We start from the raw sequence: 55,578 nt of genomic DNA, 5'->3' as shown, positions 1-55,578 counted from the left end.
GATCATCACGGGCAGCAGGGTCAGCAGGAGCCGCCGCCACTGGCGCAGCACGCCGACGCGCAGCACGGGCTCGAGCCACAGCGCCCCACCGAGGCACCCCGCGAGGACGAACAGGTACGCGAAGTGCCTCATCAGCGGCTCAGAGAAGTGCCTGCGCGCGCCGCTTGACCTCGCGCGCGCGGTCACCGCCGAGGCCCCGGGCGGCGTTGCCGTCGAGATCATCATCGGGCTCGTAGAGCCACTCCAGCGCTTGTTCGTCGTTGTACCGGGCATCGCGGAGCAAGGTCAGGACACCGGGCAGGTGCTTGAGCACGGTGTCGTTGGCCACCAGTTCCGCGGGCACGACCCGGATGCCGTCGCGTTTGACGACCAGGAGCTGGCCGTCGCGCACCATCTGGTGCACCTTGCTGATGGACAAGTCCAATTTGTCGGCAACGCCCGGCAAAGGGAGCCATTCGGCCGGACCAGCCGTGGGCATGGACGACGTGGTCGCTGCTTCACTCACGGCGTCCAGCCTGCCACAACCCGATAAGCAGATTGCGAGCACCGAACCCATGACCCTGTGGCGGAAGACCCGCACCGAGACGGCCGGCGCCTGGCGGTCGCTGAGCTACGACCTCGGCCGGCGCGACGGCGAGCCATCGGACGGCGCCGGCCGCTCCCCCGACGGCCGCGATGTGACGTCTACCGGAATGAGCACGTTCGGCGGCGCCGCCGAGGGCCTCGGCGACCACGGTGACCTGGGCGGGTACCGCCGCTCGCCACGCCGGGCCGTGGCCGTGGCCGCGTTCGGGACGCTGGCCGTGGCGGGTGCCGCCGGCAGCTACTTCGCGGTGGTGAACGGGCTCAACGCGCTGCTGAGCGACCGGCCGGCGACGGCTGGGCCGTACCCGCTGGCGATCGGCGACACGACCGCCGACCAGGTCTCCTCCAACGCGGGGCTGGGCAAGGGCGCCGGGGAACCCGCGGCGGCGCCCGTGGTCGCCGTGCCCCCGGCGGCCACTGCTGCGGGCGTACCCGTGACAACAACCACCCAGCCCGCGCCGCGCCTGCCCACGGTGACCCGGACGGCGCCGGCGCGTCCCGGCCCGCAGCCGACCGACGCCTGCGACTGCGACTCGCCGCCGGTGCCGACGCCCACCTCGGCGCCGAGCACGGCGTCCAGCACCACGCCGACACCCACCGACAGTGAGCCCGCGCCGCCGGAGCCGACCGATTCGTCCGCCGCGCCCGAGCCGACCGACAGCGCCTCCTCCGCGCCGGGCAACGACCCGTCGCCGGACGGCCGCCGCGGGCACCGCCGCCGGCACTGAGCGCGACCGGGGTCCGGCGTACGTCACACTCGCCGGACCCCCAGGTCAGGACACTGTTGCCTACCCGTTAGGTCTCAGCTGTGGCATCCTGAACCGCCACACACAGAAAGACACTTACACTTCACGCCGATGGACACGACTGTCGCCGACTCGTTGATCGGCACGACGATTGACGGCCGCTACCGGATCACCGGTCGCGTGGCTCGTGGTGGCATGGCTACGGTCTACACCGCCGTCGACGAGCGCCTCGAGCGTACGGTCGCCCTGAAGATCATTCACCCGTCGCAGGCGACCAACGTCCGCTTCGTGGACCGCTTCACCGACGAGGCCAAGACCATCGCGCGGCTGACCCACCCCAACGTCGTGGCCGTCTACGACCAGGGCCGCCACCTGGGCCTGCCCTACCTGGTCATGGAGTACGTGCAGGGCCGCACCCTGCGCGACCTGCTCACCCAGCGCCGCCGGCTGAACCCGGTGGAGGCGCTGGCCATCCTGGAGCAGATGCTCGCCGCGATCGCCGCCGCGCACCGGGCCGGCCTGGTGCACCGCGACGTCAAACCGGAGAACGTGCTGGTCGCCGAGGCGCCCAGCGGCGGCATCGCCAACCTGGTTGACAGCGTGGTCAAGGTGGCCGACTTCGGCCTGGCCCGCGCGGTCGAGGCGAGCAGCGCCGACGACTCCGGCCAGCTGATGGCGACCGTGGCCTACGTGGCGCCCGAGCTGGTCACCAGCGGCCAAGCCGACGCGCGCACCGACGTCTACTCGGCCGGCATCGTGCTCTACGAGATGGTCACCGGCCGGGTTCCGTTCGACGGCGACGAGCCGGTCGAGGTGGCCTGGCAGCACGTGGACAACGACGTGCCCAAGCCGTCCGACCTGGTCCGCGGCTTGCCCACGGCGATCGATGACCTGGTCGCCCGGGCCACCCGCCGCGACCCCGGCGCCCGGCCCACCGACGCCGGCGCGCTGCTCGCCGAGGTGCAGGTGGTCCGCGACGATCTCGGCGCGGCCAACGTGGAGACCGCGCTGCTGCGCCAGGTCCCGGCCCGGCACGCCGCCGACCGGACGGCCACGATCCCGACCGTCGGCTCGGCGTACCCGCAGCCCGGTGACGGCCGCCCGTCCTGGTCGCGGCTCCCCGAGCAGGCCCGCACCGCGCACCACGGCCAGCCGTACGCCACCCGGGCCGACCGGGCCGGCGGGCTCCGCGGGTTCTTCGCCGGCGGAGACAAGCGGCGCATCGCGATCACCGCGGCGATCGCCGTGATGGTCCTGGTCGTGGTCGGCAGCACCTGGTGGGTGACGCTCGGGCGGTACACGGAGGCGCCGAGCTTCGTGAACATGACCAAGGCGCAGGCCGAGCAGCGCGCCCAGCAGGAGGGCTACGAGCTGCTCTACGACGACGGCAGGTTCGACGAGACCGTCGCCAAGGACGTGGTGCTCGGCCAGAACCCGCCGGCCGACGACAAGATCGTCAAGGGCGGCATCATCACGCTGACCCTGTCGCTGGGTGCGGAACGCTACCCGGTGCCGGACATCGCCGGTCTGGAGCTGGCCGCCGCCAAGGGCGAGCTCGACCAGGTGAAACTCAAGCTCAAGGAGGGCAAGGCGCAGTACAGCGACGCGTTGCCCGCGGGCGTGGTGATCTCCACCGACCCCAAGGTGAACACCCAGCTGAAGCCCGGCGACACGGTCACCGTGGTGGTCAGCAAGGGCCGCGCCCCGATCACCGTGCCGGACCTCAACGGCAAGAACGTCAACGACGCCCGCGCGCTCCTCAAGGAACGCGGCCTGAACGCGGTGGAGTCCTACAAGGAGAACGACGCTCCCAAGGACACCATCATCGGCCAGACGCCGAAGGCGGGCGCCGGGGTGGAGAAGGACGCCGAGATCAAGCTCGACGTCAGCCAGGGGCCGCCGTTCGTGGTCATCCCGCGGGTGGTCGACCAGCCGTGCGCACAGGGCAAGCAGGCGCTGGAGGCGCTCGGGCTCACCGTGCGGGTGACCGACTTCAACCCGGCCGGCGGGACGGTGCGCAACCAGCAGCCGCCGGAGAACTCGCAGGTCGCGCCCGGATCCGAGGCAGCGCTCCAGTGCTTCTGACCTCACCGATCGGCTCGCACACGTCGACCTCCGGCGGGTTGGCCAAGGCGGCCCTGCCGTACGCCGACGCCGCCGGGTCCGAGGCCATCCAGGTGTACGTGTCCAACTCGCGCGGCTGGGCCCTGCCGCCCGGTGACCCGAAGCAGGACACGCTGTTCCGCGACGGCGTCGGCGAGCGGGGCATCCCGGCGTACATTCACGCGTCGCTGCTGGTCAACCTGGGTTCGCCGACCGCGCTGACGCTGGAGCGCTCGGTGGACGTCCTGGAGCACGCGCTGCGCCGGGGGGCCGCGATCGGGGCGACCGGCGTGGTCTACCACGCGGGCAGCTCGGTGGACCCGGCACACGACGCGAAGGCGATGCACCAGCTGCACGAGGCGCTGCTGCCGCTGCTCGACCGGGCCGCCGCGGCCGGGCTGCCGAAACTGCTGGTCGAGCCGAGCGCCGGCGGCGGGCGCAGCCTGGCCTCCAAGGTGCAGGACCTGGCACCCTACCTGGACGCGGCCGAGCGGCACCCGTGGCTGGGCGTCTGCTTCGACACCTGCCACGCCTGGGCGGCCGGGCACGACCTGGCCACGCCGGGCGGGATGACCGAGACGCTGGACGCGCTGGTCGCGTCGGCCGGCCCGGGGCGCCTGCAGCTGATCCACGCCAACGACTCGAAGGACGAGTGCGGTTCCACCCGGGACCGGCACGAGACCATCGGCCAGGGGCGGATCGGCGCGGCCGCGTTCGCCGAACTCCTGGCCCATCCGGCGGTGGCCGGGCTGCCGGTGATCGTGGAGACGCCGTCCGAGAAGCACGTGGGCCACGCGGCCGACATCGCGCTGCTCAGGTCGCTAGCAGCTCGCTGAGGACGTCGATCGCCAGATCCACATCGTCGTCGGTCACATCCAGGTGGGTGATCAGGCGGGCGATCTTCGGCAGCATGGGGACGATGTGGACGTCCTTCCCGGCCGCGGCCGCGACCAGGCCGGGCGCGTCCCAGCGCGTTTCCGACAAATCGATCAGGACGATGTTTGTCTGAGTGGCTCGGGTGTGCGGAAGACCCTCGGCCAGCCGCTTCGCCCGGCCGTGGTCGTCGGCCAGGCGCTTCAGGTGGTGCGTCAGGGCGTACTGGCCGGCAGCGGCAAGGATGCCGACCTGGCGCATGCCGCCGCCCATCCGCTTGCGCAGCACCCGGGCCCGGGTGATGCGCTCCGCCGAGCCCACGACCAGCGAGCCGACCGGGGCGCCGAGACCCTTGGACAGGCAGACCGACAGGGTGTCGAAGAGCCGGCCGTAGGCGTCCAGCGGGGTGTCCGTCGCGACGTGGGCGTGCCAGATGCGGGCGCCGTCGCAGTGCAGCGCTACGTCTGTTCGCGCTCTCAGGGCGGTCAGCGTCTCCAGCGGGATGATCGTGCCGCCCGCCAGGTTGTGCGTCTGCTCGACCGCGATCGCCCGCGTGGGGTTGGACGGGTAGCCGTCCGGGCGGACCATCGCGGCGATCTCGTCCGCGTCCAGGCCGGCGCCGACCGAACCCCAGGTGCGGGTGGAGACGCCGCCGAGCACGGCGGCCGCGCCCAGTTCGTACGTGAGAACGTGCGCGTCCGCCCCGGCCAGCAGCTCGCCACCGGGCGGCACCAGCAGCTGCATGGCGATCTGGTTGGCCATCGTCCCGGACGGGCAGAACAGCGCCGCCTCGTGCCCGAACATCGCCGCCACCTGCGCTTCCAGCGCGTTGACGGTGGGGTCGTCGCCGAACACGTCGTCCCCGACCGGCGCCGCCGCCATCGCCGCGCGCATCTCGGCGGTCGGCCTGGTGACGGTGTCCGAGCGAAAATCAGCCACGCAACATCTCCGCCACCAGGAAGGCCAGCTCCAGGCTCTGCTGAGTGTTCAGGCGCGGGTCACAGGCGGTCTCGTAGCGGTCCGGCAGGTCGAGGTCCTCGATGCCCTGCGCGCCGCCCAGGCACTCGGTGACGTCCTCGCCGGTCAGCTCCACGTGGATGCCGCCCGGGTGGGTGCCCAGGCCGCGGTGCACCTCGAAGTAGCCGAGCACCTCGTCGACGATCCGGTCGAAATGCCGGGTCTTGTAGCCGTTCGACGACTCGTGCGTGTTGCCGTGCATCGGGTCGCACTGCCAGACCACCTTGGCGCCGGCCGCGGTCACCTTCTCCACGATCGGCGGCAGCGCGTCGCGGACCCGGCCGTTGCCCATCCGGCTGATCAGCGTGAGCTTGCCCGGAATGTTGTCCGGGTTCAGCTTCTCGCACAGCTCGATGGCCTGCTCCGGGGCGGTGCCCGGGCCCAGCTTGACGCCGATCGGGTTGGCGATCCGGCTGATGAAGTCGATGTGCGCGCCGTCGAGCTGGCGGGTGCGCTCGCCGATCCACAGGAAGTGGCCGGAGAGCCCGTAGGCGCGGCTGTCGGACACCCGGGTCAGCGCCCGGTCGTACTCCAGGGCCAGGGCCTCGTGCGAGCAGTAGAGGCTGACCGTACGCAAGGCCTCGTCGTCGGTCATCCCGCAGGCCCGGATGAAGTCCAGCGTGCGGTCGATCTCCCGGGCGATCGCCTCGTAGCGCTCCCCGGCCGGCGAGGCGCGGACGAAGTCCTTGTTCCAGTCGTGCAGCCCGGCCAGGTCGGCAAGACCACCCGCGAGGTACGCCCGGAGCATGTTCATCGCGGCCGCCGAGTTCGCGTACGCCCGGATCATCCGCTGCGGGTCGGCCACCCGCGCCTTCTCGTTCGCGTCCAGCGAGTTGATCATGTCGCCGCGGTACGCCGGGAGCCCCAGCGCGTCCAGCGCGGCCGACCGCGGCTTGGTGTACTGCCCGGCCACCCGGGCCACCTTGACGACCGGCATCGACGCGCCGTAGGTCAGCACCACCGCCATCTGGAGCAGGGTGCGGGCGTTGGCCAGCAGGTGGCTCTCGGTGTTGTCGACGAAGGTCTCGGCGCAGTCGCCGCCCTGGAGCAGGAACGCCCGGCCCTCGCACACCTCGCCGAGCCGCTCGCGGAGCTGGTCGACCTCGTAGGGCGCCACGATCGACGGCACGACGTCGAGGACCTTGCAGACCTCGGCGACCTCGGCCATGTCCGGCCACGGGGGCATCTGCACCCGCGGCAGATCACGCCAGCGGTCCAGGCCGAGGGCCGAGTCCTCGGCGGAGTCGGTGGACGGGCGGGACGTCTGCAGGGCCTGGTTACCGACCCCGGGATAGCTCAGCTGATGCCACTCTCGGCGCATGCCGCCAGCCTAACGAGGGGGCTCGAATACGAAGGAGCGGGGCACCGAACCGGTGCCCCGCTCCCCCTGGTGAGGTGGAAAGGATCTACAGGTTGTTCTTGATGGCCGAGATCAGTTCGCCGTTGCTGGTGTCACCGGAGAACTCCCAGAAGAACGCGCCACCGAGGCCCTCGTTCTTCACGTAGGACATCTTTCCCCCGATGGTCGTCGGGGTGTCGTAGCCCCACCAGTTGCTGCCGCACTTGGCGTAGGCGGTGCCACCGGCGGTGCCGGTCGCCGGGCAGCTGTTCTTGAGGACCTTGTAGTCCTCGATGCCCGCCTCGTAGGTGCCCGGCGCCGCTCCGGAGGCGGAGCCGCCCGGTGCTGCCTGGCTGACGCCGGTCCAGCCGCGGCCGTAGAACCCGATGCCGAGCAGCATCTTGCTCGCCGGAACGCCCTTGGACTTGAGCTTCTTGATCGCGGCGTCCGACCAGAAGCCCTGCGTCGGAACGCCGGTGTACGAGGTCAGCGGCGAGTGCGGGGCGGTCGGGCCCTGCGGGCTGAACGCGCCGTAGTAGTCGTAGGTCATCGGCATCACGAAGTCGAGCTTGCTGATACCCGACGCGTAGTCCGCCACGTCCAGCTTGCCGCCGTTCGAACCGTCCGCTGAGATCGCCGAGGTGACCAGGAAGTTCGAGCCGAACTTGGTACGCAGCGCGGAGACCACGCTGTTGTATGCGGCATCGCCACTGCGGTCGCAGCTCAGGCCACAGGCGTTCGGGTACTCCCAGTCGACGTCGATGCCGTCGAAGACATCGGCCCACCGGGGGTCCTTGACCAGGTTGTAGCAGGAGTTCGCGAACCCGGTCGGGTTGGCCGCGGCCTGGGTGAAGCCGCCGGACCAGGTCCAGCCGCCGAACGACCAGATCACCTTGATGTTCGGGTACTGCCGCTTGAGCTTGCGGAGCTGGTTGAAGCTTCCGCGCAGCGCACCGGCGTCCCAGGTGTCGGCCACGCCGTCGACGCTGTTCGCCGCGGTGTAGGCCATGTCGTAGTCGGCGTACGCGTCACCGATCGAGCACTGCCCGCCCGTGGTGTTGCCGAACGCGTACAGGATGTGGGTCAGCTTGGCGGCGGAGCCCGACGTGACGAGGTTCTTCACGAAGTACTGCCGGCCGTAGACGCCCCACTCGGCGAAGTAGCCGACGACCTTCTTGTTGCCCGTCGGCGGCGGCTCGGTCGGGTCGGTGGGGGGATCGGTGGGCGGGTCGGTGGGCGGGGTGGTCCCACCGCAGGCCCCGAGGTTCTTCCAGACGTCCCACTCGCCGCTCTTCTGCGCCGGGTTCTCGTTCTGGGTCCACCACTTGGCCTGGAAGTTCTTGCCCTCGTAGGACGCGGTGTTGCCACCGTTGTAGACCTGAGAGGCGCTCCATGCGGGCGCACAAGCTTCCGCAGCAGACGCCTGAACCACGGGCAGAGCGGCGGCCGTGACCGCCACGATCGCCCCGGCCCATAGAGCCCGGCGTAGGGATTTCTGCACGGCGACTCCTCGTGACCTTAACTTTTAGGAAACTTTCCAAAGCGAAAGTTGAAGAGACCGTAGTCACATTCATCGACGTCAGTCAAGGCGGTCCGCGGGGATTGAGCACAGGCTTAAGTTTTCGACAGTCAGTAGTACGGCGTGCACTCAAACCACCACGGCGCGTAGTCTGCCGTCATGACCAACAACGTCGTGGGCATCGACCACCGTCGGTCCCCCGAGGGCGTGCGATGACCGTCAACGTCATCGGCGTCGACGCATACGCGCTGGGCTGGGTGGGTGTGGAGCTGCGCGACGGCCACTTCGGCCGCGCCCTGCTGGCGTCCACCCTGTACGAGATCGTGGCCGGAAGCTCAGGCGCGGCGGTGATCGGTGTGGACATCCCCCTGGGCATGCTGCCGGACCGCTGGCGCGCCGCGGACACCCTGGCCGCGGACCAGCTGGGGCCGCGCCGCAGCAGTGTCTTCCGGGTGCCGCCGCGCGCGGTGTGGCAGGAGCCGGACTTCGCGACCGCGAACCGGCGCTGCCGCGAGCTGACCGGATCGGGCCTGAGCCGTCAGTCCTGGGCCATGCGGCCGAAGCTGCTCGAGGCGAACGCCATCTGGGAACGTCATCCGAAACTCCTCTTCGAGGCGCATCCCGAGGTGTCCTTCCGGCAGATGGCCGGCGAGCCCCTCGCGTACGCGAAGAAGACCTGGACCGGTCAGGCCTGCCGCCGGGAACTGCTCGCGCGGCACGGCATCGTGCTGCCCGACAACCTGGGGCCGGCCGGTCAGGCGCCGCCCGACGACATCCTGGACGCGGCCGCCGTGGCCTGGAGCGCGCATCGGATGGCCACCGGCTCAGCCATGTCGCACCCGTCGCCGCCCGAAGAGGCCAACGGCGCCCGGATCGCGATCTGGTACTGAGGGTTCCCCTCCGGAGCCTTCGGCCCCGCGTTCCGCCCCGGCGCAACCGCGTCCCAGCTCGCGCCCTGCCCCCGGCGCAACCGCGTCCCAGCTCGCGCCCCGTCCCGGCGCAACCGCGTCCCAGCTCGCGCCCCGTCCCGGCGCAACCGCGTCCCAGCTCGCGCCCCGTCCCGGCACAACCGCGTCCCAGCTCGCGCCCTGCCCCCGGCACGGGCCGCGTCCCAGCGCTCAACCCCGGCCCACAGCCCGGCTCACGTCTCGGCCCGGCGCGGATGGGTCCAGACCCGCGCTCTCGGCCGGGTCGCGTCTCAGCAGGCTCGCCGACAGCCACAGCACGCCCGCCGTGCCGACCACCAGGCCGCCCAGATAGACCGCCTCGGGCACTGTGCCGCGCAGGGCCGCGGCGCCCAGCCCGGCCACATAGAGCCCCAGCGCCCCGCGAGGCAGCACCCCCGCACGCCACGACGCCACCCCGAAGATCACCACCCCGGCCAGGAACGTGAAGGCGACGACCACGAAGTACGCCCGTCCGGAGCCGGTGAGCACCTGCTCGCGGATCGCGGCGTCCTGGAACTGCAGCACGGCGTGCGTCACGAACTCCACCGCGAACAGGCCACTGAGCCCGAGGTGGTTGAGGACGAAGCCGATCAGGCCCAGCCGACCCAGCCGGTGGCGTTGGAACAGGTAGAACGCGGTCAGGGTGAACAGCAGCAGGGCGGACGCGGGTGGGGCGAGGGCGTGGGTGAAGGCATTTTCCGGAAGCAGTCCGGCACGACGGGCGGCGGCGATCAGGGTGAGCGCGCCGCCGACGAGACCGGCCGCACCGGCCAGGCGGTAGAGATTCATGCCGGCAACCGTGCCGAGGCCACCCGGCCGGCCGACAGTGCCGAGTGTCCATCCCGAGACACATGACCATCGGCACTGTCCGCGAACGGTCCTCGCTTCCTACTCTGGTTCGCATGACTCTCCCTCTGCGCTGGATGGCCTCGGTGCTCTACGCGGCGGTTCTGTGCACCGGGCTCTACTACGCCGTCGCCGGCCTCTCCCCGGGCTGGTCGCCGGTGTGGTTCACGGCCGCTCTGCTGGCTTTGCTCGCCCTCGAGCAGATCCGGCCCAGAGGCCGCGGCGTCGGGCTGCTCCTGGCCCGCGTGGTCCTCATCGAGGTGGTGGTCGCGTTCGACGACGCGGGGTTCGCCCGGCCGCTCTATCTGCTGGTGCCGTTCTTCGCCTACTTCTCGCTGGGTCGTCGATGGAGCATCGGCCTGGCGGCGGGTTATCTGGTCGCGGGCACGATCCGGGCGTCGTTGACGCCGGGCTGGGCCACCGATCCCGAGATCGTCTCCGATCTGCTGATGCTCTTCGTCGGCATGGTGCTGGCCGTGGCCACCGCCGCGGTGGCCGACCGCCAGCGGCGCAGCCGGCTGCGCGCCGAGCGGCTCATCGCCGAGCTCCACGACGCACAACGCCAGGTCGGCGAGCTGAGCGCGACGGCCGAGCGCAACCGCCTGGCCCGCGACATCCACGACAGCCTCGGCCATCACCTCACCGCGATCAGCGTCCAGCTGGAGAAGGCGGAGGCGTTCCGGCAGCGCGACGCGACCGTCGCGGACCGGGCCGTCAGCGACGCGCGCTCCGCGACGGGCCGGGCCGGGCCCTTTCTGAGGTACGCACGTCCGTCGGCGCCCTGCGCGCCGAGCATTTCTCGCTGAGCCGCGCGGTGTCGGTACTCGCCGACGGATGGGACGATCCGGGTTTCCGGGTCTTCGTCGAGCTCACCGGCGACGAGGCCGGGCACGGCCGGGCAGACCTCGAAGCGCTGTACCGGGTGGCACAGGAAGCGCTGACAAACGCCCGCAGGCACGCGGGCGCCGACGTGGTCCATGTCGCCGTCCGCTTCGGCGACGAGATCGAGCTCAAGGTGGTCGACAACGGCCACGGCTTCACCCTGGACGACGCTCCCGGCAACGGCAACGGCAACGGCGACGGCAACGGCAACGGCGACGCCGACGCCGACGCCGACAGCCACGAGCTCGCCGGCAACGGGCGGTCCGGCAGCGGCCTTGCCGGATTTGAGCAGACCGGCAGCGGCCTCACCGGCATGCGCGAGCGGCTCGCCGCGGTGGGCGGCGCTCTCCACATCGACTCCGGACCCGGCCGCGGGACAAGCATCACCGCCAGCGTCGGCGGCCAGCCCCTCTCCACAGGCGGGTCAACGCTCCCCGCCGTCAGCTCTTCGCTCTCTTCCGGTGGCGACCGGTGAGCGAGCCGGCACCGGTGAGTAAGCCGCCACCGGCGAGCGAGCCGCCACCGGTGAGTAAGCCGGCACCGGTTCGTGTGCTGGTCGCGGACGATCAGGCCATGGTCCGCGAGGGGATCGCCTCGCTGATCGGCCTCGAGCCCGGAATCGAGGTGATCGGCACCGCCCGCGACGGCCGTGAGGCGGTCGAGCTCGCCGTCGCGACCACACCGGATGTGGTGCTGATGGATGTGCGCATGCCGGTACTCAACGGCTTGGTCGCGGCGGCCGAGTTGCGCGAGAGCCTGCCGTCCTGCCGGGTGATCATGCTGACCACCTTCAACGACGAGGAGTACGTGCTGGACGCCGCCCGTGCGGGCACCAGCGGATACCTGCTCAAGGATCTTCCGTCGAAGGAACTCGCGCAGGCGATACGGCTCGCGCACGCTGGTGTCCACCAGCACCACCCCACGGCGGTGCGGCATCTGGTCGCGGCGTTGGACCGGGCAGGGCCGACACCGCACTCCGGCGACCGGCCCGACCTGACCGAGCGGGAGTTCGACGTGTTGCGGCTGATCGCCGAGGGGAACACCAACCGGCAGATCGCCGCGCGGCTCCACCTCAGCGTGGGCACCGTCAAGAACTACGTGTCGAACATCCTGAGCCGCCTCGGCCTCCGCGACCGCATGCAGGCCGCCCTCTACGCGCGCGACAACGGCCTCGCCTGACCCACAGATCGGCGCCGCGCCGAAGACGGGCGTGCTAGTCGATCGCCTGCTGGGCGATCTCCCGGGCGCGGTCGCGGGCCGCCTCGAGCGCGGCCAGCATCGCAGCGCGGACGCCGTGGTTCTCCAGCTCGCGGATCGCCGAGATGGTCGTTCCCGCGGGCGAGGTGACCGCCTCGCGCAGCTTCACCGGGTGCTCGCCGGAGTCGCGCAGCATGATGGCCGAGCCGATCGCGGTCTGCACGATCAGCTCGTGCGCCACCTGCCTCGGCAGCCCGAGCAGGATGCCCGCGTCCACCATGGCCTCGACCAGCAGGTAGAAGTAGGCGGGGCCGGAGCCGGAGAGCGCGGTCACCGCGTCCTGCTGGGACTCGGGCACCCGCACCACCGAGCCGAGCGGCCGGAACATCTCCTCGGCGATCTCCAGGTGCGACGCGTCCGCGTGCGGTCCGGCGGAGATCGCGGTCATCGCCTGGTCGACGAGGGCGGGGGTGTTGGTCATGACCCGGACCACCGGCGTGCCCTCGGGCAGCCGGTCGGCGAAGAACTTGGTCGGCAGCCCGGCGCAGAGCGAGACGACCAGCTTGCCGGGCGGCACCTTCGCCCTGATCTCGTCGAGCAGGGCGCCGGCGTCCTGCGGCTTCACCGCGATGGCGAGGATGTCGGCCTCTTCCACCGCGGTCAGGTTGTCCACCACCCGGACGCCGTAGCGCTCGGCCAGCTCCTGGCCGCGTTCGGCACGACGCGCGGTGACCAGCAACTCGGACGCCTGCCGCCCGGCCCGAAGCAGTCCGCTCAGGACGAGCTCGCCGATCTTGCCGGTGCCGATCACCGCGATCGTCATGTCGAAGAACCTCTCAACGAAGAACTCAGCTGCCGAAGAAGACTTCAGCCTCGTCGTACCGCTCGATCGGAACGGTCTTCAGCTCGCCGGTGCCGTCGGCCAGCGGAACCCGCACGATGTCGGTGCCGCGCAGGGCCATCATCTTGCCGAAGTCGCCCTCGTTGACCGCGTCGATGGCCTGCAGGCCGAAGCGGGTGGCGAGCACCCGGTCGAACGCGGTCGGGGTGCCACCGCGCTGGATGTGACCGAGGACGACCGTGCGGGCCTCCTTGCCGGTCTTCTCCTCGAGCTGCTCGGCCAGCCACATGCCGATGCCGCCCAGCCGCACGTGGCCGAACGCGTCCTTCTCCTGGTTGACCAGCTGCATCTGGCCCTCGAGCGGCTGCGCGCCCTCGGCGACCACGACGATCGGCGCGTACTCGACCTGGAAGCGCTTGGTCACGTAGGTGGCGACCTGCTCCACGTCGAAGTTGCGCTCCGGCAGCAGGATGACGTTGGCGCCACCGGCCAGGCCGGCGTGCAGCGCGATCCAGCCGGCGTGCCGGCCCATGACCTCGACGACCAGCGTGCGGTGATGCGACTCGGCGGTGGTGTGCAGCCGGTCGATCGCCTCCATCGCGATGTTCACCGCGGTGTCGAACCCGAACGTGTAGTCGGTCGCGTTCAGGTCGTTGTCGATCGTCTTCGGCACACCGACGACCTTGACTCCCAGGTCGTTCAGCTTGGTGGCGACGCCCAGGGTGTCCTCGCCGCCGATCGCGACCAGCGCGTCGACGCCCTGCTCGGCCAGGTTCGCCTTGATCCGCTCGACGCCGCCCTCGATCTTGAAGGGGTTGGTGCGCGAGGAGCCGAGGATGGTGCCGCCGCGCGGCAGGATGCCGCGGACCTCGGCGATGCCGAGCGGCTTCGTCAGACCCTCGAGGGGGCCCTTCCAGCCGTCCCGGAAGCCGACGAACTCGTGTCCGTAGACGGCGACGCCCTTGCGCACCACCGCCCGGATCACCGCGTTCAGACCGGGGCAGTCGCCGCCGCCGGTGAGCACGCCGATACGCATGATGACTCGTCCTTCCAATGATGGAACGCGAGACGCCCGGCACGCCTCGGAGAAGTTTCGGCAACGTTGCCGTTCCGGAGGCCCGGGGCCGCATGCGCACTGTAGTGGGCGGCGCGACCTCGGATCAAAACGACCCGTCGTTCATCTTCTGCCAGCGGGCAAGATTGTGTTTTGCGTCCACCAGGGCGTCATGCCGGCCGGTCGCGGTGGGTAACGGCGGCCGCCCCCGATCGTCCCAGAGCTGGCGCAGATCCTTCGTGAAACGCGGGATCTCCCGCGGCAACGCCGGCATCGCGCCCCACAGCTGGGCGAGCACCACGTGGTCGTACGCGGCGTACCAGGCCCAGAGCTCGATCTGCTCGTCGCGCCCGGTGACCGGTTCGAGCAGGAACGCGTACAGGTCGTCGCGGATCCGCTCGCGGGAGCGCCAGGCCGGGTCGGCGGGGCTGGGCAGCTTGTCGAGCACGTTGCGGCGCACCCACGGCACGGCGCGGGTGTCGTCGAACTGGGTGGAGACCGCGTAGAACTCACGGCCGAACTCGTCGACCACGCCGATCGAGACGAGGTCGACCACGCGGCCGTCCTCGATGAACTCGCAGTCGTAGAAATAGCGATACACCATGAGGTGTCCATCCTGACCCATGGCTAGAAGGCGTCTGACTCCAGGGCCTCCCGTGCCGCGGTCAGCGCCGTGCGGGCCACCTCCGGGCAGCCGCCGCCACCGGTCAGCTGCCGCGCCGACCAGTCCGCCTGTACCGCCCAGCGGAACCGGATCAGCACCGGCAGGGCGGCCTCCACCTCGTCACGGTGCACCGGCCCGGCGGCGAGGTAGCCGTCCAGGAACTCGGTCGCGGCGACCGGGCCACCGGCGTACACGACGGCCGCGGCCACGTCGTAGGCGAGCGGGCCGGTGCCGCTGGCTCCGCAGTCGAAGAGCCCGGCACGCCCGGTGTCCGGGTCGACGACGAAGCCGGCTGGGGCGGGGTCGCCGTGCAGCACGCCGTAGGTGAGCCGGTCGGTGACGGTCAGCCGGGTGGTGCCGGTGACCGCGTCGGCGACCGCCGGGCGCAGCCAGGGCTCCACGCACAGGTGCGGCGCGTCCAGGTCGATGAGCTGCCAGGCGCGCAGGCCCGGATGGTGGAAGTGCTGGAGCACGCGATGCATGGCGCCCAGCCGGTCGCCCCACCACTGCTGGTCGACCGGGTCGGCGCCGGCGAGAGATCGGCCCGGCACGCGGTGCGAGACCGAGAGGGTGCCCGCCGGGGTGGTCGCGGTGAGAGCGCCCGCGAGGGTACGCACGGGGGCACCGACCGCGATGCCCCACTCGCGCAGATGTTCCGCCGCGGCGAGTCCTGCTTCGACCGGGCGGGCGGCGTACGAGTCGACCAGCCGGCACACGTACCGGTCGTCGCCGGCGACCACCTCCCAGGCGCACGACATCTGTCCCCACGCCAGCGCGTCGATCCGGCTCGGAGCGAGATGCCAGTGATCACGCAGGAGGGATCGAAGGAGGTCGTCGTGGTCCGGCACGGCGGCGATTTTCCCAGTACGCGGAGTTCATCCGACGGACACGGTGGGCGACAATCACGCTTCGCGATTGTCATCTATACAGAAAGCGATTGCTGGAGCATGATCGGTGAGGGGGTGTGACGGGGCGACGCGAATCTTGCAACCGACGTATCACGTGGCGACCGGGACGCTCTTCATGCTATGAGTGATCGTCGCTGAGACGGGTACGCCGTCCCGGTCAGCGCGATCAAGGCCCTGACCGGGAAGGATGGAGTCGTGGACCATCGCCTGCCGGATCCCGGTGATCCGCTGGCCAGCGTGGACATGTTCGCCGGCCTCGAGCCGGAGGTGCGCGCCCGCGTGTTGGGTGCAGCGGTTCCGCGCACCTACCGCAAGGGGCAGATCCTCTTCGTCGAGCACGACCCCGGAGAGTCGCTGATCATCCTCAAACGGGGGTCGGTCGCGGTCTTCCGCACCGCGCCCTCCGGTGAGCGCGCGGTGCTCACCGTGGCCCGCCCGCCCGATGTCCTGGGCGAGGTCTCGCTCCTGGACGCGTCCACCCGGTCGGCCTCGGCCGAGGCGATCGAGGACACCCAGGCGCTGGCCCTGTCCCGGGCCGCTTTCATCGACCTGGTGCACTCCAATCCGCGCATCCTGGACGCGGTGATGCGCTCGGTCGGCGCGCTGATCAGGCGGCTGACCGAGCAGAACACCGATCACGTCTTCCTCGACCTGCCCGGCCGGGTGGCCAAGACGCTGGTCCGGCTGGCCGGTGAGAGCCAGGCCCCGATGATCACCATCGAGCTCAACCAGAGCCAGCTCGCCGAGATGGCGGGCGGTTCACGGCAGAGCGTCAATCAGGCGATCGGCTCCTTCGCCAACCGCGGCTGGCTGCGCACCGAGGGCCGGCGGATCGTGGTCACGGACGTTTCGGCCCTGCGGCGTCGCGCGGGGATGGAGGCGCCGCGTTAGTGGCCGGCTGAGCGGCGTCGCGCGCGGAGGGAGACGCCGCTCCGGAGCCCTGTGGGGCGGGCGCCTCCACGGTCGTCTTGAGCGTGGAGGCGTAGACGTCGACGTACGGGCGGCCGCTCAGCGTCATGATCTCGTACATGATCTCGTCGGTGACCGCCCGCTCGACGAAGCGGTCGCCGCGGCGGTCGGCGTACCGGGAGAAGTCGAGCGGGGCGCCGAACCTCATCCGTACCGGCTTGATCTTGGGAATCAGTTTGCCGGTGGGCTGGATCTCGTCGGAGTTCAGGTGCGCGACCGGCACCACCAGCGCGCCGCTCTCCAGGGCGAGGCGGGCGACGCCGGTCTTGCCGCGGTAGAGCCGGCCGTCCGGCGACCGGGTGCCCTCGGGGTAGATGCCGGCGACGTCACCCTGCCGGAGCACCCGCAGCAGGGTGTCCAGAGCCGCCTGGGCCGCCTTGCCGCCCGAGCGGTCCACCGGGATGGTCCCGGTGCCGGTGAAGAAATGCCGCATGAGCCAACCCTTGATCCCCTTACCGGTGAAGTACTCCGCTTTCGCGACGAACGTCACCCTCCGCCGGACGATCAGCGGTGTGAAGATCGAGTCGGAGAAGGAAAGGTGGTTGCAGGCCAGGATCACCGGACCAGATCCGGGCACGTTCGCGAGCCCGTCGACCCTCGGCCGGAAGAGCAGCAGCAACAACGGCCCGAGCAGGACGTACTTGAGCAGCCAGTAAAACACCGATGACCTTCCGGAGTGTTTGGGGTCACAAGAGCGTACCGGGAGCGCGTCACCATGACGCACTCCCGTAAAAGGGCCCAGTCGTGTCACCATTGCCGACAGGACGGGCGAGGGAGAGTGCCAGGGTGTCAACGGGTGGCGCCCGTCGCGGGCGGCGGGACAACGGGCTCGACGCGGCCGACTACGCGGTGGCCGGTGATGTGGATCCACGGGTGGGCGAGCACCTGCTCGACGTGCTGGCCGCGGACGGCATCGCGGCGTACCTGCAGCCCTCGGCCGATCTCAACCCGCTGCTGCGCACCACCACCTTCCCCAGCCGGCCCACCGATCGGCTCTTCGTCGACCGCACCCAGCTCGAGGCCGCCCGAGCGCAGCTCCACAAGCTGACCGGCGGCGTCAGCCCGACGGCGCCGCAGTCCCAGGCGTCGACGGAGGCCAGCCAGAGCGACGTGGACGCCGAGTGGGCCAAGATCATCGCTGGTTTCCACACGATGCCCGAGGAGAAACCGGCCTGGCCGGATTCCGAGAGCGCCGACAAGCCACGCCCGTCACCCCCGATGCCGTCCGCCACGGACATCTCGGGGATCACGCTGAACCGCAGGCGTACCGATCCGCAGCCGGTGCAGGAACCGTCGTTGCTGGACGGTCTGGACACCTTCGGCGAGGACGTCCCGGACGACGACGAGGACCGCTACATCCCGCCGCCCCCGCCGCCGCTCCCCCGGATCAGCAAATACGCGGTCGCCGGCGTGCTGGCCATCGTCGTGGGCTTCCTGCTCTTCCTGCGTCCGACGCTGATCCCGGTCGACGCCGACCTGGTCACTCTGATCGGATTCACCGCGATCGTCGCGGGGGCGGTCACCCTGGTCTGGCGGTTGCGGTCCGGGGATGACGACGATGAGTACGACGACGGCGCCGTTGTGTGATTTATCGCCGCCGATACGGCGGTGAGTAGTTGTGGCGTAACCTGTCGTGGTGCGTCAGAGCTCACTGGTGGTAGTTGCCAACCGTTTGCCCCTGGACGACAACGCGGCCCCCGACGGCGCCTGTGAATGGAGGCGGAGCCCGGGCGGCCTGGCCAGCGCCTTACACGCGATCCTGCAGAGCACACCGGCCACCTGGGTCGGCTGGGGCGGCGGGACCGGTGACGCTCCCGACATGCCCGACATCGGCCGGCTGCGCATCCGGCCGATCGCGCTCAGCCAGGCCGAGCTGGCCGGCTACTACGAGGGCTTCGCCAACTCGACCCTCTGGCCGCTCTACCACGACGCCGTCGAACAACCCGTCTTCGACCGCGGCTGGTGGGAGACCTACCGCGCGGTCAACCGGAGGTTCGCCGAGGCGGCGGCCGCGGTGGCCGAGCCACGGGCCGCGGTCTGGGTGCAGGACTACCACCTCCAACTCGTCCCGGCGATGCTCCGGGAGCTGCGGCCGGACCTGCTGATCGGCTTCTTCCTGCACGTGCCGTTCCCGCCGCCCGAACTGTTCATGCAGCTCCCCCGCCGGGTCGAGCTACTGCGCGGGATGCTCGGCGCCGACCTGGTCGGCTTCCAGCGGCCGCAGGCGGCGCACAACGTCGCCCAGCTGGCCACCAAGCTGCTCGGGGCGGCCGCCACCGACGACCAGATCGTGCTCCCCACCCCCGGCGGTGACCGGGTGGTACGTACCGGGGCGTTCCCGGTCTCCATCGATGTCGCCGAGATGAGCGCGCTCGCCGCCCGTCCCGACGTGATGAATCACGCGCGGCAGCTGCGCACCGACCTCGGCCAGCCGAAACGGGTGCTGCTCAGCGTCGACCGGCTGGACTACACCAAAGGCATCGAGCATCGGCTGACCGCCTACAGCGAGCTGCTGCGCGACGGGCGGGTCAAGGTCCGGGACACGGTGATGGTGCAGGTGGCGGTGCCGAGCCGGGAGCGGGTGGAGAGCTACCAGACGCTGCGCGACCGGATCGAGGGCGAGGTGGGGCGGATCAACGGCGAGTACGGCCGGGTCGGCGAACCCGCCATCCACTACCTCAACCAGTCGTTCGACCGGGCCGACCTGGCCGCGCTCTACCAGACCGCCGACGTGATGGTGGTGACGCCGCTGCGGGACGGGATGAACCTGGTGGCCAAGGAGTTCGTGGCCGCCCGCGCGGACGGGACCGGGGCGCTGGTGCTCAGCGAGTTCGCCGGGGCGGCCGCCGAGTTCGAGAACGCGTTCCTGGTCAACCCGCACGACGTGGACGGGCTGAAGGCGACACTGCTGGAGGCGATGGACGCGCGGCCCGGCGATCTGGCCAACCGGATGGGCTCGATGCGCGACCACCTGAACCGGCACGACATCGTCCGCTGGGCACGCGACTATCTGGCCACTCTGGATCACTCCGGCCGGATCGTCGAACTGATCCCGCGGCCGCGTACTCCGTCCGTACCCGTGCCTCTGGTTTAGAGAAGTTCTTTGCCGAGCCAGTCGAGGACAGCGTCGATCGGCTCGGCCCAGCCGTCGCCGGTCATCAGGTCATGGCCCATGCCGGGGAAGAGCAGCGGGGCACCGCCGTAACGCGCGGCCGTCCGGTCCAGGGAGGCGCGCGGCACCACCTTGTCGTCGGGACTGCCGACCACCAGCACCGGAGGGTCGCCGACCGGCTTGTCCGGGTTCTTGAGCGACGGGAGCCGCGCCGGGCGGACCCGCTCGTCCGCGGTGACCTGCCGGCCGTTGAGGCGCAACCGGCCGCCGAACACCGCGGGCACCGTGCCGGCCGGGTTGACAGTCAGCGCGTGCCGCAGCGTCGCCCAGCGGTCCAGGACCGGCGACACCAGCACCGCGGCCCGCGCCGGGTAGCGGCCCAGCGCCCGGGCCACGATCGTCGCGCCGACGCCGTGGCCGACCAGCACGGCCTGCCTGGGCAACGCAGCCGCGACCTGGACCACATCGTGCGCGTACTCCCGGAGACCGCCCTCGGCACGCGCGGTCAGGGCATGCGCCGGGAAGCCGCGACCGGCCGCGTGGCCCAGCCAATGCTCGGCGAACACCCAGGCGCCGAACGCCGGACCGGGCACGAACAGCACCGGCGGCTCGGTCGCGTCGTCCGGCACGACGCTCAGCACCTCGCGGCGCACCGGGCGCACCGGCGACGTCCAGTCCTCATAGCGCAGGAGAGTCATCGATACCTCCGCTCCGCGGCCCGGCGATCGGCCGACGCGGTGGACCGGGCCGTAGCCTTCCCGCTCCCGCTCATGCCGGCTCCAACCGCTTCAACAACTCATCGAGCACCTTCAGGTAGTCGGTGCTGCTCACCTCGAACCAGTGGCGCGGCGTCGGCATCACCCTGGCACGCGACCACTGCTCCAGGGGGCGCCTCGACTCGGTCTGCTGCACCGCCGCGGCGCGCACCGGGTCGGCCGTACGCAATCGAAGCCACCGCGCCACGGCGACGCTCTGCCAATGGGCCAGCGGGAACAGCGCCGGCGAGTCCGCCTGCAGCAGGCCGACCACCGCCAGCGTCGGGTGCCGCCGGGCGAACGCGTGCAGATGCAGGTCCGGCCGGCCGTCCTCGGTCAGGTCGAGCAGCTCCGGCGCGAGGAACTCGAACTGCGGGCGGTAGCCGGTCGCCGCGATCACCAGGTCGGGCTCCACCCGGCGGCCGTCGGTCAGCTCCACCGCGGCGTCGTCGAAACGGGCCACATCGGGCACCGCGGTGATCCGGCCGTGGCCCAGGTAGTAGACGAGCTGGCTGTTGACGATCGGATGCGTCTCGTACGGGCGGTGGTCCGGCTCGGGCAGGCCGTACCGGGTCAGGTCGCCGGCGCTCGTCGCCACGCTGCGCTTGTACAGCCACTGACGCAGCCACAGCGGCAGGCGCAGGCGCAGCATCACGGCGTTGACCTGGTCGGCGGGGCGGCCGAGCACATACTTCGGGGCGTACCAGTAACCGCGCCTCGTCGAATGCCACACCTCCGCCGCCTGCTGCGCCGCCTCCACCGCGATGTCGCAGCCGGTGTTGCCGCCGCCGATCACCAGCACCCGGCGGCCCCGCAAGATCGCCGGATTCTTGTACGCGCTCGCGTGCAGGAACCGCCCCCGGAACTCGCCCTCGATCTCGGGCATCCGCGGCGACCAGTTGTGCCCGTTCGCGACCACGACCGCCGCGTAACGCTGAGTCCGCTCGGCGCCGCCGCCCGGGCTGCGGGTGGTCACGTCCCACCGGCCGTCCCCCACCGGCACCGCCGACACCACCTCGGTGCCGAACCAGACGTGCTCGCCCAGCCCGAAATGCTCGGCGTACCGCTCCAGATAGGACAGAACCTGACTGTGGTGCGGGTAGTCCGGCCAGTCGTCGGGCATCGGGAAGTCGGGGAACTCGGTGAGCGGGCGCGACGAGATCAGATGCGTCGACGACGAGATCGGGCTGCGGTCGTGCCGCCAGTTCCACGCCCCGCCGACGGACGTCTCGCGCTCATAGCAGTCCACCGCGAAACCCTGCTCGCGCAGGTTCTTGATCGCGGTGAGGCCGCTGGCGCCGGCGCCGATGACGCACACAGCGTCTCGGCGGTCGGCGACTCCCGGAGTGTCGGACACCCGGGAATCCTTGCAGAGACGACGGCCTAAGCGGAAGGGAGTCTGAGGTCCGCGATGACCGGAAGATGATCGGACGCCAGACGTGCCTGATCCGTGTCGATCACGGTGTATTTGTCGATGCTCACGCCCGGGTGGGCGAAGACGGCGTCGAGCTGGCGGCGGGGCAGCCGCGCCGGGAAGGTGAGGATGCCCGCATCGTCAGATCCAAGACCGTCGGCGACCGTACGCCAGGCGCCCCCGCCCGGCCCCTCGTTCAGGTCACCGCCGGCGATCACCGTGCCGTCGATCGTCAGAAGCTCCTCCTTCCAGCGGGCCGCCTGGGCGGGCCGCTCGACCGGATCGGTCGACAGGTGCGAGCCGGAAACGGTGAACTCGGCGCCACGCACCGCACACCGGGCGAACGCGGCACCGCGCATGTGCCGGCCCGGCGTCAGCGGATAACGGACGGACCACTCCCGCAGCACCCGCAGCCGCAGGCTGACCAGGATCAGGTTCCCCAGCGCCGGGAGGCCGCCGGCGCCGATCACCATCCCGACGTCATCGGCGAGCGCCGCGCACTTGTGCCGCCAGCGGAACCGGCGCGGCGCCTCCTGCACCAGCACCACGTCCGGCTCCGCGTCGCGGATCAGGCCGACGAGGGCGGCACGGTCGTCCTTCAGACCGTGCACGTTGTAAGTCATGACCCGTAACGGCACCCCGGTCATGGTCGCGTTCCTCTCAGATCCGCCGGGCGAGGTCGGCGGCGCCCAGCACGCCCGCCGTGTTGCCGGTCTCGGCCGCCTTGACCTCGGCGATCGGGAAACGGCCGCGAGCGGCGAGCTGGTCGCGGTAGGTCTTCTCGGTCGGGCCCATCAGCAGGTCACCGGCGTCGATCACGCCGCCGCCGACCACCAGGATCTGCGGGTCGAAGGACTGCGCCAGGTCGGCCATCGCCACACCCAGCCAGTAGCCGATCTGCGCGAACGCGTCCCGGGCCACCCCGTCGCCGTTCTGCGCCGCCTCGGTCACCTGCCGTCCCGAGATCGCCAGCGGGTCGCCACCGGCCAGGCTGAGCAGCAGCCGCGCCCGGTCGGGTTCCTGCCGCGCGCCGGCCCGGGCGAAGCGCACCAGGGCGTTGCCGCTGGCGTACTGCTCCAGGCAGCCCAGCCGGCCGCAGCCGCACGGATGCCCGTCGTTGACGGACTGGATGTGGCCGAGCTCCCCCGCCATCCCGTTGGCGCCGCGCCACAGCCCGCCGTTGATGACGATGCCGCCGCCGATGCCGGTGCCCACGGTGATCATCACCATCGAGTCGTCGGCGTGCCGTGCCGCCCCGAACCGGAACTCGGCCCAGGCCGCGACGTTGGCGTCGTTCTCCAGGACGGTCGGCAGGCCCACCGCCTTGGCCACGTAGTCGCGCAGCGGCTCGTCCCGCCAGGCAAGGTTGGGCGCGAAGAGGACGGTCGACCCGGCGGCGTCGATCCAGGCGGCCGCGCCGATCCCGATCGCGGTCGCCTCCGGGTGCTCCCGGGCCAGCTCGGCGGCCACCTCGACGATCGTGTCCCGGGTTCCGGCCTGGTCGTCCGCGGGCGTGGGCTTGCGATTCGAAGCCAGCACGTTGCCGTGCTCGTCGACCACCCCACCGGCGACCTTGGTCCCACCGACGTCGACTCCGATGGTCAGCGTCACGCTGCCCGTCCCCTCTTGCCTTGTCCCGCGCTTTGCCTCGCGCTCGTCGATCAGTCCCGGGCAGCGTCGCCCGTTCCATCATGATCCACGGTGGGCGCGCCGGCCGCGCCGCCAACCCCGGGATCCGCGGTGGCCCGCGCCCAGACATCACCCACCCGATCCCCGCCGTTCCATCCCCACAGTCCGCGGACCTCATCGCGCCGCTCACCGCCGCCGGCCGCGGCCTCATCCGCCGCGCCACCGCCCGCCGCCGCGCCACCGCCCGCCGCCGCGCCACCGCCCGGGGCTGGGCCGCCGGCCGCGCCACCGCCCTCGGCTGCCCCGCCCGCCGCGCTTTCGGCCGTCGTCCCTGCTGCAGCGCCTCCGGGCGCCATCACCGTCGTGGCCGAGTCCTTTGCGGTCTGCTCGCGTTCCGCTTTCTGCCGGGCCAGCGCTTCCTTCTGCCGGGCCAATGCTTCGCGCTTCTCCCGCGCGGCGGACTCGCGGGCGAGCCGGTCCTGCTCCGCCTTCGCCTTGGCAACCCGTTCCCGCTCGGCCTTGGCCAGGGCCTCACGCTCGACGGACTCCCGGTTGGCGGTCCGCGTCGCGGCCGTCCACGGTGACTCGTCGTCGTCCGGCGGTTCCGGCACATCGACCGGCGCCGAGCCCCGCCGCGTCGCCGCCGACCAGGCGATGTCCGGGTCCGGCGGAGGCGGTGGCGGCGCGCTCGTCCGGCGCGCGGGCTTGGACCGGGTGCCCGACACCGCCGAGAACGCCCGCATCAGACTGACCACCCCGGAAGCGAAGTCGCCCGCCCCGCCGGCCAGCCGCTCGGCGGACTCCGGCGTCGGATTGCGCATCGTCGCGATCATCCGGCAGACCGGACACACGCAACACTCGACACTGCCGGTCGACCAGCCGTGGCGCGCCTGCGTACCGGAGCCGCCGCCGTCACCCACCACCTGTCGCACCGCGCCGGTAGCCCAGGCCCACACCCCGTCGTCGCCGGGCACCGACCAACCGCCGCCACCCGAGCCAGCCTGACTACCGCCGCCGTCCGAGCCAGCCCGACTGCCGCCGCCGTCCGAGCCAGCCCGACTGCCGCCGCCGTCCGAGCCAGCCCGACTGCCGCCGCCGTCCGAGCCAGCCCGACTGCCGCCGCCGTCCGAGCCAGCCCGCCCAGCCTGACCAGCGCCAGCGGTCGCGCCGCCCTGACTTGCTCGACCACCGCCAACGGTCGCTTGGTCGCGGCCGGCCTGACTTTCACCGGTGGCCCGCGCCCAGGCATCGCCCCCACGGCCGTCCTCCGCGCGCGCCGCTTTGGGCTGCGCCGGTTGAGCACTCCCCGCAGCGCCGGCCGCCGGCCCACCTCCCGGACCACCGTCGGCGCCGGCCGCCGGCTCGCTCCCCGGACCACCGTCGGCGCCGGCCGCCGGCCTCGGACCAGCGCCGGCATCGGACGCCGGCTCGCGACGGGACGCCGCCGGGTCCTCCGTCGCCCGGGCCACGAACTCACCCAGGGTCGCCCCCACCTGGCTGAGCCCGGCGAACAACCGGTCCGCCGTACCCGAGAGGGTCTCGTCGTCGATCTTGCTTGTCATCGCCAGCACGGTGGCGACCAGCCGCTCGGCCTCCTGCCGTGCCGAACCCGTCTCTCCAGCCATGCCGCGCTCCTCGCCGGTCCGCCTCGTCAGCGGGCCTCCACACGGCGCTTGAGCTGCTTGAGCGCCGTATCCATGATCATCTTTTCGGCCTTGCGACGGAACATCCCCAGCATCCCCACGGACAACTCCACCGCCAAGGTGTACGTCACCGTAGTCACACCGTCACTGCCCGCCTCCAGATCGTAGGAGCCCTCCTGCGACTTCTGCGTCTTCGACGGCTTGACCAAGCGCCACTCGATCCGGGAGAGATCGTCGGCGTACGAGTACTCCAGGGTGTAGTCGTCGGCCATCACACCGGCGTCGATGACGAACCGGACCTCGGCCGCGTACCCGTCCTCGTACTCGCTGAGCACCTCGACCTGTTTCATCGCGTCGGCCCACTCGGGGTATCGCGGGAAATCGCAGATCACCGCCGCGACCCGGTCGAGGGGCGCGGCGATCTGGATGGACTGTGTCGAGGTGTCCGCCATGCCCCGGAGGCTACCGCGTACCGGCGACATTTCTGCCGACCAGGGTTATCCGACGCCAGTTCCAAATCCGCCACCTGTTCGACGCCGCGCGCCGGAATTCGGAACCAGGCGCAGCCCCGGTCCGCCGATGGGCCGCCGACCGACCATGCCGCTACCATCCGTGACGTGCCCCGATCCCCCATCGCCACGACCCGCGTCCAGCCCCTGGCGACGGCTGCGCGGCTCATCATGCTCGCCCTGGTGGCAGCGCTGACCCTGATCGCGACGGAGGACGTCGCCCAGCTGCGCTGGATCGCGTTGCTGCTGGTCGCGGCGTTGCCCGCGTTCATCGCGCCGGACCATCGGGTGTGGGCGCCGCTGGGGCGGGTCGCCGAGGTGGCGATCACCGGGCTCGCCGCCGGGTCCGTCGCTGCCGCGGCCGATCTGACGGGTACGGACTACAAGGGTTTCGGGGCCGAGGTGATCCTCCCGTACATCGCCGTGCCTTTGCTGACCGCGAGCCTGCGCCGAAGGCCGACCGAGGGCGCCGCCCTGCTCGGCGTCACCGCGGTCGCGCTGGTCGCGGGCGGCACGCTGCTGGGCGACCCGATGCCGATCACCCAGCCGGGCTTCCTCGCGGCCGGCGGGCAGTGGCTCGTGCTGGGGGCGATCGTCACCTTCGCCGCGGACACGATGCGCCAGTTCATGGCACCCGCACAGACCACACCTCAGCCGTACGCCGAGGCCACCCGGCTGTTGACTCAGCTGCGCAGCGTCGCCCGTTCGCTGCCCGGCGCCACGCTCGACCCGGGCGGCATCTCCGAGCACCTGCTCGAGGAACTACGCCAGGTCGCGCCGGGCGAGCGGGCAGCCGTGCTGTCGGCCAGCGGCGGCGGGCGGCTCGTGGTGCTGGCACAGAGCGGCGCCGAGCGGGTCGACTGGGAGACCACGCTGGACGCCGACTCCGCCATCGCGGACGCGTGGGCCACCCAGCAGCCGCAGACCGCCAACCGCTCCCAGGCGCGCTCACACCGCGGCGGGGAGGCGTCGTCCTCGCTGGTGGTGCCGCTGGTCGCGGGCGTCCGTACGATCGGCTTGGTCATCCTCGAGGCGGACATCGCGCAGGCGTACCCGTCGGCGGTTGTCGCCGGCGTGACCGAGGTGACCGGCCCGGCCGCGCTGCGGCTGGAGGCCGCCCTGCTCTTCGACGACGTGCGGTCGCTGGCCACCAACGAGGAGCGGCAGCGGCTGGCCCGCGAGATCCACGACGGGGTCGCGCAGGAACTGGTGATGGTCGGTTACGGCATCGACAACGCGCAGGCCACCCTGCCCGAGGGCGCCGAGGAGACGGCCGAGGAACTGCGGAGCCTGCGGGCCGAGGTGACGCGGGTGATCACCGAGCTGCGACTGAGTCTTTTCGAGCTGCGCTCGGAGGTGGATCGCAACGGCGGTCTGGCGGCGGCCATCGCCGAGTACGCCCGGACCATCGGCACACCCGCCGGCCTGCGCGTGCATTTCACCTTCGACGAATCCACGGCCCGGCTGCCCGCCGCGACCGAGGCGGAATTGCTGCGCATCGCCCAGGAAGCAATTACGAATGCGCGAAAGCACGCGGGGGCGTCGAATCTGTGGGTCACGTGCACCATCGACCCGCCGTACGCCGAGATCACGGTCGCGGACGACGGCAAAGGTTTCGCGGACGACCGGCCCGACGGGCGTTACGGCCTGACCATCATGGCCGAGCGCGCGGAGCGGATCCGCGGAAAACTCAAGATCACGCCACGACACCCCAGCGGGACAACAGTTGCCGTGGTGCTTGGCACAGCCGCCAGGCGCGATAGCGTGCGGGATAGCGTTCCCGCTCCAGAAGGGGAGTAACCCGAGCATGTCGACCAGTCCTGCGCCGACCACGCGCACCAAGGTCCTCCTTGTCGACGATCATGACTTGATTCGTAAGGGGCTGCGACACGCATTCGAGCGCGACCGGCAGTTCGAGGTCGTCGGTGAGGCCGCCACGGCGGCCGAGGCCGTACGACAGGCCGGCGCACTCCAGCCCGACGTCGTGATCATGGACCTCCGCCTGCCCGACGGCAGCGGCCTCGAGGCCACACGTGCCCTCCGTAAGAACAACGCCAACATGGGCATCGTGGTGCTCACGATGTACGCGGGCGACGACCAGCTGTTCGGTGCTCTCGAGGCCGGGGCCAGCGCGTTCGTCCCCAAAACCGCACCCGCCGACGAGGTGGTGGCGGCCGCCCGGCACGCCGCCAGCGCACCCAGCGCATTCACGGCGGCCGATCTGGCCGAGGCCATGAAGCGCCGCCTGGCGCCGAGCGGTCCCCAGCTGTCACCGCGTGAGGGTCAGGTGCTCCGCCTGCTCGCCGACGGCATGAGCGTCGCCGGCATCGCCAAGCAGCTGTTCGTCTCCGAGTCCACGGCCAAGACCCACATCTCCAAGCTGTACGAGAAGCTGGGCGCCGCCAACCGCGCCCAGGCCCTGATGACCGCCCTGCGCCTCGGCCTCCTGGAAGCGCCGGACGCACCCAAGTTCTGACCGCACCACCCGCTGATCCGCCCGGCCGTCTCACGTGCCGGGCGGTCGGCTTTCCTGGATCATTTCGCGGATGGTGTCAGGCGGTTCCCGGCATTCCTCGCGTCTTCGGCGTTTCCCGGCTGCCGGATCTTCGGTTCTTCTTCACCATCCGTTCCGGTCGCGCCGCGTTCACCCGGTCGGGGGAATCTTCAGATCTTTGTCCGGCAGGATCACCCAATGATGGGTACGCAGCTGCCGACCGGCCCAGACGAACTCCTCGACGCCCAGGAGCCGGAATCCGAGCGCCCGGCAGATCCCGTTGGAGCCCGCATTGGTGACACCGGGAAATGCGTGCACCTCTGCCCACCGGTCATCCCCGCGCGCTTGATCGAGCAGCATCGCGGTGGCACGTTTCGCGATCCCCCGCCCCTGGAACTCGGGCAGCACCATCCACCCGACCTCAGCGATCTCCTCGCCGTGATCCTTGTGCCGCCACAGCGCCAGCGACCCGGCCACCGCCTCCGGCCGCTCCCCGTCCGGAACGATCATCTTGATCCAGGCCGTCCCGCTGCGCGCCTCGGCCGCATCCCGCCGAACCTTGTCCGCCATCCCTTCTCGCGGCAGCGGCCCACCAAGCTCGGCCATCATCACCGGGTCACAGCGCATCCGGACATAGGCGTCAACATCGCCGACCTGAACGTCCCGCAGCAACATTCCCCTCCGCCTTTCCTCCACAATCGACAGTGCGCCGCCACCTCTCCGCGCCGGTGGTAGAACCGGTCGGCATCCGGGCCCGCGAAAGCGCCCGTGGCTACCACTCACCCAAACAGCGGTAGCGCACGGCGGCATCTCGAGCCCGAATACCGCCAGGTCCTACCACTCCAGCCCGGACCGACCATCCGCGACGCGCGCGGGCGGGCGCGGGCGGCGCGGCGAGGGCGGGCGGCGCGGGCGGGCGGCGAGCGCGGGCGGCGCGGGGCTTGGCGGCGACGACCCGAGCCTCCGCCCGGAGGCGGCTAGACGGTCGGCGGGCGGGGCGGGACCTGCGGGCGCGGCGCGGGCCGGGTGGTGAGCCGGCGGATGGCCAGGTAGGCCTCGCAGCCCAGGCAGAGCCCGAAAGCAGCGTTGAGGAAGGCGGCCACCAGCCCCAACCCGGCGAACGTCATGCCCACCGCGGGATCTCCGGCGAAGTAGCCGATCGAGGCGACCGAGAGGAACGCCAGGCCCACGGTCTGGGCGAAGCGGACGGGAGCGGCGGGCTCGCGTTCGGCCGGTGGGGCGATGCGCGGCAGGATCAGAGTGCGGAAGATCAGCGCGTAAGGACCGCGGCGCGGGCTGAGGGCGGTCAGGGCGAAGACCACCGCCTGGGCGAGCGCCAGCCAGGCGGAACCGGTCACCAGCACCGCGATGATCACCGCGCTGGTGATGGCCGCCGCGAAGCGCTGGCCACGGGGGTCTAGCTCCATGTTCTGACTCTTGCACCTCGCGGCCACCCCGCGAGCGTGAGGGTCATCACCAGCGCGGAGGTGGAGTTTCAGCGATCCAGCACCTGCCCGAGCACGGCGATCAGCTGCGGCTTGCCGGGGACTCCCGTGGCACGCCTTACCTCACGTCCCTCTCCGTCGAGGATCAGGAGCGTGGGGGTACGCCAGATGTTCAGCGCACGGACCGCGTCGAGGTGGCACTCCGCGTCTACCTCGACGTGTCGCACACCGGGCACCATCGCGGCCACCTCTGAGCTGATCCGCCGCACCGCCCGGCACGGCTGGCAGAACGCCGTCGAGAACTGCAACAACGTCGCCTCCGCCGCCCGATCCACCCCGAGCGCCTCCAACAACTCCGGCGCGATGACATCCCCGCCCGGCCCCGTCGCCGACGCAGCCAGCGGTTCACTCGCCGCGGAGGGGTCGCCCGGGGCCGACGAGGCAACCGCCGCCGCTGGGGCGTTCGAGGCCGGGGCGGCTGAAGCGTCTGACGCCGGAGCCGATGGAACGGCGGACGCCTGAGCCGATGGAACGGCGGACGCCTGAGCCGATGGAACGGCGGACGCCTGAGAAACGGGCACCGGAGAAACGGCTGCCGCGCCCGTCTCAGAGCCGGCGCCGCCGACTACCCGGAAGCGCCCGTCCGAGGCACGCCGCCACAGCCCGATCACCGTCGCACCCACCAGCGCGACGACGACAACGATCAACCCTGCGGTCATACCCCTCACTCTGACACGCCGCAAAGCCCTGCAACCAGGTGGGAAAGCTAGGCGGCCAGATAGGCGCTGGCCTGGAGCGTATACATCTGGGCATAGGTCCCACCGCTGGACATCAGCTCCGCGTGGTCGCCTTCCTCAACCACCGAGCCGTGGTCGAGCACGAAGATCCGATCGGCCTCGCGGACGCTCGCCATCCGGTGCGTGATCAGGATGACCGTGCGCCCGGCCGCCAGCTCGCGCAGGCGGAGGTAGACCGCGTGCTCCGCCCGGGCGTCCAGGTTGGCGGTCGGCTCGTCGCAGATCAGCAGCGGCGCGTCGCGGTAGAACGCGCGGCTCACCGCCAGGCGCTGCCACTGCCCGCCGGACAGGTCCGCTCCCCCGGTGAAGTGCCGCGACAGCAGCGTGTCGTACTGGCGGGTCAGCTCCATGACGAAGTCGTGCGCGTCGCCGGCCCGGGCCGCGCCGTGGACCTGTTCGGTGTCGATGTCGCGGTCGTAGCGGCCGATGGTGATGTTGTGCCGGGCCGACAGCGGCCACCGGGTCGGCTCCTGCATCACCACGGCCACCCGGTCGCGGATCGCGTCGGGGGCGAACATGTTCACGTCGGCCTCGTCCCACCTGACGACCCCGGACTGGGCCCGGTACAGCCCGGCGATCACGGCCGCGAGGGTGCTCTTGCCGGACCCGTTCTCGCCGACGAGGGCGATGATCTCTCCCCGGCGTACCGTCAGAGAGACGTCTTGGACCGCGGGCCGATCCGCATCCGGGTAGGTGAAGGTGACGCCGGAGAGGGTTATCTCGGCGAAGCCGGGCTGAGTCTCGCCCGACGAAGGCGCACGTTCGGCGCGGGCGCGCGACATCTCGCAGAAGCCTTCGAAGTCGGCGAAGTACAAACCCTGCTCGAACACGCGGTTCGCGGAATAGGCGAGCTCGGAGAGTTTCCCGATGCCGACATTGATCGCGTACGCCGCGGCGCCTCCCGCCGCGAGCGCGATGCCGCCGGTCCACAACAGCCAGAGCAGCACGCCGTAGGTGAGACCGGTGATGAGCCCGCTCAGCGTCTGCCCGACCAGCGAGGTGCGCACCACCGTGTCGGACAGCGCCACCTCCCGCCGCGTCGCCATCGCGAGCAGCCGGCGCACCTCGTCGAGCAGGAAGCCCTGCACGGTGAAGGCGCGCAGTTCGGGCGCCGGTTCGCGGGCGGCGAGCAGATGCGCCAGCATGTACTGGCGGCGCCACATCGCGATCGTCTTGAGCAGGCTGAGGTACCTCAGGCGGGCGCCGCGGGCCGACGCCCAGCCGACCGGCACGACGGCGAGGACGAGCAGCGGCAGCAGCACCGGATGCAGGGTGGCGAGCACACCACCCGCCGCGATCAGCCCGACCACGCTCTTCAGCACCTCGATCGCCTGGTTGACGAGTTGCTCGGCGGCGTGCAGCCCTTTGTCGCGGGCGCGTTGCATGGCGTCCCGCCAGTCCGGGTCGTCGAACGTGGTCAGCTCGACCTGCGTCGTCACGGTGAGCAGGCGCATCTCCGCTGTCTGGAAGACCTTGGGGGTGAGACGTCCGTTGGCGCTGGCCGCCGCGGAGGTGAGGATTCCGCGTACGGCCAGAGCGACGACCAGCAGGACCAGTGAGGGGGCGGCGGCCCGTACCCGCTCGGGGGTCGCGCCTTCCCGGAGGAGGCCGTCGAAGACGCCGACGACGCTGATCAGCCCGACGGCGCTGACCACACCGGCCAGCACCTGCAGCACGATCACGGCCGTGGTGGTGCCGCGGCTGGACTCCCACGCGATCCGCCACGCCGACGCGAGCAGCTTGGGCAGCCGCCGCAGCATGGCCACGAAGCCGGTGCTCGCGGCCTCGGACGTGCTGGTCAACCAGTACGGAAGGGAGAGCTCGGCTTCGTCGTCATCGGGCTGCATGACGCCTTGATACGCCCGAACAACACTCCGTGTCTATTCACGTGCGAAGAGTGAGTATTCACGTGAGCAGCTCGCTCAACCGGGCGGCCTGCCGCTCCCACCGCCACTCCCGCTCCACCCAGGACCGGCCGGCGGCTCCCATGGCCTTGGCCTTCACCGGGTCGGCCAGCAGTTCGGCGACCCGGGCGGCGATCGCGGGCACGTCCCGGCCGCCGACCACGTGCCCGGTCTCCCCCTCGATCACCGCGTCCGGAGCCCCGCCCGAGTCGCCGGCCACCACCGGCAGACCGGTCGCCGACGCCTCCAGGTAGACGATGCCGAGCCCCTCCACGTCCAGCCCGGCTGCCCGGGTGCGGCACGGCATCGCGTAGACGTCACCGGCCGCGAACAGCTCGGGCAGCCCGGACCACGGCACGGACCCGGTGAACACCACGTCCTTCGCAACGCCGGTCTCCCGCGCGAGACGTTCCAGCTTGGGCCGGTACGGGCCACCGCTGCCCAGCAGCAGTGCCGCGCCCGGCACCCGGCGGCGGATCTCGGGCAGCGCCCGGATCAGCATGTCCTGCCCCTTGCGGGGAACCAGCCGGGACACGCAGACCACCACCGGCCGGTCGGACAGGCCGTGCCTGGCCCGCACCGCCGAGCCGTCCACACCGGGGTGGAACGCGTCCACGTCCACCCCCGGTGCGAGGCGCTGCAGGTCGGTCAGGCCATGCAGCGCCTTGCCGAGTCGGACCCGCTGGTAGTCGGTGAGGTAGGTGACCACGTCGTTGCCGCGGGCGATGCGTCGCAACAGCTGGCGTGCGCCGGGCAGCGCGGCCCAGCCGATCTCGTGCCCGTGGGTGATCGCCACCGCCCGCTCGATGCCGGCGTCGCGGCGCAGCCCGGCGGCGAGCAGGCCGAGCGGGGCGGCCGCGCCGAACAGCACCCGGTCGCAGTCGCGGGTGCGGGCGATCTCGGCGGCCCGGCGGGCGACCGCGGGCGTGGGCAGCAGCATGCCGGTGTCCTCACGGATCACCTCGAACGGCTGCTCGGCGTCGAACCCGGCGGCGCCGCGCCAGGTGGAGGCGTAGACCACCACCGAACCGGCCGGCTGCCGGATCGCCAGGTTGTGGATGAACTGCTGGATGCCGCCCGGCCGGGGCGGGAAGTCGTTCGTGATCAGCAGAGTGCGGGCCATCAGCGCTCCTCGCGGGCCCGGGGGCCGGCAACGGTGATCGGCAGGACGCGAGCCATCAGCGCTCCCCGCGGGCCCAGGCGCGGGCGGCGGCCATCCGCTGCACCGTGGACGGATGGGAGGCGAACAGGACGTGTTCCCAGGCCGGCGGGTCGGGCTCGGAGAGATTGACCGTGCCGAGGCGGCGCTGCATCGACTCGAAGGTCGCCGCGTCCTGGGTCAGCTCCAGCGCGTGCTCGTCGGCGCGGGCCTCGATCTGCCGGGTGACGAAGGCCTGCACGGGCGTGGCGATCAGCCCGGCCACGGCGGCGATCGCGACCAGCAGACCGAGCGCTCGGGGCTCGGCGATCGAATCCACCCCGGCCCGCCGCAGCAGGCCGGCCCACGAGCCGAGCAGGAACAGGCCGATCACCGCGGCGGCCGTGCCCAGCGCACCGAGCAGCGTGCCGGCCAGCACGTCCTGTTCCTTGGCGTGGCCCAGCTCGTGCGCGGCCACCGAGACCACCTCGGCCGGTGTCGCCTCGGTCAGCATGGTGTCGTAGACGACGATCCGCCTGGTCGGGCCGAAGCCGGACACGTACGCGTTCACCGCCCGGGTGCGCCGGGACGCGTCGGCGACCAGCACGTCGCGGACCGGCACCCCGTCGCGGTCGGCCAACGCCAGCAGCTGGGTCCGCAGCGGACCGTCGGCCATCGGCGTGAACTTGTTGAACACCGGCTCGACCAGCACCGGCAGCACGAACGACAACAGCACCACGAGGATCGCGGCGCCGGCCGCGCCCCACGCCCACCACCAGCGCGGCGCGAGCCGGACCACGGCGAAGAAGCCGAGCAGCGCCACGCCACCGATCACCGCCCCGACCGCCCAGCCCTTGACCAGGTCGACGGCCCACGCGCCCCAGGTCTGGGTGGAGATGCCGTAGCGCACCACGATCGTGTGCCGCCAGGCCGCGAACGGCAGCGTCACCACCTCGGACACCAGCACGATCAGCAGGCCGCCGAGCAGCGCCCGGCCGGCCCAGTGCCCACCGAACGGCCGCCCGGCCTGGGTGACCAGCCACGCGCCCAGTGGGGTCAGTCCCAGCACGAGGGCGACGGCCAGACCGATCAGCATCGAACCGTACGACCCCGGGCGCAGCGCTGCGTGGAAGGCCTTGGCCCTGTCGACCTGGCCGCGCTCGAACTGGCCGAGCGCGCTGAGCTGGTCGGCCCGCGGCGCCGGCGGCCGGTGCCACGGGATCAGCACCGCGGCGAGCACGATGCCCGCCACCACCAGCACGCCGAAAGCGCACACTGCCCAGCCCCGCACTGTCACCCGGCGACCCTACCCACTACGCCACGTCGCGCCGGAAGGGCACCACGACCGGCGGATCGGGGGTCTCCAGCAACTCCACGTCGAAGCCGGCCAGCTCGAACACCTCGATCGCGCGCATCTCACCGGGAGTCAGATCGGTGATCTCCTCGGGCGTCTCAGCCAGCACCTTGATCAGGCAACCGCTGCACTCATCGGCCCGCTCGGCGCAGCGCCCGCAGTCGATGATCATGGCTCCTCCTCCATGCGAAATCGTGACGGTGACCGCCACTGCCCATCACGCTACGGAGGGGGTACGACAGTTTTTCTAGCTCCGCGACAGCCTGCGGATGAGGCTGTCGGCGCCCATCGGATACGCACCGTGTCGGCGGACCCCGTCGGCCACCTCGCGGTCGGAGGACACCACCACGATCGGGCGGCCGGACGGCTCGCCGCGCACCAGCTGCCGGATCAGCTCGTCGGCGGTGTCGCCCTTCTTGGAGAAGAGCACCCGGACGTTGCGCGGGGCGGGCGGCAGCCCGTGCACCCGCTCGGCGCCGTCGAAGACCACGGTCACCTCGTCGCCGGTCTGCGCGGCTATCCCGCCCAGCCCGGTGATCAGGCGTTTGCGCTGCTGTTCCAGCGACATCTCGGCGAAGCCGCGCTTGGTGACGTTGTAGCCGTCCACGATCAGATGCGCGCGGGGCAGGGCGAGCAGCTGGTCGAGACGGGCCGGGTCGTCGGTGTCCTGGGCGCGGGCCCGGGAGCGCTCGGGGGTGCCCGGACGCTCCGCCGCGACGTCGGCCACGTAGTCGGCGGGCAGCTTGTCGGACGGGCCCAGGGCGAGCTCGCGGCGCAGGCCGGAGGCGGCCTGACCGATCGTCTCCAGGAGCAGCCAGAGCCGGGCGTCGTCGGCCGCCCGCGCCTCCTTGGCGGCCGCCCTGCCGGTGGCGGCGGCGGCCTCCGCGTCGGCCAGCCGGGAGCGCAGGCGGCGTACCTCGGTCTCGTGGTCGGTGGTGACGCGCGCCTGCCGGCCTTTCTCGGTCGAGAGCAGGTCGCTCGCGCGTTTCTGTGCCGCCTGGGCCTCCCGCAGCGCCCGCGCGGTGGCCCGGTGCTCCTCGCGCAGCTGGCCCATCTCCTCACGGACCCGGGCGAGCTCGTCGCGCAGTTTGTCCGCCTCGACCTTGGCCACCGCCCGGTCGTGCTCGGCGCGGGCGGCCCGCTGCTCGGCGTCGCGCACCTGCTCGGCGACGGCGGCGCTGTCCACCTCGGCACGGACCGCCGCACCGGCGTCGGCGAGCAGGTCACGCCAGCCGTCCGGCCGGGAGAGATAGGCGATCGCGGCGATCTCCACCGGGTCGGCGGCGGCCGGCGCCATGCCCGCGGCGACGGCGGCGCCCAGGTCGCCGGCGTCCTCCACGACCCGGCGGCCGATCCGCTGCCGGAACAGCGGGTCGGAGGTGAGCTGGGCGGCGATGGCGGTACCGGCGAGACGCGCGCGACGGTTGGGGGCGAATCGGGCCATTTTCCGCAGTACGACCGGCACTTCCTCGCCGGGCAGAGCGGGCAGAGCGGCCGCCGCCAGAGCGGTCACCCGCTGACGAACCGGTTCGGGGAGGGTCGGCTCAGCGTCGTCCGCGGCGACCTCGGGGGTCGCTTCGGGGAACGGCTCGAGCGCGGACATGAATTCATTCTCCCACCCAGTGGACGGCAACCGCCCGTTCCAGGAGGTGATCTTTTCGGGCACGGGATCGGGAATTGTCGTACCCATGTCCTAATCTCCCCGCCGTGGCACAACCGGCATACATCCAGGGCACTCTGGACACGCTCCTGTCCGCCGACGGCTCGGTCGATCCGGCGGCGTTGTCCCTGCGTGACACCACATTCACGGTGCTCGACCTGGAGACCACGGGCGGGGCGCCGGACGGCGGGGGCATCACCGAGATCGGCGCGGTCAAGGTGCGCTCGGGCGAGGAGCTCGGGGTCTTCGGCACCCTGGTCAATCCGGGCGAGCGGCTGCCGCCGTTCATCACGGTGCTGACCGGCATCACCGAGGCGATGCTGGCCCCGGCGCCACCGATCGAGCAGGTGCTGCCCAGCTTGCTGGAGTTCCTCCGCGGCACGGTGCTGGTGGCGCACAACGCGCCTTATGACGTGGGCTTCCTCAAGGCGGCGTGCGCCCGCCACGGCTACCCGTGGCCGCAGCTGCGGGTGCTCGACACCGCCGCGGTGGCCCGCCGGGCGCTGACCCGCGACGAGGTGCCCAACCGCAAGCTGGCCACGCTGGCCCGGTTCTTCCACGCCCGGGTCGAGCCCACCCACCGGGCTCTGGACGACGCCAAGGCCACGGTCGACGTGCTGCACGGGCTGATCGAGCGGCTGGGCAGCTACCGCGTCGACACGCTGGGTGACGCGATCGAGTTCGCCAAGGCGGTCAGCCCCGAGCAGCGCCGCCAGCGGCACCTGGCCGACGGCCTGCCGCACGTGCCCGGCGTCTACATCTTCCGAGCTCAGGACGGCCGGCCGCTCTACGTCGGCACGTCCGGCGACATCGGCAAACGGGTCCGGTCCTACTTCACGGCGAGTGAGAAACGGGCCCGGATCTCCGAGATGCTGGGCGCGGCGGTGCGGGTCGAGGCGGTGGAGTGCGCCCACGCACTGGAGGCTGAGGTGCGCGAGCTGCGCCTGATCGCGGCGCATGCCCCGCCCTACAACCGCCGGTCGAAATACCCCGATCGGGTGGTCTGGCTCAAGCTGACCCAGGAGGCGTACCCGAGATTGTCCGTGGTCCGGGCGCTGGCCGACGACGACGCCGCCTATCTCGGCCCGTTCTCGTCGCGGCGCACCGCCGAGCTCGCCGCCGCCGGGGTCTACGACGCGGTGCCCCTGCGGCAGTGCACCCACAAGCTCTCGATCAAGACCAAGACGCCGGCCTGCGCGCTGGCCGAACTGGGCAGATGCCCGGCGCCCTGCGAACATGAGATCACCCCTGAGGAGTACGCGGCGCGCGCCGCGATCCCCTTCCGGACGGCCACCTGGGGTGACCCCCGGCCGATCGTGGACGCCCTGATGGCCCGCATCGAGCAGCTGTCCGACCGGCAGCGCTACGAGGAGGCGGCGGTGGTCCGCTCCCGGCTGATCGCGCTGCTCCGGGCCACCGTCCGGATGCAGCGGCTGGGCGCTCTGACCCGGCTCTCCGAGCTGGTGGCGGCCCGGCGCAACGCGGTCGGCGGGTGGGAGATCGTGGTGGTCCGGCACGGCCGGCTGGCCGCCGCGGCCACCTCGCCGTCCCGGGAGCATCCACGGCCGACCCTGGATCTCGCCCGGCAGACCGCCGAGACGGTCCTACCCGGACCGGGACCGGTTCCGGCCGCCTCCGCCGAGGAAACCGAGCGCATCCTGGCGTGGCTGGAGAAACCCGACACCCGATTGGTGGAGACTTCCGGCGACTGGGTGTCACCGGCTCGTGGCGCCGCGCGCTTTACTACCCTTCTCATCAGGGCCGAGGCGGCCGTTGGGTCGCGAGACTCGTCCGTTCGCTCATCGGTAACTGACCGTTCGGATGACGCTCGCTCGCTTAGGCTGTAGGGCAACACGGGGTTACCGACCGGTTTGGTCGGTCTCCGCGGTTGATTCAGCGTGGCTCGGCAGACATGGCGACTGCCGGGCAAGGCCGCGAGGGTGAGGAGGTGTCCGGGTGGACGTCGACGCCGGGCACGGCGCCGCGATCAGCCGCGCCCGCAGTTCGGTGCCTCGCGAGACAACGCTCTCACAGCGGCTGCGCTCCTTCCTGAGTTTTCAGGGAGGCAACGACGACGACCCGGTCACCAAGCTGACCCGTACGCATCGGACGATCCATCCCTCGGCCGACGCCGGCGTGCTGCGCCGCAGCTTCAACATCGCGGACAACATGCACCGCGGTCAGATGCGCAAAAGCGGCGAGCCGTTCATCACGCACCCGCTCGCCGTCGCGCAGATCTGCGCCGAGCTGGGCATGGACACGACCACCCTGGTCGCGGCGCTGCTGCACGACACGGTGGAGGACACCAGCTACACCCTCGAGGCGCTGCACGGTGACTTCGGGCCCGAGGTGGCCCACCTGGTCGACGGCGTGACCAAGTTCGACAAGGCGTTCTACGGCAAGGCCGCCGAGGCGGAGACGATCCGCAAGATGATCGTCGCGGCCGGCAAGGACGTCCGGGTACTGGTGATCAAGCTGGCCGACCGGCTGCACAACATGCGGACGCTCGGCGTCCGCTCCCCCGCCTCCCGCGCCCGCATCGCCACCGCCACCCTCGACGTGCTCGTGCCGCTCTGCGACCGGCTCGGCATCCAGGCCCTCAAGCGCGACCTCGACGACGTGGTGCTCTTCCACCTCGAACCGGACGCCTACGCCCGCATCGACGAGCACGTGAAAAACCGGGCCGGCTGGTCGGAGTACCTGCACAACGTGATCGGCAAGGCGCGCGTCTCGCTGCGCCGGCAGCGGGTCACCGCCGACGTGCACTGGCGGCCGCGGCACTACTACTCGATCTGGAAGGACACCGTCGCCGGTGGCCACGCGGTGCCACAGGACCTGCCGCGCATCGCGGTCGTCGTCGACGGGCCGGACACCGACTGTTACGCCGCCCTCGGCGCGATCCACGGCCAGTGGCGCCCGGTCGCCGGCCGGTTCAAGGACTTCATCGCCTCCCCCAAGAACAACCTGTACCGGTCGCTGCACACCACGGTCACCGGGCCGGACGGCAAGCTCGTCGAGGTGCTGATCCGCACCCAGTCGATGCACCGCCTCGCGGAGTACGGCGTGGCCGCCGGCTACCGCTACCCCAAGTCGTCGTTCGCCGGTGACGTGACACCCGGCACCGACCAGCTGACCTGGCTCAAACGGGTGCTCGACTGGGAGCAGGACACCACCGACCCGTCGCAGTTCCTCGCGTCGCTGCGGTGCGACCTGTCCGAGGGCCAGATCCAGATCTTCGCCCACGGCAACACCGTCGAGCTGCCGGCCGGCTCCACGCCGGTCGACCTGGCGTACGAGCTGAGTGCCGAGAAGGGCGAGGAGTGTCTCGCCGCGACCATCAACGGACGTCTCGCCCCGCTCAGCTCGCAGCTCTGTGACGGTGACGTCGTCGAGATCTTCACCGAGAACGACAGCCAGGTGCCGACCGAGCCGAACGCGCCGCGCGGCCCCCGCCGGGAGTGGCTCGGGTTCGTCAAGTCGAGCCAGGCCCAGATGCAGATCAACAAGTACTTCGCCGAGGACAACGAGCCCGGCATCAGCATCGCCGACAAGATGCGCCTCGGTCGCGCCACCATCGGGCTCACGCTGCGCAAGCACGACCGCGGCCTGGCCAGCGAGGTGCCGCTGCGCCGGCTCGCCGACGACCTCGGTTACCCCGACCTGGAGACCATGCTGGTCGCCGTCTTCGAGCGCACCCTCGACCCGGACGTCGTCGTCGAGCAGCTCATCACGCTCGTCGACCACCCGGACTGATTCGTTTTGGCCGCCCGATAGCCTGGCAAATGTGAAGATCCCCCGGCGGCTGCGTGGCTACGGCTACCGCGCCTTCTATCACTTGCCGGGTCGCGTGCGCCGCCGGCTGGTCCGCTTGGCCGGCCCGAAATACCTGGTCGGCGCCGTCAACGTGATTCGCACGCCCGCTTCGGACCGCATCCTGCTGCTCCTGCAGCCACCGGGCCGCGGCTGGGGTCTGCCCGCCGGCCTGCTCAAGAAACACGAGGAAGCGGCCGTCGGCTCCGCGCGTGAGCTGTTCGAGGAGTCCGGCCTCCGGCTCGATCCGTCTTCGCTGACGCCGGGCAACCCCAACGCGATCGTGCACCCCCTCGGGTGGATAGACCTGGTCTTCTTCGGTACGGCGCCGGACGATGCCGTGTTCGCGGTGGACGGTGGCGAGGTGTTCGAGGCCCGCTGGTGGCCGGTCGACGCGCTGCCCCGGCTGACCCCGAACACCGAACTGCTGCTGGGCGTCTACGGCATCGGGCCGTCCGCCGGGCGCGACCCGGCCGACAGCGCCGGGGTGGACTGGTGACCGGCGTCTGCGCGGTGATCCTGGCCGCGGGCGAGGGGCAGCGGCTCCGCCCGCTCACCGCGAACCTGCCGAAGGCGCTGTGTCCCGTCGGCAACGTGCCGCTTCTGGACCACGCCCTGGCCCGGGTGGCCGGCGCGGGGATCACCTCGGTCGCGGTCAACGCCTCGTACCTGGCCTCGCAGGTCGTCGAGCACGTCGGCACGCGCGCCCACCTGTCGGTCGAGCCGGACGGGCCGCTCGGCACCTCCGGCGGCGTGGCGAGACTGCGCGAGTGGATCGACGGCCGCGGTGTGCTCGTCGGCAACGCGGACGCCTACCTCGCCGACCCGTCACGTCCGCCCGGCAAGGACATCGCGGCGCTGCTCGACGGGTGGTCCGGCACGAGCGTACGCATGCTGGCGCAGCCGGTTTTGAAGGAGACCGGCGGCTTCAGCAATCACCGTTTCGCCGGCTTCTCGCTCCTGCCCTGGTCCCGGGTGCGTGACCTGGTCCCGTCCGACGGCGGCCTGGTCCGCGACGTCTGGCGCCCCGCCGAGGCGGCCGGCGAGCTCGAGCTGATCCCGTTCGAGGGCACCTACCTGGACACCGGCACGCCCCCGCTCTACCTGGCGGCCAACCTGCACGCCGCCGCCGGCCACAACCTGCTCGCCCCCACCGCCCGGGTCACCGGCACGTGCATCGAGGCGGTCGTCGGCGCCGGCGCCACGGTCGCCGGCTCCGTCACCCGCGGCGTGGTCCTGCCCGGCGCCACGGTCGCCGAGGGCGAACACCTCACCGACGCCATCCGCGCCGGGACATCCCTGACCGTCCACGCCTGACCCGGGGGCCCGCGTGCTCGTCGACGTCTTCCCGCTCTTCGGACTCACGATCAGCACCCCGCGCCTGGAGTTGCGGCTGCCCCGCGAGGAAGAGCTGGCGGACCTCGCCGACCTGGCCGGGCAGGGTGTGCACCGCCCCGGCGAGCGGCCGTTCCTCACCCCCTGGACCGACGGCACCCACGCCGACCGCGCCCGGTTCGTGCTGCGATCGCACTGGCACGCGCTGGCCGGCTGGGAGCCCGAGGCGTGGCAGCTGAGCCTGGGCGTCTTCCACGACGGCCGGCCGCTCGGCATCGTCACCCTGCACGCCCGCGACTTCGCCGTGACCCGCGAGGTGACCACATGGTCCTGGCTGGGCCTCGACCATCACGGCTTCGGGTACGGAACAGAAGCGCGCACCGCACTCCTGACTCTGGCGTTCGATCACCTCGGCGCCACGGATGCCGTGTCGGAGGTGTTCCAGGACAACATCGCCTCGCAGTCGGTGTCGCGCAAACTCGGCTACGAGCACGACGGCACCTCGATCGGCGCCCGCGACGGCGAGGCCCTCGTCTCCGACCGTCTCCGCCTGACCGTGGCCCGCTGGCGTGACCGTGACCATCTCGCGGTGACCGTCACCGGCCTGGACCGCTGCCGTTCCGCCTTCGGCCTGTGAGGACACCGATCCACGTCACGGTCTGGGACGGCCCCGCCGCGGCGACACCCGCGATCCTCGTCCACGGCACGTTCACCTGGGCCACGCACAGCTTCGAACACCAGCGCCCGCTGGCCGCCGCCCGCCGCGTCCTGCTCCCCGACCGCCGCGGCTTCGGCGCCAGCCCCGACCTCGAGCCCGCGCGACCCGCCTCCGATCCCGGCGCCAGCCCCGACACCGCCACCAGCGACTACGCGGTCGACGCCGCCGATGTCGTGGAGTTGATGGGCGGCGGTGCGCACCTGGTCGGGCACTCCTACGGTGGCACGGTCGCCATGCTGGCGGCGGCGGCCCGGCCCGACCTGGTCCGCTCGCTCACGCTCATCGAGCCGTGCGCCCACATGGTCGCCGCCGACGACCCTGGCGTGGCTCGATCCATCGAGGACGGCCGCCGCTACATGGCCGGCGCCCGCCGCGGAACCCCCGACGAGTACATCGCCGCCGCCTACGGTGACCGGCCCCGCCCGGCGCCGGAAGCCTGGCTGCGCCGCGCCGCCGCCACCGCCCTGCACGAGCGCCCGTGCTGGCTGGCCGACCTGGCCACCGAGCCGCTGCGCGCGGCCGGCTTCCCCAAGCTGGTGATCGTCGGAGGATGGGAGACGATCCCGCCCGGCTACCGGCCCGGCATGGCCACGCTGATGCGGACCGTCTGCGCCCGGGTCGCCGACCGCATCGACGCCCGCCTGGCCCACATCCCCGGCGCCGCCCACGAACCACAGCGCGACCAGCCCGAAGCGCTCAACGCCCTGCTCACCGAGCTCTGGGCGGACCGGCCTCCAGCCACGTCATCGCTCACCGCAGCAGGCTGAGTCCTGTCGCGGTATCTCGCATGAATCGCGACCGGTTGACCGTGGCCCGGCACGACCGTGGTGAACTTCTCGACCAGTCCCAACTTCGCCATGACCCGCGCCGACCTGGTGTTGTCCACGTGCCGGATGCTGACGATGCGGTCCAGCCCGCACTCGTCGAAGCCGAACCGCATGGCCGCGGCCGCCGCCTCGGTCGCATGGCCGTGCCCCCAGGAGTCCCGGGCCAACCGCCACCCGATCTCGACGGCGGGCAACACCTCCGGCAGGAACTCGGGCACCGCGAGCCCCGCCCATCCGATCAGGCAGCCACGCAGGACGAGCCGATCGGTGTTCCTCGGATCAACCATTCCCCCAGGATGAACGATGCGCCACCGACGATGACGCCCTGGCCCACGGCTGTCACCGGCGGGGTTGCACCGCCGAGTCCTGCCGGGCCGGGCGTCGCAGAGCCGGTGCCTGGACCGTGAGCGCGCCGGCCACAGCGATCGCGAACGCGCCGGCCGTGCCCACCGGCCCGAGCAACACGGCCAGCAGGAAGCAGAACGCCGCGAACGCCGGCAGCCCACGCGTCAGCCCGACCAGAGTGCGAACAGTCGCCGACGATCCCTGACGGGCCAGCACGAACGCGGCGATCACGCTCGTAGCCACCGGAAACGGGGCCAGGATGCCGGTGACCACGGGCCCCACCGCCGCCGAGATGCCGGTGACCGTGAGGACCAGGACGGCGGTGGCGGCGGCTCGGGCAGGCAAGTCCCACCACGGCGACGTCACCGGGGCGGTGACGGCAGGAGCGGTGACGGCCGGGGCAGCGGCAGCAGAAGCGGTGACGGCCGGGGCTGTGACAGCGGGGGCGGCGGCGAGGCGTTCCACCAGGATGCGGGCCGCGACGACGGCGACCAGGACGATCGGGAGCCCCCAGTAAGGACCCACCGTCCAGGGTGCGAGGACGACGTCGGCCGCCACGGTCGCCGTCCATGCCACAGCCAGCGCCGGCAGCCAGCCGAAGCGGCGGCTCGCGTGGGCGAACGCCACCGCGAACACCGCCAGCGACACCAGGCCGAGCAGTGACGCCGACGCGGCGTGCGCGGCGAAGCTGGTCCCGTGCTCCACCGAGGTGATCAGCAGGATCGGGCCGGCCACGATCGGGAGCGCCGCCATCATGCCCGCCACCCGGTCGCCCCAGCGACGGCCCGCCAGCGACGAAGCCACCACCAGCAGTGGCGCCAGCACCAGCTTCAGCAGCAGCGTCACCTGCCGATCCTACTAAGCTGGCACGGTCATCGCTCTCACGCTGATCGCGGCCGTGCTCCACGCGATCTGGAACGCGGTCGCGCACGGCGCCGGCGACCGGCTCGTCGGTTTCGGCGCCGTGTTCCTCGGGGAACGATTCGGGGTGCGCCGCGCGGTCGCCGCGGCCGTGGTCGCCGCCGGCATCCTGCTGGTCGTCATCTGAACGGCAGGGCCACGTCGCAGACCAGGTCGTGCGGGCCGGCGGTCTCCGGGTCGAGGTCGTAGCGGTACACCTCGCGGGGCGAGGCGACGACCGCGTGCCCGTTGTCGCGCACCCAGCGCCGCACGGTGTCGTAGACCGACAGGATCTGCGGCGGCTCGAAGTGGCCCTTGACCACCGGGACGTACGCCTCGCGGTGGGCCGGTTCGACGCGACCGGCGGCGCCGGGACCGACCGGGACGCACACCTCGACCGGGCCGTCCGCGTCCTCGGTTACCAAGCCGTGGAACACCACGAACCGCGGGCCGGCCGGGCCACCCGACCGTCCGGCCAGCTCGGTCAGACGCGCCGACGCGTCCCGGATCCAGGTGAGTCCGGCGGCGCTGACGTACCGCATCTCGCTGACGATGTGCTGCTCGGCGACGTCCCGGACGGACACCCGCCACGCGTCGTCCGGCGCCGGGGTCTCCGCGGCCAGGTTGCGCACCAGCCGGTCGGCGAGTTCTCGCTGCGCGGCCAGGCGGGCCTCCACGGCCGTCCAGTACCCGGCGAGCCGCTGGGCCGCCTCGGGGCCGGGGGCGCCGACGATCTCGGTGATCTCGGTGAGCGGCATGTCGAGGCGGCGCAGCAACGCGATCAGCCGGCCGGCGTACAGCTGGCGGCCCGCGTACCGGCGGTACCCGGTGCCCGGCACCACGTCGGCGGGCCGGAGCAGGCCGATCCGGTCGTACAGTCGCAGGGCCCGGATGGACAGCCCCGACCGCCGGGCGAACTCGCCGATCGTCAGCAGCCCCGGCCCGCCCGGCATCAGCTCACCGGGAACGCGACGTCGAACACCTCGTCGCCGGCCCCCGCCGCCCCGAAGTCCGTCCAGTACGTCTCCCGCGGCGCCCGGGCCACGGCCAGCCCGTTCGCGGCGATCCACTTCTCGACCGCCTCGTACACCCCGCCGAGCTCACCGGACGTGACCTGGGACTTACTCACGCGTACGTAAGCCTCTCGATGTGCCGGGATGGTCCTGTCCCCACCGGCCGCGACCGTGGCACACACCTCGACCGGCGTCGGCCCCTCGTTGGGGTTGCCTTCGTAGATCGCGATGATCAGCGGGTCGTCGCCGGCCGGCCGCTCCAGGAACGCCCAGTCCGTCGTGGTGAGAAGACCACCCGCGGTCCGGGCGCGCTCGGCGACCCGCGCCATCGCGCCCGGCAGCCACGCCTCCAACTCGGCCTGAACCACCACACGCGTCTCCGACACGACGTGCTGCTCCGGCACGTCCCGCACCCGAACCTCGACCATGGCCGCCTCCTGCTGTCGCCGTCCTTCGCGGACCACCTTGCAGTCTCCCCCCATGTCAGGGTCAAGGATGGCAGGCTGCCGGGATGCGATCACGAACAGCGGGCATGTGGTGGGCGGTCGCCGTCGAAGCTCCCGACCCCGCGGCCTTGGCCCGCTTCTACAGCGGGTTGCTGGAGTGGCCGATCGTGCACGAGGAGCCCGGCACCAGCATCCTCGGCGCCCCACCCGACGGCACCGCCACGATCGTCTTTCAAAGAGCCGACGGGTACGAGCCACCGGTGTGGCCGCCCGTCGAGGGCGGACAGCGGCCGATGACGCACCTGGACTTTCAGGTCGGCGACCTCGCGGCAGCCGTCACCGACGCGGTCGCGGCGGGCGCCACGGTGGCCGACCATCAGCCGCAGGAGCATGTCCGGGTGCTCTTCGACCCGGCGGGCCACCCGTTCTGCCTCGTCCAGAACGACTAGGACGCCTCGGACCCGCACATCCGCCGCTCGACGTAGCGGTACCGCCTCAGATCAGCCAAGCGCCGTCACGCATGAGGGTGCGGCCGGCGATCTCGTTGAGCTCACGCCACGCCTGGATGCGCTCCGGGCGGAGGATCAGGAACAGATACGCGTCGCCGGCCGTGCGTGGATCCCAGTCGTTCTGCGCCGCGTAGGCCTCCCCGATCGGGCCGCCGTCGGCGACCGGGACGGCCCGTTCCAGCCGGACGTCGACCAGCACCACGTCACGGGTGCCGCCGAACGCCAGCCGAGCCGTCCCGCACGCGGCGAGGTTGCGGGCGGTCGGCGAGTTCTTGTCGGTGGCCAGCACGATGCGTTCTTCGAACCACGACGCGGTCAACGGCACCAGGTACGGCTCGCCGGCGTCGGCGGTGGCGACCCAGACGTCGGCCACGGGTGCGCTGAGCTTCGCGAGCACGTCCGCTTTGCGCTGAGCCGCGGACCGCGGTTGATCTGCCACACGTCCACAATAGGGATCCCGGCCTCCCCTGATGTAGGCGCATGCGAGGCGGGACCGGCCGGAGGACGGGCACGGGCCGGGATCGTGAAGGAGGGTGAGTGGGCACGGACATGGCAGGCGACGCCGAAGGCGGGCCGACCTCGGCGTGAGCGACGGTCAGCACCACCCACCCAGCTACGACAAGAATCAGTTGATCTTTATCTGGCTCGAGGGATGGAGACGGGACGAGCCACGACGACCAGCGAGATCGATAGCATGACCCTGTGAATACTGCGATCGTGCACATCGACTGCGCCACCGATTCGATTCCTGAGGTGGCCGAGGCTCTGGCAGCTCAGGACGGGGTCAGCGAGGTCTACTCGGTGGCCGGGAACGCCGACCTGATCGCCATCGTGCGGGTGCCGCACTTCGATGACATCGCCGAGGTCATCGCCGGGCGGATCTCGAAGACCCCCGGTGTGGTCAACACCGAGACGTATGTGGCGTTCCGCGCCTACTCGAAGCACGACCTCGAGGACGCCTTCGCGATCGGGCTGCCCGACGCCGACTGATCGGCGCAGACTGACCGGCGCAGGCTGACCAGCCCCGACTGACCGGCGCCGACTGACGGGAAAGGCCCGCTCCTGGGGGCGGATTCCAGGGGTCGTCGCAACACGGTTGATCAACTGGTTTCGGCCAGGAGCTTAGCGAAGCGCTCGGCTGGGGTGTCCCAGCCGAGCGTTTTGCGTGGGCGGCCGTTGAGTTCGATCGCGACGGCGTCGAGCCGGTCGCGGTCGTGGCCGGACAGGTCGGTGCTTTTCGGGAAGTACTGGCGCAGCAGGCCGTTGGTGTTCTCGTTGCTGCCGCGCTGCCAGGGCGAGTGCGGGTCGCAGAAGTAGACCGGGGTGTCGGTGGTGACAGTGAACTGCTGGTGCAAGCTCATCTCGATGCCCTGATCCCAGGTCAGCGACCGGCGCAGGTGCTCCGGTAGATGCGCGACGGTAGCGACCAGGGCATCACGCATCCGGTCGGCGGTGCGGCCCAGCGGCAGGTGCACGAGCATGACGTAGCGGGTGTGGCGTTCTACCAGGGTGCCGATCGCCGATTGATTGTCCTTGCCGATGATCAGGTCGCCTTCCCAGTGGCCGGGCACCGCGCGGTCCTCGACCTCGGCGGGACGTTCACTGATCATGACCATTTCGGTGGCCATCCGGGGTGTGCGCTGCTGAGCCTGGCGGCGGGGTCGGCGCAGTGTGCGCCCGGTCCGTAAAGCTTTGGCCAACTCGCGGCGTAGTTCACCGCGGCCTTGGACGTAGAGCGCCTGGTAGATCGTCTCGTGGGTCACGTGCAGCTCCGGGCGGTCGGGAAAATCCCGCCGCAAGCGTCGCACGATCTGCTCGGGACTCCACTTGAGGTCCAAGCCGTCCTGGACGGCCTGGCGCAACTCAGCACTGGCGGCGATCTTACTGATCTTCGGTCGTGGCCGCCGTGCTTCGGCGCGGGCCTGAGCCGCATGCGGCCGGTAGTCCCCGCTGACCGGATGCGCGTTACGTCGCAACTCACGGCCGATCGTCGACGGATCACGGCCGAGTTCGGCGGCGATCTGCCGGACAGTGGCCCGTTCACGATGCCGGTCGGCGATGTGCAGGCGCTCGTCCTCGTTGAGAAACCGGCCCCGCACCGACGGCGATGCCAGGGCCGTGATCGGCGCTGCTGCCCTCTCACGGCCGGTCGGGTTACGGCCGTTACGCCAGCGCCGGCCGGTCCGCTCATTGATCCCGACGATCCTGCACGCTTCTTCTGATCCAACGCCCTGACCCACGAGCGCAAGATATGCCTCACGCTCGCGGGCCAGACGTCGACGGCCCTGGATTACCGACCGGTCCCGGATCTCGAATTCCATCGCATCCCCTGAACTGGGGTGTTGCGACGACTCCTAGAACCCAAGGGGACGGAGCGGGCCTTTCGCGTAAAGCTGTCGAATCGATCGAAGCGCCGGCTCAGCGGCCGGACGTGATCTCCTCGCGCTTCTCAGGAGCGGACACCGGAGGCACCGCGGGTGACACCGGCGCCTCGGCCGGCTTCTCGACCGGGAAGAAGAAACCCTTCACCGCGGGTGCCAGGGCGCCGACGCGGTTCATCTTCTTCGGCACGACCCAGCCTGCGTAGTCCAGCGGGATCGGGTGGCCGTGGTCGTCGACCGGGCCGAGTGGCTGGTGCACCTCGACGAAGCGGCCGTCGGGCAGGCGCTTGATGATGCCCGTCTCCACGCCGTGGGCGAGGACCTCACGGTCGTGCTGCTGGAGGCCCAGGCAGATGCGCACGGCGATGAAGTAGGCCAGCGGCGGCAGGATCACCAGGCCGATGCGGCCCGCCCAGGTCATCGCGTTCAAGCTGATGTGGAACTTGTCGGCGATGACGTCGTTGCCGCCGGACAAGGTCGCCACGATGAAGAACGTGAACGCCATGGCGCCGAGACCGGTGCGCTCGGGTGCGTCGCGGGGGCGCTGGAGCAGGTGATGCGAGCGCTTGTCCTTGAGGCGTCTGGCCTCCATGAACGGGTAGGCCATCGGCACCGTGGTCAGCGCGCCGAGACCGACCACCGCGGGCCAGAACAGCGGCGGGATGCTGTAGCCGTCGCCGATCGGCAGCGTGATCTGCCAGGCCGGCATGAGTCGCACCAGGCCGTCCATGAACATCACGTACCAGTCGGGCTGGCTGGCCGACGACACCTCGGAGGCGCGGTACGGCCCGAACAGCCAGATCGGGTTGATCTGGAACATGCCGGCCATGAAGGCGACCACGCCGAAGACGGCCATGAAGAAGCCGCCCTGCTTGAGCGCGTAGCGCGGGAACATGCGCTCGCCGACCACGTTGTTGTTGGTCCGCCCGGGGCCCGGCCACTGCGTGTGCTTCTGCGCGAAGACGAGGCCCAGGTGGACGCTGATCAGCGCGAGCAGGCCGCCGGGAATGAGCAGCACGTGCGCGATGTAGAAGCGGCCGATGATCAGCTCGCCGGGGAACTCGCCGCCGAAGATCGACGCCGAGATCCAGGTGCCGGCGACCGGGATGGACAGCATGATCGCCGAGGCGATGCGGAGCCCGGTGCCGGAGAGGCCGTCGTCGGGAAGCGAGTAACCGGTGAAGCCGGCGAGGAAGCCGAGGAGGAACAGCGCGACGCCGATCGCCCAGTTGGCCTCGCGCGGCTTCCGGAATGCACCGGTGAAGAAGATGCGCGCCATGTGCACGACGATCGACGCCATGAACAGCAGCGCCGCCCAGTGGTGCATCTGCCGCATGAACAGGCCGCCGCGAACCTCGAAGGAGAGGTGCAGCGACGACTCGTACGCCGCGGACATCTCCACGCCACGCAGGCCCGGGTAGGCGCCCTCGTAGGCGACCTCCTTCATCGACGGGTCGAAGAAGAGGGTCAGGAAGACACCGGTGAGCAGCAGGATGATGAACGAGAACAGCGCGATCTCGCCCAACAAGAACGACCAGTGGTCAGGGAAGACCTTGTTGAGTAGCCCGCGCAGAGGCGTGGCCGCCTTGTAGCGGTCATCCAGGCCCTTGCCGACATTGGCCGGAACCTGGGTCACATCGAATTTCCGGCGCTTCATGGCCGCTCCCAGAAGTCGGGGCCGACAGTCTCGCGGTAGTCCGAACCTGCCACAAAGAATCCTTCCTCGTCCACCGAAAGCGGCAACGCGGGGAGTCTGCGGCTGGCCGGACCGAAGATCGGGCGAGCATTGTCAGTGATCAGGAACTGCGACTGGTGGCACGGGCAGAGCAACCGGTTGGTCTGCTGCTCGTACAGGCTGGCGGGGCAACCGGCGTGCGTGCAGATCTTCGAGTACGCGACGTAGTTGCCCCACATTACGCCCTGGTTGCGCTTGTCGGTGTCGGTCGCCTGGCGGGCGGCCGCGGCATCCGTGTCGCGCAGATGGATCAGCAGGGTCGGCGAGTCGGCGTACTCGTTCGTCGCGCCGTGCGGGATGCCCGGGAAGACCGTGATCTGCCCGCCGACGCTGACGTCGGAGGGCCGGATCGGCGTGCCGTCGGCACGGGTCAGCCGGACCAGCTTGCCGTCGTTCGCCACCGGGTCGAACCCGGTGTGGAACAGCTCCGGCTGGGCGTCCTTGTGCGGGTTCTCGATCAGCCCGCCGATCAGCGGCGCCGCGGCGACCAGGCCGAGCGGCGCCAGGCCGAGCCCGATCGCGCCCTTGAGCAGCGGCCGGCGCTGCACGCCCAGCTCGTCGACCATGTAGGCCATGGTCTGGCCGGTGATCAGCCGGTCGTCGTCGCTGGACGGGGTGTTGTGCCGGTCCTGGATCGACACCTCGTGTGGCAGCAGCTTCTTGGCCCAGGAGAGGATCGCGAAGCCCAGGGACAGCAGCGAGATGCCCAGGGAGATGCCGAGCACAGCGGTGTAGTAGTCGTTGATCGAGTGGCCCAGCTCGTACTCCCAGGGCCACCAGATGTACGCGATCAGGAAGACCAGCGCGCCGGCCCCGGACAGCAGGAACAGCAGTGCGATGGACCGGACGACCCGCTTCTCCGCCTTCGAGTTCGCGGTCGGGAACTGCGACTCGTACGTGACGATCTCGATGTCGTCGCGGCGAGCGCCTTCCTTGATGATCTCGAAGCGGGACAGCCGGGGGTCCTGCACGTCGACCGGCTCGGTCTCGTGCCCGTGTCCGTGCCCGTGGTTGTCCTGAACAACCGTCATGACTTCCCCGCAATCCAGAGGGCCACGAAGACCAGGATGGTGATACCGATGACGAAGATCGCCAAACCTTCGGTCACCGGCCCGTACCGGCCGAGGTTGAAGATGCCGCCCGGGTCCTTGTCCTGCTGGAGCTGCTGCGTGACGTACGTGATGACCTCACGCTTCTCGTCCGGCGAGAGCTCGTTGTCACCGAACACCGGCATGTTCTGCGGGCCGGTCAGCATCGCGGCGTAGATCTGCTCCTCGGTCGCGGTGTGCAGCCCCGGAGCGTACTTGCCGGAGGACAGCGCGCCGCCGCCACCACCGAAGCCGTGGCAGGACGAGCAGTTGACCCGGAACAGCTCGCCGCCGCGGGCCAGCGCCTCGGGCTTGGTCGCCAGGTTGTCGGACAGCTCGCCGGAGGGCAGCTGCGGACCGCCGCCGATCTCCTGGATGTACTGGCCGATCTGCTTGGTCTGCGCCTCGTCGAACTGCGGCGGCTTCTTCTCGGCCTGAGCCTCCTGCCGGGTCATCGGCATGCGGCCGGTGCCGACCTGGAACTCGACGGCGGCCGAGCCGACGCCGATCAGGCTGGGGCCGCGGTCGGTGACACCCTGGGCGTCCCGCCCGTGGCAGGTGATGCAGCTGTTGTCGAAGAGCGCCTTGCCCTCCGCCGCCGAACTCGACAGCGTGCGGTCGTCCTCCGCCGCCGCGTTCGGCGTGAACCCGGCGTAGACGCCACCGGCCATGGCCAGGGCGGCGATCATGCGGACCGCGGCGCCGAGGCGACGGCGTGCCCGGCTGGGCGCTGAGCGTTTCCGGGCGAACACCCGAAAACGTCGGCCGCCGTGGGGGTCAGAAGTCATGGGCGGTGTCCTCTTGTGTCGAACCTGGCTCACGAACGGGCGGGCGAGGGTCCATGGTCACTGCAGCCAATAGATCATCGCGAACAGCGCGATCCACACGACGTCCACGAAGTGCCAGTAGTACGAGACCACGATCGCCGAGGTCGCCTGCGCCGGCGTGAACCGGCCCATGGTCGTCCTGATCATGTAGACGATGAAGGCGATGAGACCGCCGGTCACGTGCAGGCCGTGGAAGCCGGTGGTCAGGTAGAACATCGAGCCGTACCCGTCGGCCTGCATCGTGATGCCCTCGTGCGTCACCAGGTTGCGGTACTCGTTCGCCTGGCCGAGCACGAAGATCAGGCCCATCACGAAGGTCACCGTGAACCAGCGTCGCAGCCCGAACACGTCGCCCTTCTCCGCCGCGAACACGCCGAGCTGGCAGGTCACCGAGGACAGCACCAGGATCACGGTGAACGTGGTCGCGTACGGGATGTTCAGCGCCTCGGTGTGCTCCTCCCACAGCTGCGGCGCCGCCGCGCGGATGGAGAAGTACATCGCGAACAGCGCCGCGAAGAACATGAGCTCACTGGAGAGCCACACGATGGTCCCCACGCTGACCATGTTGGGTCTGGTCAGCGAGTGAATCCTGCTCTTGTCGATGGCTGAAGCCGCAGTCACGGGCTCATTATTGCCCCGCGATCAGGACAACATGTCGCGGGGGGCCCAATCCGGCGTGTGTCGCGCCCCGGTATAACGATCACCAGACCGGTGGGCCTAGCCTCGAACGGTGCATCTCGCCGAAATGCCTGCTCTCCTCGCCGACGGCGGGGATACTGCTCCCCCGCCGTTCACGGTGGGCGCGATCTTCACCGAGATCAACCTGACCAGTCTGATCGCGCTGTTCCTGGTGATCGGCGCCGCGCTCTACCTCTACGGCGTGTGGCGCCTGCGCCAGCGCGGGGACGCCTGGCCGGCCGGGCGTACGGTGGCCTTCCTGCTGGGCGGGCTGGGCTCGATCGCGGCGGTCACGGTCACCGGCGTCGAGGCCTACGACACCACCCTGCTGTCCGTGCACATGGTCCAGCACATGGTGCTGTCCATGGTCGGGCCGATCTTCCTCGCGCTGGGCGCTCCGGTGACTCTTCTCATGCGTACGGCCGGAGCACGCCCCCGCAAGACCCTGGTGTCCGTGCTGCACAGCCGCCCGATCGGTGTGATCACCTTCCCGCTGGTCGCCTTCGGCCTGTTCGTGGCCAACCCGTTCGTCCTCTACTTCACCGGCCTCTACCGGGCCACGCTGGAGCACGCCTGGCTGCACGAGCTGGTCCACATGCACTTCATCCTCACCGGCTGCCTGTTCTTCTGGCCGCTGCTGGGGCTGGACCCGTTGCCCAACCGGTGGCCGTACCCGGCTCGCGCCCTGCTCATGGTGCTCTCCGTGCCGTTCCACACGGTCCTCGGCCTGACGATCATGCAGAGCACCACGCTGCTCGGCGGCGACTGGTACCCGAACCTGGCCCTGGCCTGGTCCGATCCGAAGAACGACCAGGTCGTGGCGGGCGGCATCCTGTGGGCCGGCGGCGAGGTGGTGAGTGTCACGATGCTGGGCATCCTGGTGCTGCAGTGGATCAGGCAGTCGGAGCGGGAGGCACGCCGGATCGACCGGCAGCTGGACCGCGAGGAGGCCGCGGCCGGGACGAACCGCCCGCAGGCCGCCGAGGACTAGGCGATTCGCTACGATCGGCGAGCAGATACGAGCTTGGGAGCGCGGGAGACATGAGCGACAAGTACACCGTCCTGCTCTACAGCGACGACGTCGCCGTGCGCGACAAGATCCGGCTGGCCATCGGCCCTCGCCCCGCGGCGGACCTGTCGGTCGAGTACGCCGACGCGTCGACCTGGGAGGAGTGCCGCGACCTCCTGGACAAGTACGAGATCGATCTGATGGTCCTCGACGGCGAGGCGACTCCCGCCGGCGGCATCGGCATCGCCCGTCAGACCAAGGACGAGTACGCCGACCCGCCGCCCGTCTGCGTCGTGATCGCCCGTGCCGCGGACCGCTGGCTGGCGGCGTACGCGCAGGTCGACGCCACGATGCTCTATCCACTGGACCCGGTGACCACCGGACAGACGGTCGCCGGGATGCTCCGGGACCGCCGCAACGGCGTGGTCCCGCTGGGCACCATGGGCAAGCTGGGCTGATCAGAGATGGGCGACCGGACCTGGCCCAATCTTCTGAGCGCCGTCCTGGGCGGCGCCGAGCTCGACACGTCGGACACCGCCTGGGCGATGGGCGAGATCATGGCGGGCAACGCCACCCCGGTCCAGATCGCCGGCCTGGCGATGGCACTGCGGGCCAAGGGCGAGACGCCCGGTGAGATCGCCGGCCTGGTACAGGCGATGCTGTCTGCTGCGACGCTGGTCGAGCTTCCTGACGACGTACGCGCCGACGCTGTCGACGTGGTCGGCACCGGCGGCGACCGGGCGCACACGGTGAACATCTCCACGATGGCCGCGATCATCGTGGCCGCCTCGGGTGTCCGCGTGGTCAAGCACGGCAACCGCGCCGCCTCTTCCGCCTGCGGCACCGCCGACCTCCTCGAGTACTTCGGCATCCCGCTGGACCTGGGCCCGCGCGGCGTGGCCCGGACGGTCGCCGAGGCCGGCATCGGGTTCTGCTTCGCGGCCCGTTACCACCCCGGCATGCGACATGCGGCCGTCCCCCGCCGCGAGCTGGGCGTTCCCACGTTCTTCAACATGCTGGGCCCGCTGACCAACCCGGCCCGCCCGCATTCGGCCGCGGTCGGCTGCTTCGACCTGCGGATGGCTCCCGTGATGGCCGAGGTGTTCGCCCGGCGCGGCGACAGCGCCGTCGTGGTCCGCGGCGAGGACGGCCTGGACGAGTTCACCACCGCCGCGCCGACCCGAGTGTGGCTGGCCCGCGACGGCAAGGTCGAGGAGTCCCTGGTCGACTCGACGGAGCTGGGCCTGCCCCGGAGCAAGCCCGGCGACCTGCGGGGCGGTGACGCGCCGTTCAACGCCGACGCGGCCCGCCGGATGTTCGCCGGCGAGCAGGGGCCGATCCGCGACGCGGTGCTGCTCAACGCGGCGACCGCGCTGGCCGCGCACGCGGGCCTGCCGGGCGACTTCCGCGAGACGCTGCGCGCGGGCATCGCCCGGGCGGCGGAGACGGTGGACACCGGCGCGGCGACCGCCCTGCTGGACCGCTGGGTGACCGTGGCACAGGCCGCCAAGGCCGACGAGGCCTGAGCCCGCCCCCGGAGCCGAGGGGCTCGAGCCGCGCTGTGGCGCTCATCACCGGGCCTGCCTGAAGCGACACGCCGCGCCGCGTACAAC

Annotated in this window: 58 protein-coding genes and 1 pseudogene (1 of these 59 only partly in view); 24 read left to right on the top strand and 35 right to left on the bottom strand. The window is 71.2% G+C overall.

From position 1 onward, the window contains the following. Window positions 1-132 carry the 5' end (the start) of a lycopene cyclase domain-containing protein gene (locus tag QSK31_RS03265; protein ID WP_285680773.1) on the bottom strand. It extends 180 nt beyond the left edge of the window, so only the first 132 of its 312 coding nucleotides appear in the window; its start codon is at window positions 130-132; the stop codon falls past the left edge of the window. 7 nt (window positions 133-139) lie between these two features. Then, window positions 140-478: an Rv2175c family DNA-binding protein gene (locus tag QSK31_RS03260; protein ID WP_285680771.1), complete on the bottom strand. Its 339-nt coding sequence runs from the start codon at window positions 476-478 to the stop codon at window positions 140-142. 76 nt (window positions 479-554) lie between these two features. Between QSK31_RS03260 and QSK31_RS03255 the strand changes: the two genes are divergently transcribed. The 3 genes from QSK31_RS03255 to QSK31_RS03245 all read left to right on the top strand — a co-directional run bounded on the left by QSK31_RS03255 (window position 555) and on the right by QSK31_RS03245 (window position 4,270). Continuing rightward, on the top strand, window positions 555-1,313 hold the full coding sequence (locus tag QSK31_RS03255) for a hypothetical protein (protein WP_285680769.1): 759 nt from the start codon (window positions 555-557) through the stop codon (window positions 1,311-1,313). A 129-nt stretch (window positions 1,314-1,442) separates the two neighbouring features. Further along, window positions 1,443-3,416, top strand: a complete 1,974-nt coding sequence (gene pknB / locus QSK31_RS03250) for a Stk1 family PASTA domain-containing Ser/Thr kinase (RefSeq protein ID WP_285680766.1) — start codon at window positions 1,443-1,445, stop codon at window positions 3,414-3,416. Continuing rightward, the gene (locus QSK31_RS03245) at window positions 3,407-4,270 is read left to right on the top strand and encodes a deoxyribonuclease IV (RefSeq protein WP_285680764.1); all 864 of its coding nucleotides are present in this window, start codon (window positions 3,407-3,409) and stop codon (window positions 4,268-4,270) included. Before pknB ends, QSK31_RS03245 begins: the two co-directional genes overlap by 10 nt. Here QSK31_RS03245 and QSK31_RS03240 read toward each other — a convergent pair. The 3 genes from QSK31_RS03240 to QSK31_RS03230 form a co-directional block, all read right to left on the bottom strand. Next, entirely contained in the window at window positions 4,248-5,246 is a 999-nt protein-coding gene (locus QSK31_RS03240; protein ID WP_285680762.1) for a threonine aldolase family protein, read from the bottom strand. The two genes, QSK31_RS03245 and QSK31_RS03240, sit on opposite strands and share 23 nt — an antisense overlap. Beyond that, a complete protein-coding gene (locus QSK31_RS03235) occupies window positions 5,239-6,645 on the bottom strand; it encodes a class II 3-deoxy-7-phosphoheptulonate synthase (protein WP_285680761.1) in 1,407 nt (468 codons plus the stop codon). Before QSK31_RS03235 ends, QSK31_RS03240 begins: the two co-directional genes overlap by 8 nt. An 85-nt stretch (window positions 6,646-6,730) precedes the next feature. Continuing rightward, window positions 6,731-8,164, bottom strand: a complete 1,434-nt coding sequence (locus tag QSK31_RS03230; RefSeq protein ID WP_285680759.1) for a glycosyl hydrolase family 18 protein — start codon at window positions 8,162-8,164, stop codon at window positions 6,731-6,733. Window positions 8,165-8,394: 230 nt separating this feature from the next. Between QSK31_RS03230 and QSK31_RS03225 the strand changes: the two genes are divergently transcribed. Then, window positions 8,395-9,072: a DUF429 domain-containing protein gene (locus tag QSK31_RS03225; protein WP_285680757.1), complete on the top strand. Its 678-nt coding sequence runs from the start codon at window positions 8,395-8,397 to the stop codon at window positions 9,070-9,072. A 228-nt stretch (window positions 9,073-9,300) separates the two neighbouring features. Here QSK31_RS03225 and QSK31_RS03220 read toward each other — a convergent pair whose 3' ends face one another. Further along, window positions 9,301-9,918 (bottom strand): hypothetical protein, encoded by a 618-nt coding sequence (locus tag QSK31_RS03220; RefSeq protein WP_285680755.1) that lies wholly within the window; start codon window positions 9,916-9,918, stop codon window positions 9,301-9,303. 113 nt (window positions 9,919-10,031) lie between these two features. On the opposite strand from QSK31_RS03220, the gene QSK31_RS03215 reads away from it, so the two are divergent. The 3 genes from QSK31_RS03215 to QSK31_RS03205 are packed head-to-tail and all read left to right on the top strand — an operon-like array spanning window position 10,032 to window position 12,036. Then, the gene (locus QSK31_RS03215) at window positions 10,032-10,781 is read left to right on the top strand and encodes a histidine kinase (RefSeq protein ID WP_285680753.1); all 750 of its coding nucleotides are present in this window, start codon (window positions 10,032-10,034) and stop codon (window positions 10,779-10,781) included. Window positions 10,782-10,789: 8 nt separating this feature from the next. Then, window positions 10,790-11,332 carry a sensor histidine kinase gene (locus QSK31_RS03210; RefSeq protein WP_285680751.1) on the top strand — a complete coding sequence of 181 codons (543 nt, stop codon included), beginning with the start codon at window positions 10,790-10,792 and terminating at the stop codon, window positions 11,330-11,332. Between the two features lie 50 nt (window positions 11,333-11,382). Further along, window positions 11,383-12,036 (top strand): response regulator, encoded by a 654-nt coding sequence (locus tag QSK31_RS03205; RefSeq protein WP_285680749.1) that lies wholly within the window; start codon window positions 11,383-11,385, stop codon window positions 12,034-12,036. Window positions 12,037-12,070: 34 nt separating this feature from the next. Here QSK31_RS03205 and proC read toward each other — a convergent pair whose 3' ends face one another. The 4 genes from proC to QSK31_RS03185 form a co-directional block, all read right to left on the bottom strand. Beyond that, a complete protein-coding gene (gene proC, locus QSK31_RS03200; protein ID WP_285681374.1) occupies window positions 12,071-12,925 on the bottom strand; it encodes a pyrroline-5-carboxylate reductase in 855 nt (284 codons plus the stop codon). Beyond that, entirely contained in the window at window positions 12,903-13,931 is a 1,029-nt protein-coding gene (locus tag QSK31_RS03195) for a 6-phosphofructokinase (protein ID WP_285680747.1), read from the bottom strand. Before QSK31_RS03195 ends, proC begins: the two co-directional genes overlap by 23 nt. 124 nt (window positions 13,932-14,055) lie before the next feature. Then, window positions 14,056-14,553, bottom strand: a complete 498-nt coding sequence (locus QSK31_RS03190; protein ID WP_285680745.1) for a polyadenylate-specific 3'-exoribonuclease AS — start codon at window positions 14,551-14,553, stop codon at window positions 14,056-14,058. A 23-nt stretch (window positions 14,554-14,576) separates the two neighbouring features. After that, window positions 14,577-15,461, bottom strand: coding sequence for a phosphotransferase enzyme family protein (locus tag QSK31_RS03185; protein ID WP_285680742.1), 885 nt, complete (start codon window positions 15,459-15,461; stop codon window positions 14,577-14,579). A 255-nt stretch (window positions 15,462-15,716) separates the two neighbouring features. Here QSK31_RS03185 and QSK31_RS03180 point away from each other — a divergent pair, with 255 nt between their 5' ends. After that, window positions 15,717-16,412 carry a Crp/Fnr family transcriptional regulator gene (locus QSK31_RS03180; protein WP_285680740.1) on the top strand — a complete coding sequence of 232 codons (696 nt, stop codon included), beginning with the start codon at window positions 15,717-15,719 and terminating at the stop codon, window positions 16,410-16,412. Here QSK31_RS03180 and QSK31_RS03175 read toward each other — a convergent pair. Beyond that, window positions 16,360-17,151: a lysophospholipid acyltransferase family protein gene (locus QSK31_RS03175; RefSeq protein WP_285680739.1), complete on the bottom strand. Its 792-nt coding sequence runs from the start codon at window positions 17,149-17,151 to the stop codon at window positions 16,360-16,362. The genes QSK31_RS03180 and QSK31_RS03175 overlap by 53 nt on opposite strands. Before the next feature lie 125 nt (window positions 17,152-17,276). On the opposite strand from QSK31_RS03175, the gene QSK31_RS03170 reads away from it, so the two are divergent. After that, the gene (locus QSK31_RS03170) at window positions 17,277-18,077 is read left to right on the top strand and encodes a DUF308 domain-containing protein (RefSeq protein ID WP_285680738.1); all 801 of its coding nucleotides are present in this window, start codon (window positions 17,277-17,279) and stop codon (window positions 18,075-18,077) included. Between the two features lie 49 nt (window positions 18,078-18,126). Then, window positions 18,127-19,584: an alpha,alpha-trehalose-phosphate synthase (UDP-forming) gene (locus QSK31_RS03165; protein WP_285680737.1), complete on the top strand. Its 1,458-nt coding sequence runs from the start codon at window positions 18,127-18,129 to the stop codon at window positions 19,582-19,584. Here QSK31_RS03165 and QSK31_RS03160 read toward each other — a convergent pair. The 6 genes from QSK31_RS03160 to QSK31_RS03135 form a co-directional block, all read right to left on the bottom strand. After that, complete coding sequence (locus QSK31_RS03160) at window positions 19,581-20,300, bottom strand: alpha/beta hydrolase (RefSeq protein WP_285680736.1); 720 nt, start codon at window positions 20,298-20,300, stop codon at window positions 19,581-19,583. The genes QSK31_RS03165 and QSK31_RS03160 overlap by 4 nt on opposite strands. A gap of 70 nt (window positions 20,301-20,370) precedes the next feature. After that, on the bottom strand, window positions 20,371-21,714 hold the full coding sequence (locus QSK31_RS03155; RefSeq protein WP_285680735.1) for a flavin-containing monooxygenase: 1,344 nt from the start codon (window positions 21,712-21,714) through the stop codon (window positions 20,371-20,373). Between the two features lie 26 nt (window positions 21,715-21,740). Continuing rightward, window positions 21,741-22,418: an endonuclease/exonuclease/phosphatase family protein gene (locus QSK31_RS03150; RefSeq protein WP_285680732.1), complete on the bottom strand. Its 678-nt coding sequence runs from the start codon at window positions 22,416-22,418 to the stop codon at window positions 21,741-21,743. A 13-nt stretch (window positions 22,419-22,431) separates the two neighbouring features. Continuing rightward, a complete protein-coding gene (locus tag QSK31_RS03145) occupies window positions 22,432-23,382 on the bottom strand; it encodes an ROK family glucokinase (protein WP_285680730.1) in 951 nt (316 codons plus the stop codon). A gap of 50 nt (window positions 23,383-23,432) precedes the next feature. Beyond that, window positions 23,433-24,374: a hypothetical protein gene (locus tag QSK31_RS49185; protein WP_285680728.1), complete on the bottom strand. Its 942-nt coding sequence runs from the start codon at window positions 24,372-24,374 to the stop codon at window positions 23,433-23,435. A gap of 677 nt (window positions 24,375-25,051) precedes the next feature. Further along, a complete protein-coding gene (locus tag QSK31_RS03135) occupies window positions 25,052-25,495 on the bottom strand; it encodes an SRPBCC family protein (protein WP_285680726.1) in 444 nt (147 codons plus the stop codon). 165 nt (window positions 25,496-25,660) lie between these two features. Here QSK31_RS03135 and QSK31_RS03130 point away from each other — a divergent pair, with 165 nt between their 5' ends. Further along, the gene (locus QSK31_RS03130) at window positions 25,661-27,352 is read left to right on the top strand and encodes a sensor histidine kinase (protein ID WP_502872888.1); all 1,692 of its coding nucleotides are present in this window, start codon (window positions 25,661-25,663) and stop codon (window positions 27,350-27,352) included. A gap of 7 nt (window positions 27,353-27,359) precedes the next feature. After that, on the top strand, window positions 27,360-28,028 hold the full coding sequence (locus QSK31_RS03125) for a response regulator transcription factor (RefSeq protein ID WP_014688640.1): 669 nt from the start codon (window positions 27,360-27,362) through the stop codon (window positions 28,026-28,028). Between the two features lie 168 nt (window positions 28,029-28,196). Here QSK31_RS03125 and QSK31_RS03120 read toward each other — a convergent pair whose 3' ends face one another. The 8 genes from QSK31_RS03120 to QSK31_RS03085 all read right to left on the bottom strand — a co-directional run bounded on the left by QSK31_RS03120 (window position 28,197) and on the right by QSK31_RS03085 (window position 36,287). Further along, window positions 28,197-28,721, bottom strand: coding sequence for a GNAT family N-acetyltransferase (locus QSK31_RS03120; RefSeq protein ID WP_285680724.1), 525 nt, complete (start codon window positions 28,719-28,721; stop codon window positions 28,197-28,199). Window positions 28,722-29,023: 302 nt separating this feature from the next. After that, the gene (locus QSK31_RS03115; protein WP_285680722.1) at window positions 29,024-29,473 is read right to left on the bottom strand and encodes a DUF4395 domain-containing protein; all 450 of its coding nucleotides are present in this window, start codon (window positions 29,471-29,473) and stop codon (window positions 29,024-29,026) included. A 68-nt stretch (window positions 29,474-29,541) separates the two neighbouring features. Beyond that, entirely contained in the window at window positions 29,542-29,844 is a 303-nt protein-coding gene (locus tag QSK31_RS03110) for a thioredoxin family protein (protein WP_285680721.1), read from the bottom strand. Window positions 29,845-30,257: 413 nt separating this feature from the next. Continuing rightward, complete coding sequence (locus QSK31_RS03105) at window positions 30,258-32,135, bottom strand: ABC transporter ATP-binding protein (RefSeq protein ID WP_285680719.1); 1,878 nt, start codon at window positions 32,133-32,135, stop codon at window positions 30,258-30,260. Window positions 32,136-32,193: 58 nt separating this feature from the next. Continuing rightward, window positions 32,194-33,315, bottom strand: a complete 1,122-nt coding sequence (locus tag QSK31_RS03100) for a glycosyltransferase family 4 protein (RefSeq protein WP_285680717.1) — start codon at window positions 33,313-33,315, stop codon at window positions 32,194-32,196. A 55-nt stretch (window positions 33,316-33,370) separates the two neighbouring features. Continuing rightward, window positions 33,371-34,627: a M48 family metallopeptidase gene (locus QSK31_RS03095; protein ID WP_285680715.1), complete on the bottom strand. Its 1,257-nt coding sequence runs from the start codon at window positions 34,625-34,627 to the stop codon at window positions 33,371-33,373. A 16-nt stretch (window positions 34,628-34,643) separates the two neighbouring features. Further along, window positions 34,644-34,856, bottom strand: coding sequence for a hypothetical protein (locus QSK31_RS03090; protein WP_285680713.1), 213 nt, complete (start codon window positions 34,854-34,856; stop codon window positions 34,644-34,646). A 75-nt stretch (window positions 34,857-34,931) separates the two neighbouring features. Beyond that, a complete protein-coding gene (locus QSK31_RS03085; protein ID WP_285680711.1) occupies window positions 34,932-36,287 on the bottom strand; it encodes an NYN domain-containing protein in 1,356 nt (451 codons plus the stop codon). Between the two features lie 104 nt (window positions 36,288-36,391). On the opposite strand from QSK31_RS03085, the gene QSK31_RS03080 reads away from it, so the two are divergent. The 6 genes from QSK31_RS03080 to QSK31_RS03055 all read left to right on the top strand — a co-directional run bounded on the left by QSK31_RS03080 (window position 36,392) and on the right by QSK31_RS03055 (window position 42,974). Continuing rightward, entirely contained in the window at window positions 36,392-38,191 is a 1,800-nt protein-coding gene (locus tag QSK31_RS03080; protein WP_285680709.1) for a DEDD exonuclease domain-containing protein, read from the top strand. Window positions 38,192-38,300: 109 nt separating this feature from the next. After that, window positions 38,301-40,097, top strand: a complete 1,797-nt coding sequence (locus tag QSK31_RS03075) for a RelA/SpoT family protein (protein ID WP_285680707.1) — start codon at window positions 38,301-38,303, stop codon at window positions 40,095-40,097. A gap of 31 nt (window positions 40,098-40,128) precedes the next feature. Continuing rightward, complete coding sequence (locus tag QSK31_RS03070) at window positions 40,129-40,653, top strand: NUDIX hydrolase (protein WP_285680706.1); 525 nt, start codon at window positions 40,129-40,131, stop codon at window positions 40,651-40,653. Next, window positions 40,650-41,471: a nucleotidyltransferase family protein gene (locus QSK31_RS03065; RefSeq protein ID WP_285680703.1), complete on the top strand. Its 822-nt coding sequence runs from the start codon at window positions 40,650-40,652 to the stop codon at window positions 41,469-41,471. Before QSK31_RS03070 ends, QSK31_RS03065 begins: the two co-directional genes overlap by 4 nt. Before the next feature lie 13 nt (window positions 41,472-41,484). Continuing rightward, window positions 41,485-42,126: a GNAT family N-acetyltransferase gene (locus QSK31_RS03060; protein WP_285680701.1), complete on the top strand. Its 642-nt coding sequence runs from the start codon at window positions 41,485-41,487 to the stop codon at window positions 42,124-42,126. Then, window positions 42,123-42,974: an alpha/beta fold hydrolase gene (locus tag QSK31_RS03055; protein WP_285680699.1), complete on the top strand. Its 852-nt coding sequence runs from the start codon at window positions 42,123-42,125 to the stop codon at window positions 42,972-42,974. Before QSK31_RS03060 ends, QSK31_RS03055 begins: the two co-directional genes overlap by 4 nt. Before the next feature lie 86 nt (window positions 42,975-43,060). Here QSK31_RS03055 and QSK31_RS03050 read toward each other — a convergent pair. Next, window positions 43,061-43,321, bottom strand: a pseudogene (locus QSK31_RS03050) (GNAT family N-acetyltransferase); the annotation flags it as partial. Between the two features lie 52 nt (window positions 43,322-43,373). Next, window positions 43,374-44,225, bottom strand: coding sequence for a hypothetical protein (locus QSK31_RS03045; protein WP_285680698.1), 852 nt, complete (start codon window positions 44,223-44,225; stop codon window positions 43,374-43,376). 52 nt (window positions 44,226-44,277) lie between these two features. Between QSK31_RS03045 and QSK31_RS03040 the strand changes: the two genes are divergently transcribed. Next, window positions 44,278-44,427 carry a hypothetical protein gene (locus QSK31_RS03040; RefSeq protein WP_285680697.1) on the top strand — a complete coding sequence of 50 codons (150 nt, stop codon included), beginning with the start codon at window positions 44,278-44,280 and terminating at the stop codon, window positions 44,425-44,427. On the opposite strand, the gene QSK31_RS03035 is transcribed toward QSK31_RS03040, so the two are convergent. Together QSK31_RS03035 and QSK31_RS03030 are read right to left on the bottom strand one after the other, a co-directional pair. After that, on the bottom strand, window positions 44,420-45,232 hold the full coding sequence (locus QSK31_RS03035) for a MerR family transcriptional regulator (RefSeq protein ID WP_285680695.1): 813 nt from the start codon (window positions 45,230-45,232) through the stop codon (window positions 44,420-44,422). The genes QSK31_RS03040 and QSK31_RS03035 overlap by 8 nt on opposite strands. Beyond that, entirely contained in the window at window positions 45,232-45,720 is a 489-nt protein-coding gene (locus QSK31_RS03030) for a GyrI-like domain-containing protein (RefSeq protein ID WP_285680694.1), read from the bottom strand. The genes QSK31_RS03035 and QSK31_RS03030 overlap by 1 nt, the downstream gene beginning before the upstream one ends. Window positions 45,721-45,803: 83 nt before the next feature. Between QSK31_RS03030 and QSK31_RS03025 the strand changes: the two genes are divergently transcribed. Continuing rightward, on the top strand, window positions 45,804-46,187 hold the full coding sequence (locus QSK31_RS03025; protein ID WP_285680692.1) for a VOC family protein: 384 nt from the start codon (window positions 45,804-45,806) through the stop codon (window positions 46,185-46,187). Between the two features lie 46 nt (window positions 46,188-46,233). Here the strand turns inward: QSK31_RS03025 and QSK31_RS03020 are convergent, their stop codons facing one another. Beyond that, the gene (locus QSK31_RS03020; protein ID WP_285680690.1) at window positions 46,234-46,686 is read right to left on the bottom strand and encodes a pyridoxamine 5'-phosphate oxidase family protein; all 453 of its coding nucleotides are present in this window, start codon (window positions 46,684-46,686) and stop codon (window positions 46,234-46,236) included. A 263-nt stretch (window positions 46,687-46,949) separates the two neighbouring features. On the opposite strand from QSK31_RS03020, the gene QSK31_RS03015 reads away from it, so the two are divergent. Continuing rightward, window positions 46,950-47,237: an Lrp/AsnC family transcriptional regulator gene (locus QSK31_RS03015; protein WP_285680688.1), complete on the top strand. Its 288-nt coding sequence runs from the start codon at window positions 46,950-46,952 to the stop codon at window positions 47,235-47,237. Window positions 47,238-47,347: 110 nt separating this feature from the next. Here the strand turns inward: QSK31_RS03015 and QSK31_RS03010 are convergent, their stop codons facing one another. The 5 genes from QSK31_RS03010 to ctaE all read right to left on the bottom strand — a co-directional run bounded on the left by QSK31_RS03010 (window position 47,348) and on the right by ctaE (window position 52,899). Next, on the bottom strand, window positions 47,348-48,538 hold the full coding sequence (locus QSK31_RS03010; RefSeq protein ID WP_285681369.1) for an IS30 family transposase: 1,191 nt from the start codon (window positions 48,536-48,538) through the stop codon (window positions 47,348-47,350). 127 nt (window positions 48,539-48,665) lie between these two features. After that, on the bottom strand, window positions 48,666-50,285 hold the full coding sequence (qcrB, locus tag QSK31_RS03005) for a cytochrome bc1 complex cytochrome b subunit (protein WP_285680686.1): 1,620 nt from the start codon (window positions 50,283-50,285) through the stop codon (window positions 48,666-48,668). After that, window positions 50,282-51,394, bottom strand: a complete 1,113-nt coding sequence (gene qcrA / locus QSK31_RS03000) for a cytochrome bc1 complex Rieske iron-sulfur subunit (RefSeq protein ID WP_285680684.1) — start codon at window positions 51,392-51,394, stop codon at window positions 50,282-50,284. Before qcrA ends, qcrB begins: the two co-directional genes overlap by 4 nt. Next, window positions 51,391-52,239 carry a cytochrome bc1 complex diheme cytochrome c subunit gene (gene qcrC / locus QSK31_RS02995; RefSeq protein ID WP_285680683.1) on the bottom strand — a complete coding sequence of 283 codons (849 nt, stop codon included), beginning with the start codon at window positions 52,237-52,239 and terminating at the stop codon, window positions 51,391-51,393. The genes qcrA and qcrC overlap by 4 nt, the downstream gene beginning before the upstream one ends. A 57-nt stretch (window positions 52,240-52,296) precedes the next feature. Then, a complete protein-coding gene (gene ctaE / locus QSK31_RS02990) occupies window positions 52,297-52,899 on the bottom strand; it encodes an aa3-type cytochrome oxidase subunit III (RefSeq protein WP_285680681.1) in 603 nt (200 codons plus the stop codon). A gap of 124 nt (window positions 52,900-53,023) precedes the next feature. Here ctaE and QSK31_RS02985 point away from each other — a divergent pair, with 124 nt between their 5' ends. From QSK31_RS02985 to trpD, 3 genes are read left to right on the top strand one after another with little or no spacing between them, the layout of a single operon-like run. Then, window positions 53,024-53,947, top strand: a complete 924-nt coding sequence (locus QSK31_RS02985; RefSeq protein WP_285681366.1) for a cytochrome c oxidase assembly protein — start codon at window positions 53,024-53,026, stop codon at window positions 53,945-53,947. A 50-nt stretch (window positions 53,948-53,997) separates the two neighbouring features. Further along, on the top strand, window positions 53,998-54,423 hold the full coding sequence (locus QSK31_RS02980) for a hypothetical protein (RefSeq protein ID WP_285680679.1): 426 nt from the start codon (window positions 53,998-54,000) through the stop codon (window positions 54,421-54,423). A gap of 6 nt (window positions 54,424-54,429) precedes the next feature. Further along, complete coding sequence (gene trpD / locus QSK31_RS02975; protein ID WP_285680677.1) at window positions 54,430-55,491, top strand: anthranilate phosphoribosyltransferase; 1,062 nt, start codon at window positions 54,430-54,432, stop codon at window positions 55,489-55,491. Window positions 55,492-55,578: the final 87 nt, after the last annotated feature.

This window comes from Actinoplanes sp. NBRC 103695 (genome assembly GCF_030269485.1).
Classification (GTDB): domain Bacteria; phylum Actinomycetota; class Actinomycetes; order Mycobacteriales; family Micromonosporaceae; genus Actinoplanes.
Note: the sequence above shows the minus strand (reverse complement) of the source record. Positions and strands in the feature narration are given on the sequence as shown.

Excerpts from the sequence above, each read along its gene's own strand:
- QSK31_RS03260 (WP_285680771.1), bottom strand. The coding sequence starts at position 478 with ATGCCCACGGCTGGTCCGGCCGAATGGCTCCCTTTGCCGGGCGTTGCC.
- QSK31_RS03255 (WP_285680769.1), top strand. The coding sequence starts at position 555 with ATGACCCTGTGGCGGAAGACCCGCACCGAGACGGCCGGCGCCTGGCGG.
- pknB (WP_285680766.1), top strand. The coding sequence starts at position 1,443 with ATGGACACGACTGTCGCCGACTCGTTGATCGGCACGACGATTGACGGC.
- QSK31_RS03235 (WP_285680761.1), bottom strand. The coding sequence starts at position 6,645 with ATGCGCCGAGAGTGGCATCAGCTGAGCTATCCCGGGGTCGGTAACCAG.
- QSK31_RS03225 (WP_285680757.1), top strand. The coding sequence starts at position 8,395 with ATGACCGTCAACGTCATCGGCGTCGACGCATACGCGCTGGGCTGGGTG.
- QSK31_RS03220 (WP_285680755.1), bottom strand. The coding sequence starts at position 9,918 with ATGAATCTCTACCGCCTGGCCGGTGCGGCCGGTCTCGTCGGCGGCGCG.
- QSK31_RS03215 (WP_285680753.1), top strand. The coding sequence starts at position 10,032 with ATGACTCTCCCTCTGCGCTGGATGGCCTCGGTGCTCTACGCGGCGGTT.
- QSK31_RS03195 (WP_285680747.1), bottom strand. The coding sequence starts at position 13,931 with ATGCGTATCGGCGTGCTCACCGGCGGCGGCGACTGCCCCGGTCTGAAC.
- QSK31_RS03190 (WP_285680745.1), bottom strand. The coding sequence starts at position 14,553 with ATGGTGTATCGCTATTTCTACGACTGCGAGTTCATCGAGGACGGCCGC.
- QSK31_RS03160 (WP_285680736.1), bottom strand. The coding sequence starts at position 20,300 with ATGACTCTCCTGCGCTATGAGGACTGGACGTCGCCGGTGCGCCCGGTG.
- QSK31_RS03150 (WP_285680732.1), bottom strand. The coding sequence starts at position 22,418 with ATGACCGGGGTGCCGTTACGGGTCATGACTTACAACGTGCACGGTCTG.
- QSK31_RS03135 (WP_285680726.1), bottom strand. The coding sequence starts at position 25,495 with ATGGCGGACACCTCGACACAGTCCATCCAGATCGCCGCGCCCCTCGAC.
- QSK31_RS03125 (WP_014688640.1), top strand. The coding sequence starts at position 27,360 with ATGTCGACCAGTCCTGCGCCGACCACGCGCACCAAGGTCCTCCTTGTC.
- QSK31_RS03120 (WP_285680724.1), bottom strand. The coding sequence starts at position 28,721 with ATGTTGCTGCGGGACGTTCAGGTCGGCGATGTTGACGCCTATGTCCGG.
- QSK31_RS03115 (WP_285680722.1), bottom strand. The coding sequence starts at position 29,473 with ATGGAGCTAGACCCCCGTGGCCAGCGCTTCGCGGCGGCCATCACCAGC.
- QSK31_RS03105 (WP_285680719.1), bottom strand. The coding sequence starts at position 32,135 with ATGCAGCCCGATGACGACGAAGCCGAGCTCTCCCTTCCGTACTGGTTG.
- QSK31_RS03100 (WP_285680717.1), bottom strand. The coding sequence starts at position 33,315 with ATGGCCCGCACTCTGCTGATCACGAACGACTTCCCGCCCCGGCCGGGC.
- QSK31_RS03090 (WP_285680713.1), bottom strand. The coding sequence starts at position 34,856 with ATGATCATCGACTGCGGGCGCTGCGCCGAGCGGGCCGATGAGTGCAGC.
- QSK31_RS03085 (WP_285680711.1), bottom strand. The coding sequence starts at position 36,287 with ATGTCCGCGCTCGAGCCGTTCCCCGAAGCGACCCCCGAGGTCGCCGCG.
- QSK31_RS03035 (WP_285680695.1), bottom strand. The coding sequence starts at position 45,232 with ATGCCGGGCGGGCCGGGGCTGCTGACGATCGGCGAGTTCGCCCGGCGG.
- QSK31_RS03030 (WP_285680694.1), bottom strand. The coding sequence starts at position 45,720 with ATGGTCGAGGTTCGGGTGCGGGACGTGCCGGAGCAGCACGTCGTGTCG.
- QSK31_RS03025 (WP_285680692.1), top strand. The coding sequence starts at position 45,804 with ATGCGATCACGAACAGCGGGCATGTGGTGGGCGGTCGCCGTCGAAGCT.
- qcrB (WP_285680686.1), bottom strand. The coding sequence starts at position 50,285 with ATGAAGCGCCGGAAATTCGATGTGACCCAGGTTCCGGCCAATGTCGGC.
- qcrA (WP_285680684.1), bottom strand. The coding sequence starts at position 51,394 with ATGACGGTTGTTCAGGACAACCACGGGCACGGACACGGGCACGAGACC.
- qcrC (WP_285680683.1), bottom strand. The coding sequence starts at position 52,239 with ATGACTTCTGACCCCCACGGCGGCCGACGTTTTCGGGTGTTCGCCCGG.
- QSK31_RS02985 (WP_285681366.1), top strand. The coding sequence starts at position 53,024 with ATGCCTGCTCTCCTCGCCGACGGCGGGGATACTGCTCCCCCGCCGTTC.
- QSK31_RS02980 (WP_285680679.1), top strand. The coding sequence starts at position 53,998 with ATGAGCGACAAGTACACCGTCCTGCTCTACAGCGACGACGTCGCCGTG.
- trpD (WP_285680677.1), top strand. The coding sequence starts at position 54,430 with ATGGGCGACCGGACCTGGCCCAATCTTCTGAGCGCCGTCCTGGGCGGC.